The following is a 57,671-nucleotide window of genomic DNA, read 5'->3' as shown; positions in this document are numbered from 1 at the left end:
CCACCGTTTCAAAACTAAACTGATCAATAGGCTGCCCTTCTTCCGCAACATTGCTTTCAAACAAAAAAGCGGGACTGTTCAGCTGTAACTTAAAAGTATCTGTCCTTAACGAAAACTGATCACGCAGCATAAAACCAGAATCCAGGCGATAACTGATCAATCCACCCTCCATTTCCATAGCCAGTCCATCCGAAGATTTTACAATGTGCCTGGCACCTAAAAAATCCTGTTTTAACAATTTATCTACCAATACAAACCCGGCCAGTTCATCCTGTTTCTTCGAAAACCCGATATAAGAGCCACTTACAATGCGATAAGCGGTAAATGTAATCGCAATAGCAATCCCCGCGATCAGCATAGCAATGGTCACTTCCATCAGTGTAAAAGCAGGAACTTTCTTATTCAGATTCATCTTTTCCCACTTTAACAACAAGTTTCAGTACTCCTATTTCCTTACCTTGTTCAATCGCAATGACCTGCACTAACCTCAAATCAGGATAAGTCTGATAAGGTGTAACCGTTTTTTGGAAAGCCATGCTATCTATAGTGATCACTTCATCTTTCCAATTGCCCGCAGCAATGCTTTCGGTTATCCATCCAGAAATAATTGCCTTTACATGTTGTTGCTTTACTGAAGGCGAAGACCGCATCACATTGGCATAAATACTTGTAGCCAGCACAAATACAATCAGGATCACCACCATAGCCACAATCACCTCCAACAGGGTAGAGGCCTTTATTTTTCCTTTCAGTTTAGCCATCTTAAAATTCTTTGTTCGCGGTGATCTCTTTTAAATATGGATGAGCTGAGGTAGTATTTGCTCAACATTTTACGATTCAACGTAATGTCTATTAAGTAATTTTCGTAAAGCGTAGTAGGTGTTTGCATGATAAAACGTTTGGCACTGGTTTTCCCATAAACAGCAGTCGTTTTCTCCATTTTCACATAACCTGTAGCATATACCTCTCCGTTTACTTTACAACTTTTGGCCAATGAAATGATCGTTTGCAACGGACTTCTAGTTTTTTCATAACTGAATAAAACACCCGAAAATCGTCCGCCCTCTCCTAAGCTAAGCTTCGCCTGAATCTTACTTTCCTCAGGCTTAAATATCCCCGCAAATGAAGGGTAATCAAACACACAATTCTTACCGATAATAATGGAGTCCCGGGCAAACAACTGACAACTACCTTTAAAGCCCCCGGCAATAATTATAGCTGGAGCATAGATCTGTACATGATCCAATCGGGTATCGGCATCGATGTTAACTGTAGTATCCGAAACCAGTATAATTTTTCCTTTAAGCTTCCGGCTCCCAAGATTCATTTGAGTAGCAGCTAATTTATAGATACTCACAGCATTAAAAAAAGAGCACGAAATTGAATCTTTAACAAGAAAAGGCAGGCCCTCCACAGTGTTTAGATTGGCTTCAATCTCCTGAATTAATTTGTCATTCAACACCGGTAAGCCCCGATCGCTATTTTTAATAGCTCCATAAATCAACTCTTTTCCAGCATAAGGCTTGCCTTCTACATAAGCTTGCTTCAGCCCGGATTTAGGCAATTGTCCATCGCCTGTTATTTTAGTAGTACCACTAACCGATAGCGGTCGATCTTCGTCTGCCAAATAAATGGCATTCGGGTCTGTGAAGGCATCCCCCGAAAAAAAGGCACGCTTCAATGTATCCTTCGCCTCAAACGCTTTGACTGTATTTAACTCATAAACGCCCCAAAGCTCTTTCTTTAGAACAAGACTATCCTTTTGGTCTTCAAATAGGTCAACAGATTTTGCTTCATCATAATAATTAAATCCTTCAGAAAGTAAAACAGCAGTACCCGATTCCAGATTAACCAGCAGCTTATCGAATCTCGCCTTTTTCTGTACCTCTTGCCTATAATAAAAAGCAATCGTCAATAGCGACGCCGATATCATCGCAATAAGCAACGACACAATAACAACAATATAGAGCGCTCCTGCTTTAATCATGACCAGCTAGGCTGCTTTAGGCTTTTTCTTTTTATCAAATAGTTTACCCATAAAGCGAGGCAAGCGCAGTTTCTTACGTACTACGACTTTCCCATCTTTGTACCGCAGTTCTTTTACCCCAGTCCCAGCATAAGTATATTGTTTCCCGTTCAGCAGATCGTTTTTATACTTCCCCATTTCCAATACCTTTCCTACAGAATCATACTTGCGGTAAACACCATCCATACGACCCAGATCCCAGGTATAATCGTCCTTTAACTTCCCTTTTTCATCCCAACGCTTCCAGACTCCAGCTTTAAGTCCTTTATCCACACTCCCCTTTTCCTTTAAATTTTTATTGGCATAAAACTCCTCATAACGGCCATTCAGCAATTTACCACTAAAGCCACCTTGTGTACTCTTAATTCGGTCATTAGAGAACCAATAATAACGTTTATCGGTATCCAAAGAAATCTGTTTTACGGGCTTCACATAAGCCACAATTGTCCTATCCTCCTCATTCACGATTATTTTGTGGGTCAAATAGTTCTTTTCATAATTCTGCCCCATAGCTACACCAACTGATCCGACGAAAAAGAGTGAAAGCAAAAAAATTCTTATGTATTGTCTAATCATTGTTTTATGTATTTCTGTTTATCCTTCCAGCTCACTAGTACCGAATCTTTTTTATTCTTAAGTAATTGAAGGTCTTCAAAGTGCTCTCCTTCTGCCAGCATCCGCTCTTTCCCATTAACCATAACTATAGCTACCATTTTTTTAGTGACCGGATTAATGATATAACCAGAATATTTGATAACACTCCAATCTATCGTTGGCTTTGGAGGTAGTGCTGGAACAAAATTTATTGGTTTCAAGGTAGGCTCGGCAATTTTTGGCTCTACCGATCCAGGGGCTATTCCGGCCAAAAAAGGATCTTTATAGTTTAAGGCAAGCTTAAAAGTGTCTTCCTTTAAAACATATTGATCATAAGGTTCGTGCTTAGCCGCTGCCGAAGGGTTTTTCAATACGTAATCCTCTTCCGTATTGTTAAAAAAGAGCCGATACAAAATCACCCCCCATACCACAGCTACCGCACAGATCAGAAACCAAGTAAGCTTTTTATTTTTGGCAACCTGCATAATTACTGGATTACAAAGCTTCTTAACTCGCTATACGCCCCAGTGTTTCCAGCCTCATCTATTGCCCGCACTTCCCAATAAACCTTCTCGCCGCTTACGCCTTCAGTAAAGCTGTAATTAGTTGCAGTTAAGGTCATCGGAAATTTGCTGCTATAAAGCACTCTACCTTCGCTTTTATAAGCATACAGTTGATACTTTGTAGCAGTCGCTGTTGCATTCCACCTTAGATTAACAGGCTTTGCTACCAATTCATTATTTGCCGGAGCATTTAAAAGCACGATTGCAGGTGGAGTTTTATCATAGGTAATATTTTGAATGACCGACCACTTGGATTCAGCCGTATCATTTTTAGCTTTTACCCGCCATTTATAAAGCTTATCCCGTTCAAAGGTCACTGCAAATTCCTGTCCTGGAAGCGTTTTATCCAGAAATAGCTTACTTTCATCGATAAAATTATTGGTATCTATTTGCAGGATATACTTATCCGCGCCAAACAACTTAAGCCAGGTAAAAGTATGCGCAGCTTGATTAGTCAGCGTATTGTTCCCTGGCAATTGCAGCTGCACCTGTTGTTCTTTAATAGAACTTGCGTAAATAAAAAAAGAAGATTTGAAATAGTGTGTCTGACTGCTTCCATTCTCGCCCCTTACCCGCCACTCGTAATTTCCCGGATCTAGTGTATAGTTGAATCTATTGGTCTCCAAGAGTGTGTCCAATATGAGCGTCAAAGTCTGATCGAAATTAGGGCTTACTACCTGCAGTCGATATTTTAAAGCATCCTCAACGGGCTCCCACCAAAAGGTTTGGCTATACCGACTACTTTCCGCCCCATTTGTAGGAGCCAACAATACCACATTTCTTTTTTCAATAGAAGGTTCTATAAATTCCTTGCAGCCTGTTAGCAGAATAGCCAAAGCTATAGTGAAGGTGAAGAGCGCTTTCATAATTAGAGATTAATTGTTCTAAATATAGGAAAACCGTTTTTAAAAAAACAAATGGTTTATAAAAATACTGAGATAAGTAAAAAATAATCACCTCAGTATAGAACATCTGTCAGCCATTACTATGAGTAGGGGATGACTACGGTTTAAGTTGGGAATAAGTAGCAGGTTGCTTTACCCTTGCTTTAGGGTTGGGTTAGGGTTGCTATACCCTAGGGGTAAACCAAGGGTAAGGCAACCCTAAAGGAAGGGTAACGCAAGGGTAAAGCAACCCCCTACTTACCTGCTAGTCATCCCCTACTTAAGCCCTACTCATACTAATGCCTGACAAAGACAAATTTAAGCTGTGATAATTTAGCTAAAGCGGTATATTTGCTGAACAATAAACGCAGCTCCTACAATAAAAAACAACAAATCAGACATAGATGAATATCTTACTATTAGGTTCCGGAGGCAGAGAAAGTGCCCTTGCATGGAAAATCAGCCAGTCTTCGCAATGCGCACAATTATTTATCGCACCGGGTAATGGCGGTACAAATGCTTACGGCAAAAACGTAAACATCAACCCAAATAACTTCGACGCGGTAAAAGCGCTGGTACTTAAGGAAAATATCCAGCTGGTAGTAGTTGGTCCAGAGGAACCACTAGTAAACGGTATTCATGATTTCTTTGTAAATGACGATATCCTTGCCAAAATTCCGGTAATCGGACCTAAAAAAGAAGGTGCTATCCTGGAAGGAAGTAAAGACTTCTCTAAACAATTCATGGCACGCCATAATATTCCTACACCAGGCTCAGAATCATTCACCAATGAGACCTTACAACAGGGCTTAGCCTATTTGGAAAGCCATAGCTTACCGGTGGTATTGAAAGCTGACGGTCTTGCAGCAGGTAAAGGTGTGGTAATTTGTCAGACCATTGCCGAAGCTAAAGAAGAATTACAATTGATGCTAGGTGGCAAATTTGGTACTGCCGGATCACTGGTTGTAATTGAAGAATACCTGACAGGTATCGAACTTTCTGTATTTGTACTTACTGATGGTGATCACTACGTGATATTACCTGAAGCAAAGGATTACAAAAAAATTGGTCAGGCTGATACAGGCTTAAATACCGGTGGTATGGGCTCGGTTTCACCAGTTCCTTTTGCTGATAAAAAGTTCATGGATGCAGTAGAAGAAAGCATCATCAAACCAACTATTAACGGACTAAAGAAAGACAAAATAGACTATACTGGCTTTATCTTCTTCGGCTTATTTAAAGTTGGCGACAAGCCAATGATTATTGAATACAATTGCCGCATGGGCGATCCGGAAACGGAAAGCGTGATGCTAAGAATAGAAAACGACCTCGTGGAACTATTCATGGCAACGGCTAATAAAAAACTAAAAGATTACAAACTAAATATCAGCCCTAAAAATGCCGCAACGGTTATGATTGTGGCTGGTGGTTACCCGGGCGAATACGAAAAAGGCAAAGCAATTACTGGAATTGAAAATGTACGTCAATCCCTGGTATTCCACGCAGGGACAAACCTTGAAGGCGGCGTAGTAAAAACCAATGGCGGACGTATCTTAGCAGTTTCGAGCTTGCAAGACAGTCAATTCGAAGCCCTTCAATCAGCAACAGCTGACGCAGCACGCATTTACTTCGATGGTAAGTACTTCAGAGAAGATATTGGATTTGATTTAGTATAACGCTTTAAATCACGCAAAAGGGCGTATCACAAAAAATGATACGCCCTTTTTATAATTAATCTAAAGACTTTTCTTTTTTTCCAGGTCTTCAATGCGTTTATTCTGCTCTATAAGATGCAAGGTTAACTCTTCAATCTTTTGAAGCAGTTTAATATTCATCTCCCCCAATTCCAAGCCATTCTTTTTCATATCTTCAGCAGAAGCTATTCCTGGTAAGTGTTTGTTTGCCGAAATATACGCGGCTACTTCGTTAAGAGGTTTAAGGTTATAATCCTTTTCAAAAACAAAATCTGCACCTGCTGCAACAGTTACTTTTACTTCCTGTGAATGGATTTTACCTGCCACTGTGAGTTTCGAATCCGGAGTCGAGGTACCGATACCTATATTGCCGGACTTTGTTATCCTCATTCTGGGACTACCCCAACCATCTGTTTCAGCATTATATACCCAAAAGTCTAAGGAACCATTAAGGCCTAATTGCGTTGCAGATGCATAATTAGAGAGTCCTGTGCCGAGGTTCGCAAGATAAAAATTACTGCCTGCTGCGATATTATCAGAAGCTGGTCCTAATACAGATAGACTTTTGTTAAAAGTTCCAAACCCATTAAAAGTTGCGGATGTCCCAGTTAATGCACCGCCAACGTTTAAGCCATATGCAACTCGTACATTATTATCAGTATTTCCAACGCTCATAATTTCAGTAATCATGTCCGAATTGTTATAAAAGCGTGTACCTCCATAACTGAAATGGGCTCCTAATTTTAAGCCGGTGTGGAACGCAATTCTTAAATCCGGAAAAGGGAAGGTCCATTCACCTGGTTCTCTGTAAATACCATATCCCGATTCGCCGGTATTATCAAAGTAAACACCAAAAGAGTTGTTGGCAAGTATGCTATTTTTATTAATCAAGCCGCTACCCGATTGCATCCAGGTATCAGAATTAACAGCACCGCTAAACGCAGCAGAGGTACCGGTTACAGGTCCGGTAAGAGCTCCTCCAGTTAAAGGTAAATGAACACCGTCTTGAGCGTAAGTGTAAACAGCAACCATCGTTGCTAAGGCAGTTATAAAAAATTTCTTCATTGTTATACGTTAAGAATTAAAAGTAAATAAATTGTGGGATTTACAGGCACATTCCGCCCTGCCTTTAGCCCCGGATTGATGTTACCCTAGTGCCGGAGACTCAATAGTATACCTTAAGCAGTCGCTGTCTTCTACACTTCGTACCATCATTTCTGACGACTACTTAAGACTCGCTTCCGGTGGATGACTAGTCCTTGTCGATCAGGATTGGATACCTGACGGGTTACCCAAGGTCTCCCACTTACTTTTTTAAATAGCTCATTTTTATTTTTCTCACTTCATTTCTGAGCTCTTCGATTTCTTTATCTTTTTTAATCATATATAAAGTTAATTCCTCGATTTTTTGTAACAGTAAAATGTTCATTTTTCCTAACTCAACGCCATTGGCTATCATCTCCTGAGCAGAAGGAACTTCCGGAAGATGCTTGTTTTCGAAAATATATTTTTCCACTTCTTTTAGAGAAGGAAGCTCATAATTTTCATTAAAAACGAAATCAGCTCCTGCTGTGGCAACAACTTTCACTTCCCTTGATGCAATATTTCCCTTTACAGTTAGTAATGCATTTGGATCTGGATTGTCAGTCCCTATTGTGACCTTTCCGCCTGTAGATTGAAGTAAAAGCGGCTTTTGATCCAATCCCGCAAGATAAAAACCATAACTTAAAGACTGTAGAACAAATCTATTCTCCCCACCCGGGCTATGAATTTCCATTAATGAGCGATCACCTGATCCACTTTTAAATAAGATACCCTCCTGTGAACCTACATGAAGTGGTCCACTACCTGATCCAATATGCAGCAAGACAGAGGGACTTGCATTGCCTATACCGACATTACCATTTTGGTTTAATACGTTCGTTTGTGCAGTTGAAATTTTACCTACCCCAAGGATAAATAAGACGAGCATTAACTTCTTCATTGTTTTAGAGGATTTAAGATTGTTAATTTACAATAATTCTTTAAACTATAAATAATATAAATGCGTGATCCGTAATTAACAGCAAAACTTGCTACGGCAGTTAAACCACGCAAAAGGGCGTATCATACAAAAATGATACGCCCTTTTACATTTATAAAAAAATTTTGTTAAGGTTGAGCTTGCAATTTCAGTCCGGAAATCCCTGTCACTACTTCTTCTTCCTCTTTTCCTTTACCTTTTTTCTTCTTTTTCTTAGTGCCACCATTTAAACGGTCTTCCAGTACCTTTTCAAACTCAGGTAACTGATCTCCTTTTAAGATCGTTCTGATGTTATCATTGGTATCGTTCTGAAGCTTATAAAACTTCGTTACATCATCTTCTTTAGATGTTCCTGCCTGCTGCCTTTTAATCAAATCCAGCTGCTGCTTCGACATATCAAACACATAATTGTAAATCACACTTTTCTGCGTTGGTGTCAGTTTCAATCTTTTTTCCAACTCATCAACACTTTTAACAGTCATTTCCTGTGCTGTAGGCATCTTCTGCTGTGCCTTAGTAAAGGTGTTAAAACCCAACAACAGCATCACAGCTAAAATATATCTTTTCATGATCATGTAATTCTATTGCGCAATTTAAAAATAAAATAGGGATTCTCCTCGCAGTCTGGAATCTTTTCCCTGAAGAAGGAAAATCTTCCTAGGTCTCCTCGGAAAACCCAATTTTCCCCTCACAAACGCATAGCCTGAAAACAGCATGTCCCCCACAAGCAAAAAAAAACTAACTAAAAAGGGCGAATAAACCGGTTAACCCGACCTATTCACCCTTTTACTATTTTATAGGAAGCACCTCTTTTTGTGAGTCTCCCCTTCTTTGTTTTTGTGAGGAAGAAAATTACCTTCTCAGAAAGAGCCTCAGCGTTCTTCGCCCTTCAGCGAAGTAATGCAGCTCTTGAAGAGAACGGTTATTTTCTACTTTCCTTTCCCTAAAACCTCAGCCAATTTCTTCTGCAACTCTTCACCTCTAACATTTTTAGCGATGATCTTACCATTAGGATCGATTAAAAAGTTTGCAGGGATACCACGTACACCGTACATTGTTGAAGCTGCATTCTCCCAACCTTTCAAGTCAGATAATTGAGTCCAAGCTAAACCATCTTTTGCGATCGCAGCTAACCAAGCATCTTTTTTACCTGGGTTATCTAAAGAAACACCAAGAACAGTAAAGTTTTGATCTTTGAACTTGTTGTAAGCAGCTACCACGTTAGGGTTTTCAGCACGACAAGGACCACACCATGAAGCCCAGAAATCAAGCAAAACATATTTTCCACGGAAGTCAGACAATTTCACTGGTTTGTCATTCACGTCATTTTGAGTGAAATCCATAGCCATTTGACCTACACCTGTTTTTTTAGCAGATTCAATCTCTTTAGTAATGCTTTTACCAAGATCAGTTGCTTTTACAGCAGCAGAGAATTTATTGAATTCAGCTTCAGTACCTTTAAGGTCCGCATCTACATCCGCTGTTGCTTTAAATGCTACTAAACCCACATAAGAGTTAAGGTTAGCTGCATAAAACTGTTTGTTTAATACATCTAATTCTTTTCTGATAGCTTCATCACGGCTAATAATTCCTTTCATGAATTCCTCATCCTGACGTGCATTAGGACCTTTGGCACGAAACTCAGCCATTAAAGCCGCGTTCTTATCACTAGCTGATTTAGTTAATGCTTTGTATTTAGCATCATCCTCATTCACTTTAGAACCTTTGATAACAGCGTTTACTAATGAATCTGTAGTTGAAACCACTTGAATGGTTGCTGGCTCAAGATAAAACATAATAGCATCAGGAGCAGTACCACGTTTTGTAGGTTCAGCATGAGTAACTCTAATAGAAGCCTGAGTAATTCCGTTTACAGTTCCTGCAAATGCGAATTTACCGCCAACGATATTTACAGAGTCAACGATTTGTTTAGCCCTTGGGCCATAATATAAAAAGGCTTTTGCAGGTGAACCTAAGTTCCCTACCTTACCTGTAACTGCAAATTTGCTTTGTGCCATAACGGCTGCAGGCAACAAACAAGCTGCGATCAGTGTGATCTTTTTCATAGTTTTTCTTTTATTGAAATAATAAGTTTGGTTATTCAAGTCCAAATGTAATTAATAGACCAAAAATATAACGCATGGTTTAATGTAATATTATAGTAGCTTTTGGAAGGTGCGCCACCATAAATCAGGCATATCTCCATTCACCGCGGTGGTATAATCGTCATAGCGACAAGGGACTAGATGATATCTTTCGTTTTTAGAAATCCCTGTTGGATAAGGCACCTGCATCCACCAACGATCAGATTTTTTACTCTTTACAAAAAGTAATTCTGATGAACCATCGTTTAAGCTAGCCCTGTAAATGAGGTATTGCGACTTAGGCGTCAATGGAAAATCCTTCTTGCGGTTGTAAAAACCATCCACAAAGTACCATACCATTTGAGCAAGCAGCATTGCGGTTTGTCCATTTTGGTCAAATGCAGGATTAAACTCGTAAAAGCCTATAGAAGTTAACTTATCGCTCATTCCGGCATAGCGAGTAATGGCACAAGCCTGCTCCCCGTAAAAACCATTCGGTCCGGCATTGGCATTGGCACCGGCATCCGATGAACGGATCGCACCGATATCGAAACTAATCATGCTCGCATTGCGGATGATGGGTTCTGTTAAAGTGATATCATCAGAAAACTCACCCAATCGATGCGCATCAAAATAGAGCTTGTTCATTACCTTTAAGCTATCTTGATTTACATAGTAGGTTTGGTAACCTACATTGCTAAAGTTGAAAAGATAATTGGGCTGGTGTAAAAGAATCTTGTTCAGATAAGTGTCCGACTTTGCAGCAAGTCCTTCCTGATCTTCCTCATCCAAATCAAACTTATTGTCGACCACTACAAGGTCTACCTTTTGCTCCAGACTCTCGTAAGCGAGGTACTGCGCATAAGTAAGGTCTTGTCCGCCGCCAATGATGACCGGCACAATATCCAGCTTTATCAATTCTGCAACGACTGTTTTTAGCGCTACATAGGTATCTGAAATCGATGCTCCAGCTTTGATGTTACCCAGGTCGATGATCTTTGTGTTAAAAGCACCTTCATTTAAACTGTAAAACTGAGCCCTAAAATAATCTGGCGCCAGTCCACAGCCTTCATTATTTACCGCAGCACGATCATCTTGCACGCCAAAAATGGCGATATCATACTGTTTTTCGTCCAGCTGAGGGAATTTATCGGTATAAAATCCGGCCTTTAAACCTAGTTGACTGGTATAGAATCCCTGTTTAGGTGCAAATTTATCGGGGTTTACCGGAGAAAAAAAATCTGATAAAGACATATTGTGATATAATGTATGGCATCAAATATCTATTTTTGAGCTCGTATTTTAATGAACATCCTAAAAAAAATGAAATGATATTGGTTACCGGTGCTACTGGGTTTTTAGGCGCTGAACTCATCCATCAGTTAACCAGCCAAGGCATAAAGCTTAGGGCATTGAAACGGGAACATTCCATTGTTCCGGATTTAATTAAGGACAATAGCCTGGTTGACTGGGCAATTGCCGACATAAACGACATTTCGGCGCTTGAAGATGCTTTTGAAGGTATCGAACAGGTATACCATTGTGCAGCCCTTGTTTCTTTCGATCCTAAAGATAAAGCCAAACTTTTGCGGGTAAACATTGAAGGAACCAGTAATGTGGTGAACCTTTGTGCGGATCTTGGCCTGCGCTTGTTACACGTAAGCTCGGTAGCAGCTTTGGGCAATGCCAAAAAGGGAGCCCTCATTACGGAGAAAGATTTTTGGGAATATGATGCCAAAGCCCATTCTTATGCCATTTCAAAATATGAAGGCGAAATGGAAGTCTGGCGGGGCATAGCCGAAGGGCTTGACGCTGTAATTGTAAATCCATCCGTAATTATTGGTGCCGGTGCAGGTTTTGAGGGAAGTGGAGCCATTTTTAAATTGGTAAAGGATGGCATGAGCTATTACACCAAAGGGGCCACAGGATTGGTAGATGTCGCTGACGTCGCCAAAAGCATGATTGCACTCATGAACAGCAAAGAGACCGCAGAAAGATATATCCTATCAGCGGAAAATTACCACTATAAACAGTTCTTTGGAGAGATCGCCGCCGGTTATAGAATTAAAGCTCCAAACAAGGAAGCTAAACCATGGATGTTGGCCATTGCCTGGCGAGCTGCAAAGCTGGCTTCGCTATTTACCCGAAAGCCTGCAGCACTAACCAGCGACGCGGCCAGAAGCAGCTTAAACGAGAGTTTGTACAGCAATGAAAAAATAAAGCAGACTATTTCTATCGAATTTAAGCAAATAAAGCAAAGTATTGAAGAAATCTGCGCTCAGCAGTATTGAAATTCCTATATTTGGGTCAATTATTAGCGATATTAAGACCCATCTAAATATCATTACCTCTAAACGGATGAAGCAAAAGAATTTTTACATCATTGATTTTGACAGCACTTTTACGCAAGTTGAAGCTTTGGACGAGCTGGCACGCATTTCTCTTAAAAAGCACCCTGAAAAGGAAGCCATATTTCAAAAAATTGAGGATTATACCAACCTTGCTATGGAAGGTAAACTCTCATTTGGTGAAAGTTTAGCCCAAAGAGTAAGACTTTTGGAAGCGACAGAAGACCACCTAAAGCAGCTGATCAAAGTCTTGAAGAAAAAAGTATCCGCATCTTTTTCCCGTAATGCTGCATTCTTTAAAAAACATGCGGATGAAGTATTGATCGTTTCTGGCGGTTTTAAAGAGTTTATTACCCCGGTAGTAAGCCAATACCATATTAAAAAAGAAAATATCTATGCCAATACCTTTGTCACTACTGGAGATGGCAAAATTATAGATTACGACCATTCTAACCCTTTGAGTGAAGAAGGTGGAAAGGTAAAACTGATGCAACAAATGAATCTTGAAGGTGATTTGTATGGAATTGGTGATGGCTATTCAGACTTTCAACTTCGTGAAAGTGGCCTGATCAAAAAATTCTATGCTTTTACAGAGAATATCTCAAGAGAAAGTATTGTTAAGAAAGCAGATCACGTAACCCCTAGCTTTGATGAGTTTCTATATGTAAACAACCTACCAAGGGCAATATCTTATCCAAAAAACAGGATCTTATGCCTAATCATTGGCGAGGTTGATCCTAAAAGTATAGAGATGCTAAAGAAAGATGGTTTTTCCATTCGTCATAAAACCAGCTTTGAGGAAAAATATGTGGCAGATGTACACATGCTGCTACTTGCCGATGGAGAGAAGATCACGGAGGATCAACTGGCTGGAGCGGTTACCTTAAAAACAATCGGCTATCTTGGAAATGCAAAAAACAAAATTGATCTGCAAAAATGTACAGAGCAGGGAATCGTCGTTTTTGACGACACCAAGGCAAACCCACGCAACAATAACTTCATTCCTAAAAGAATGATCGATTTTATGAATACAGGCACAACACACCTGAGCAACAACTTCCCTAACCTGCAGTTGCCAAGAATCGAAAAATCACACCGCCTGATTCATATCCATAAAAACGTTCCAGGAATTATGGCCAAAATCAACACGGCTTTTGCTTATCACGATATCAATATTGTGGGTCAGTTTCTAATGACCAATCCAAGCATCGGTTATGTAATTACGGACATCAATGCAGAGTACGACAAACAATTGTTTAAATTCTTAAAGAAGATTGAGCATACGATAAAATTTAGAGTATTGTACTAACCGCATAAGCCTTCGTTTAATTACATTTGTGGTAAACTAACTTTCTAAATGGAACTTACACCACAAATCAAAGAAAAGCTGGATAAGCTGCAGGAGAAGTATGCTGCCATGGGGCAGGATATGGCGGCTTATCTGGATGGTCTGTTGTATGCTGACTTTTTAACTTACTGGGATTATATCCACCTGGATACCCTCTTAAGTCTGCAAAGTCCAAAAACGCCTTTTCCTGACGAGGAAATCTTTATCATGTATCACCAAATTACGGAGCTTTATTTTAAGCTTTCGTTACATGAGTGTAAGCAAATCGCCGAAAACCCTTCTTTGACTGTCGAATTTTTTACGGAAAGGGTAAGACGTATTAACGCTTATTTCAATGCTTTAACTACTTCTTTTGAAGTGATGGTGAATGGCATGGAAAAGGATCAGTTTTTAAAGTTCCGTATGTCGCTACTGCCTGCCAGTGGCTTTCAATCAGGTCAATACAGAATGATTGAGATCTGCGCGACAAACTTTACCCAACTTGTAGACAAAAGTAAAAGAGAAGAACTGGCAAATGCTGACATTGAAACGCAGTTTGAACACATCTACTGGAAATTTGGGGCTACTGAATTGGCAACTGGTAAGCAAACGCTGACCCTAAAACAGTTTATCAATAAATACGCAGCTCAGTTTTTACAGTTGGCAAAAGACAGAAAGGAAACTAACTTTTCGGCCCTATACCATAAACTGGCTAATGAAGGAAATGACGTCACAGCATTGGCAGATGAGTTGAGAAAGCTGGATCTATATGTAAATGTGGAATGGCCCCTATCTCATTATAAATCGGCAGTAAGGTACCTGGAACGTGATCCGGTTGACATTGCTGCTACTGGTGGAACCAACTGGCAGAAGTACCTGCCTCCGCGCTTTCAAAAAAGAATCTTCTATCCATTTTTATGGACTGAGGAGCAGATGGAAGAATGGGGTAAAGGATGGGTGCTTGGCGTACTAAAGGATTTAAAATAACCACCAATTATTACTATTTGTAAAGCACACCTGTAAAATAGTAATACTATTTACATAGTATACTTTACAAATAGTATTACTATTTTTGTATCACACTATACAAATAGTAATATGAATTTTTACAACAGGGCAATTTATCCCTCACTATTCGATCACCTTGGGAAGAAACAGATTACTGTTTTAACAGGAATGAGGAGAACTGGAAAGACCACGTTGGTAAAACAATTGATAGCAGAATCCTCCATTGCCCAAAAATATTATTTTGATCTTGAACGGATGGACAACAGGCTTCTGTTCTCTGAGCCCAATTATGAAACAATTATTTACGCCTTAACGCAACAAGGTGCAAATTTCGGTGAGAAAGTATTGATTGCGATTGATGAAATTCAATTGGTTCCAAATCTACCAAGTGTCTTGAAATATCTTTATGACACATACGATATAAAATTTATTGTAACAGGATCCAGTGCTTATTACATGAAAAACATGTTTTCTGAGTCCTTAGCTGGCAGAAAAAAACTTTTCGACATATACCCCCTGAGCTTTGCTGAGTTACTTTCTTTTAATGGAGTATCTGTACCAGAAATCTCATTAGACAAAACTGAAAAATTTGTACGAGCAGAATATGAACGATTGAAAGGCTATTACGAAACCTATATTAACTATGGAGGTTTTCCTGAAGTAGTATTAGCAGAATCTGTAGGTGATAAAAAAGACATGATACAGGATATCATCAGCAGTTATATCAATTTTGATATTGCCCTGCTCTCTGACATCCGGAATCCGGCAAATCTTTACAAACTGATAAGACTGCTATCAGTAAGGATAGGAACAAAGTTGGACGTTTCCAAGTTAACCAGCCTAACAGGAATATCCAGGCCTACCATAGAAAATTATCTAGACCTACTTGAACAAAATTATCTAATCCGTACCATTCCGGTTTTATCAAAAAGCCCGGATAGGGAAATTACCAAAGCAAAAAAGATTTACTTTCTGGATAATGGCATTGCCTCTATATCAGGCGAAGCTGGTAGTGGCGCATTGTTTGAAAATGCAGTTTTTAACCAATTACATCATAAAGGAGCGATTGCTTATTATCAGCTAAAATCAGGAAAAGAGATTGATTTTATTTTAGACCAAAATAGATGTTTTGAAGTAAAAGAAACTGCTGATGAGTCTGATTTAAAAAACGCAATATCATTAGCAGAAAACCTTGACATTAAAAAGTGTAATGTAATAGGTAGACATCCGGTTAAACTATTTGATGGTTATATATGGGGTGGTTTTATTCATTAAAAAATAAAAACCACTGAAAGGCCATTTTTTCTTAAATTTGCACTAAGTAATACTACTACAATGAATGATACACTTGATATAACAATCACTAAAGCTGAAACCAGCAGACTTACAGTAACTGATTTCTCTCAGTTGCCTTTTGGAAAGGTATTTTCTGACCATATGTTTATTGCAGAATACGATAATAGCCAGTGGTCGAACCTACATGTGCTACCTTACGGTCCTATTCCAATGAGTCCTGCAATTTCTGCATTACACTACGGACAAGCAATTTTTGAAGGAATGAAAGCTTATCGCCAGGCGAATGGTAAGATCAGTGTTTTCAGACCTGAGAAAAACTTTGAGCGTTTCAACAAATCAGCGGCACGTATGTCTATGCCTGCTATAACTAAAGATATCTTCATGCAAGGTATTGCAGCATTAATTGATATTGATGAAAAATGGGTACCTGCACAAGATGGTTATTCATTGTACATCCGTCCGGTAATGTTTGCTACTGACCCTTATTTAGGTGTTAAACCATCTGATAAATATATTTTTGCTTTATTAACTACGCCTACTGGCCCTTACTACAGCAAAGCTTTAAATGTTAAAATCGAAACTGAATATACTCGTGCTGATGATGGTGGTGTTGGTTATGCCAAAACTGCTGGAAACTATGCCCGTTCTTTATTCCCTTTTGCGGAAGCCCAAAAAGAAGGTTTTGACCAGTTAATCTGGACTGATGCTGCTGCTCATGAATTTATTGAAGAGGCTGGAACAGCAAACCTAATCTTTGTGATCAATGGTAAATTGGTAACGCCTTCGGTAAGAAGCACCGTTTTAGACGGAGTAACCCGCGACACCATCATTACCCTTGCTAAAAAAGCAGGTATTGAGGTTGAAGAAAGACGTGTAAGCGTAAAAGAAGTAATCGAAGGTATCGAAAACGGAAGTCTTACTGACGCATTTGCAGCAGGTACTGCAGCAACAGTTACTCCAATCGGTGCAATTGGCTACCAAGGTAAAACTTATACTTTAACAGATCCTGCAACGCGTACTATTTCTGCTGGCATTGCAAAAACACTGAACGACATCCGTTACGGATTAGCTCCGGATGAGTTTGGCTGGAACTGGGTATTGTAATACCAAACTAGCTTAAAATATAATACAGGCGCCTTTATTAAGGGCGCCTTTTTATTGTCAAATCATAAAAAAACTAACCATACTTATTCGAATGAAACTAACCTTAACCCTGGGTTTAGCAGGCGCATTGCTTTTCAGCATTCCAGCAGAGGCCCAGCTTAAAAAACTGAACCAACAACAAATATTTTCGGGCCAACCTTCGCTAACCAAGCCAATGAGTATCATAACAGGCTGGAGTGACGACAGTCATTACATTGAAATGGACGCAAAAGATCGCAAATTGTATGCTGTCGATGTAAGATCTGGTGCAAAAACAGCTTACAGTCCCCCAGCCCAAAGTGATGTAAATGTATATGTAGAAAAGAACGACATCTACATCAAATCAGGAAAAAATGAGCCTAACCGCCTAACAAATAACAAGGATGAGGAAAAGAATCCAGTCTTATCTCCCGATGGAAAATATGTAGCATTTACACGTAACAACGATCTTTTTGCTGTAGATACGGAGAGCGGCAACGAAATCAGATACACCAAAGATGCTACCGATGTAATTTATAACGGTTGGTCATCATGGGTATATTATGAAGAAATTTTAGGTCGGCCAACCAACTACCGGGCTTTCTGGTGGGCACCCGACAGCAAACACATTGCTTTCATGCGCTTTGATGACACTAAAGTTCCTATGTTTCCTATTTATGGATCAACCGGTCAGCATGGCTATGTAGAGAAAACCCGTTACCCAAAAGCGGGAGATCCAAACCCGGAAGTGAAAGTAGGCTTTGTAAAAACCGCTGGCGGACCTGTTATATGGGCTGATTTTAATGAGAAAGATGACCAATATTTTGGAACACCTTACTGGAGTTACGATGGAAGTAGTCTAATGGTTCAGTGGATGAACCGTGGACAGGACGACCTGAAATTCTACACGGTAAACCCTATATCAGGTGCAAAAAAAGAAATCTATGATGAGAAGCAACCTTCATGGGTTGATTTAGATTTTGGTGGCAGAATTGAATATCTACAGGATAAAAAACACTACATCCTTAAGAGCGACAAAACAGGCTGGGCACATTTCTACTTGTATACTTTAGATGGTAAACTGATTAATCCAATAACTAGTGGAAACTGGCAGGTAACTAATCTAATGCAGGTAGACGAGAAAAATAAGGTGGTTTACTTTATGGCTCGTAAGGAAGCTTCTACCAGAACCGATCTTTACCGCGTTGATTATAACGGAAAGAATTTAAAGCGTTTAACTTTTGGTGACTATACCCATCAGATACAATTATCACCAAATGGAACTTACTTCATCACGACTTATTCTAACGTTTCTACGCCAACGAAACGCAGTTTGCTGGACAACACCGGAAAAGTAATTAAAGAACTTGGAGATAGCAAGTCGGCTGATTTTGATCAATATATTTTTGGTAAAACAGAGATGATCACCATTCCTACAGATGATGGCTATAACCTGCCTGCGGTAATTACCTACCCTACTAACTTTGATCAAAACAAGAAGTATCCTGTAGTGATGAGTATCTATGGAGGTCCCAATGCCGGCACCGTAACCAATACCTGGAAAGGAACAAACAACCAATGGTGGGCTAACGAAGGGATTATACAAATTGCAGTAGATCACCGTGCTTCCGGACAATTTGGTAAAGCGGGTGTAGCACTAATGCATCGCAACCTGGGTAAATGGGAAATGAAAGATTACACGACCGCAGCAAGGTGGTTAAAAGCTAAACCTTGGGTTGACAACAAAAAATTGTTAATTACCGGACATAGCTATGGTGGTTACATGACTTGTATGGCTTTAACTATGGGTGCAGATGATTTTGACTTTGGCTATGCAGGCGCGCCAGTTACCAGCTGGGACCTGTACGACACGCATTATACCGAACGCTTTATGGACACGCCACAGGAGAACCCTGAGGGCTATAAAAAAGGCTCTGTATTGACGTACGTGAACAATTACAAAGGGTTACTGCGCATTATGCACGGTGACATGGATGATAATGTGCATATGCAAAATACAATTCAGTTTATTGATAAACTTCAAAATGCCAATAAGCATTTTGAACTGATGATTTATCCAGGTGGCAGACATGGTTGGGGTGGCGTTAAAACTCCACATGACCGTGCTGAGCGGATTCGCTTTTATTACCAAAACCTGCTGAATAAAGCAGTACCAGAAGAATTACTTAAATAAGAACAAAGAGCAAGGATGAAAGACATTGGGCGTTTAGTCTTTCATCCTTGCTCCTTTGTCTTTGCTCCTATTCGCTCTTATTCCTTCCCTCCCTTCCAACACGGATTTAACACTCGCTTAACACTGCATGCTTTACTTTTAAAGCGTGAAACAGCCAAACCTAAAAAGCATTCAACAAGGCCTGCTACTATGCATGCTTTATCTCATTACCCCTTGCTCAATTATACATGCAAAGGTTATTGAAAAAATCACAATAGACTCTTTAATCAAAAAGCAGCCCAATGCGGCCTTTATAAAGATTAAAGATGCTTTAAACAAGGCTCTTTCTCAAAATGACTCTATTTCAGCAGCAAATTGCTATCTGTATCTGGCCGAATTATTTTATTATCAGGCAGCCTACCCACAAGCGGTTGACTATTACTACAAGGCAGACCGCATCTTTAGAAAAAGCAATGACCTTAGCAACCTGGCAAAAACAGTAAACAAGACAGGGGAAGCTTATTACTATAGCAAACAATACGAAATCTCTCTTACAAAGTTCCAGGAAGGCCTAGCACTCTACAAAAGACTGAACAACCCGGGAGGGATCGCAGAGTCGTATGGTTTAATTGGCCAAACCTATGAAAAAAGCGGAAAATATGCCCAGGCCATGAAGTACCAGCAGCTGGCCCTTAAGGAGTTTCACAAAACAAAAGACAAAACTGGCATTGCCAAGATCTATGAAAATCTGGGAAGCATTTATGAAGATGAGCCAAAGATGGATTCTGCGCTAAAATATTATAACCTTGCGTTAAATCTGAATAAAGCCAATTCAAATGACCTTGCCCAGATAGAGATTATCAATAACATTGGGGATGTTTACAGAAAAACGGGCGGGTATAATGAAGCGCTAGGTTATACGCGTAAAGCCGCCCAAATGGCCCTGGCCATGAACGATCAATACCAGCTGAGTAGTGCATACCGCGATCTTTCGAAAAACTTTGACCTCATGAAAAGGTATGATAGCGCTTATCATTACAGCGAACTGGGTAGAAATATCTTTCTGAGAATCTTTACCGAGGATACCAATAAACAAATGGCTTTACTACAAACGCTATTTGAAATACAGCAAAAGGATTCGGCTATTACGGGTTTTGAAAAAGAGAAGAAAGCCAATCAGTTTATCATTGTCTCAGTTGTACTGATTGTTATTTTGCTAGGCTTGTTGGCCGCCAGTATCTTCAGCAGACAACGCCTCAAAATTAGAAACGAACAACAACTCAATGCTCAGAATCATGCGCTTTATCTGGCCCAAAAGGACGCCATAGAGGCCGAACTTGAACTGAAAGGCAAGGAACTAACCAGCAATACGCTCCATGTGATACAAAGCAACCAGTTCTTAGAAGAGCTGCGTACCGAGCTGGAGGAAATGATAAAGGATGATAAAAGAGATCAGAAAAAGAGGTTGCAGCAAATCGTAACAAAGATCAACCAGAGCACCAGTCGGGATAAACACTGGAAAGAATTCAGTAGCCTATTTGAGCAAATTCACCATAGCTTTTTTGACAACCTGAAGAAATATAGTGAAGAATTAACTGCAAGCGATTTACGTTTGGTTGCCCTGATTAAAATGAATTTGAACTCGAAGGATATGGCTACACTTTTTGGCATATCTCAGGATAGTTTACGTGTTGCCCGCTACCGATTAAGAAAGAAACTGGATATCCCGCAAGGCGAAAATCTCAGCACTTTTATACAGACTTTATAGCTAAAAAACGCGAACCACCCCGACTTAACGGATTGTTAATATTACGCTAACCTAATGATAACGGCGTTTTTTGCTACAAATAAACACTTAAAAAACAACCAATTAGACAAAAACAGTATACGATGTATACGTTCTGTATATAGTCTTTGTAACGCTGTATACATTTTGTACACGGACAAAATTGACAAGTATCTGTGGAGGTTTACACATTTGCAGCATAATTAAAAACACAAACAAATTATTCGCAAGATGAAGTCAACTTTACAAGTTCTTTTATGCTTATTACTAAGTATAGCCACAGCAAAAGCCACGAGCTTGAAAGGCTATGTTTATGACCAGAAAACCGGTGAAGCCATTGCAGGCGCATCAGTACGATTGGAACAAACCGATAAAGCAGTCTTAACAGGGCTCGATGGATCTTTTGAGATTAAGCATCCACCCGCAGGAACTTTTACGCTAAAAGTATCCTATTTAATGTATAAAGCTTTATTAAAACAAATCGTCATCTTAAAAGAAGACAATCCTACCTTAAAAATTTATCTGTCAGAAAGTAAGGACAAGGATTTGAGTGAGGTATTGATTTCGGGCAAAGGCGATGGTGGTTCAGAGAAAACGGCCAGACGTATTGAACAGAAATCATTGCAATTGGTTAACGTGGTATCGGGCCGCGCCATTGAGGCTTCCCCTGATTTAACCGTAGCGAATGTTATTCAAAGGGTATCAGGAATATCCATTGAAAGAAGCAGCAATGGCGATGGTCAGTATGCTATCGTAAGAGGAATGGATAAAAGGTATAATTACACGCTGGTTAATGGCGTAAAAATTCCAAGTCCTGATAATAAGTACCGTTACGTACCATTGGATATTTTTCCATCTGAGCTATTGGAAAGACTGGAAGTCTACAAGACACTAACGCCGAATATGGAGGCTGATGCAATTGGCGGCGTGGTTAATATGGTGATGAAAGATGCACCTGAAAAGTTGCAAGTCAATGCAAACCTCGCAGCAGGCTATAGTCAAATGTTTATTGATAGAGATTTTATGGCCTTTAACGCTTCCGACATCAGCCACAAGTCACCTTATGAGATCAATGGTAAGAATTACCAGGCCACCACCTCAGATTTCCCTAAAGGGATGGTAGATTATACGGCTAAACATCCTGCGCCAAACATAGTGGGTGGTCTTTCTATAGGCAACCGTTATTTCAATGATAAATTAGGAATTCTACTTGCGGGAAGCTACCAGAATAACTACAGAGGAAGTAACAGCACATTTTACAACACAAAAGTTGTGGCTACCGATAAAGTTGGAGCCATCATGACTAAGGATGAAAGGCAGTACTCCGAACAGCAAAAGCGTTACGGAGCGCATGCGAAATTGGATTACGTATTTAACAAAAACCATCAAATAAGTCTGTACAATGCATATGTAGATTTAAACAGTTTGCAACTTCGTGATTCAAAATCAATTGATTTCACCAGTGAGTATTTCCCTGAAAAAGGAAGTGCAAAGCTCAATTATGCTACACGCACACGCCTGACAGAACAACAAATCTACAACAGTACTTTACAGGGAAGTCACCAGCTTATTCCCGAAAAATTAAAACTACACTGGTCTGCAGTGTATTCATCAGCTAAAAACGAATCGCCAGATCAAAACAACATTAATATTCTTGGGATTCGAGAGAACTTTGAAGACCGCCGCACATTTGCTCCTGCTATTGGAGACGCCTATACCCGTCGTTGGGAACGCAATACAGAGGAGGACAAAGCTGGTTATCTGGACCTAAGTTACAACACCGTATTGGCGGGAGTAAAAGCAGAATTTACTGCTGGAGGATTGTACCGTGATAAACAACGTAGTAGTTTCTACAATCAATACGTGTTCACTTCAAAAAACCCCGGAGCATTATTTGGCAGAGATTTCAATAAGTATACAGAAATCGAGTGGACGCTAAAAAACCCCGCTGGATCAGTAGACAATGCATTAACCTATGATGCGTCTGAAAAAATGACTGCAGGCTATGGAATGGTGACTTTAAACACCGAGAACTTACAGGTAATAGGTGGTCTCCGGATAGAACATACCGACCAAGGTTATAAAATGCTCTTCCCTACTGCAGAATTACGGCCTATAGGATCACAGATTTATACTGATTACCTGCCAAGCTTAAACTTGAAATATAAACTTGCAGAGAAACAGCAACTACGCGCTTCTTACTTCCGCTCGTTAAACCGTCCAGGGTTCTATGAACTCGTTCCAGGTGGTGGATTGGTGCAGGATGATTACAAGGAAAAAGGAAATCCTGATTTGAAACGTGCAACAGCTGACAATTATGACTTGCGTTATGAACTCTTTCCAAATGGAAATGACCAGTTGCTTGTCGGTGCATTTTACAAAAACATAAAAAACCCAATAGAATATAGCTTTCAACCTGATCCGACACGTCCGCAGGATACTTATTATTTGCCAGGTAACTTTGGAAATGCCCGTAATTACGGATTAGAGATTGACTACATTAAGTTCATTCATAAGTTTGGCATTAAAGCCAATTATACTTATACTCATTCTAAAATTACTACACCCAAAACCACAAGAATAAGAAATGAAAACGGAAATCTCGATGCAATTTTTGTAGATCAGAGTCGCCCGTTATATGGCCAATCTGAACACATCGGTAACATTTCATTACTCTACAAAGGTGGTAAAAATGGATTTGACGCACAGCTTGCTGCTGGCTATACTGGTCCTCGCATTAACACCGTTTCTCAGTTTTTAGACAATGACCTTTGGCAGCAGGGATTCGTACAAATGGATCTTTCTGCAGAAAAGAAATTTAAAAACAATCTGAGCATTTTTATAAAAGGAGGAAACCTACTGAATACCCCTTTAAAGCTATTCATCAAAGGGACCAATCCTGATAATAAAAACATCGCAACAGAATTTGATGGCAAAACGCTGATTCGCAATGACTACTACAAACAAACCTATTTATTAGGCGTACGCTACAAATTATAACCCATTTGATCATTCATTATAAAAGAGAAAAAATGAAAGCAAAACAACTGTTTATCTACTTGGCCATATTCATGGCAATATTTGCAGGCTGTGAAAAAGCCAATGTTGATGTGGATCCTGATACTGGAAACGGATCAGCCATTGGCGAAGTTTCGGGCATCTGGAAAAGAGGAAGCGTGCAGCACATCACAGGAGACATTATCATCCTTGAGGGGCAATCATTAACTATTGAAGAAGGTGTAACCGTGATTATGGATGCTGTAGCTAAACCTGAGATCATTGTGAAAGGGAATCTTTACGCAGAGGGTACCCAGGCATTCCCAATAAAATTCACCGTTGAGGAGGCATTAAGAACGAAAGAAAATGAATTCGGTCGTTTATGGGGAGGTATTTTAGCGGCTCCTAGTTGTGCAGAACTACTGCTAAACTATACCATTATTGAATATGCTGGAGCAACAACTTCTGATGCCTCTACCTCAGTAAAACAAAAGCTCTATAAACAAAAAGCCGGAGAAAACCTACCTGCATTGTGGTTCTCTAATGTAAATGGCAAGCTTGTGGTTACCAATAGCATTTTTAGAAACCTGCAGGAAGATTGTACTTATATAGAGGGGGGAAAGATCATTTTTGCGAACAACCTATTCTACACTACGGGAGTAACAGGCGGAGAAGCCATCAACCTAAAATCAGGTTGTTTAGCTGACGTAGCCTACAACCTGGTATACAGTACAAATACCAATGCATTAAAGCTATCTAATAGTGGTGACCGTAGCCCTCAAACCTTTGTTGTGGTATATAATAACACCCTTATTAATACAGGATGGCGCAGACCATCAGCCAAAGGTGGATCTATCTGGGTAGAAGCAACAGTCCGTGTAAGCGTATTTAACAATATGTTTGCAAATACGCGCTTTGGCATAAAAAGAGATACTAAAGCCCCTGAAGATGCCAGATCTTTATTCGGGAACAACCTATACTATGGGTACAATCAAACCACAGTTAATCAGTTTCAGCCAACCACAGATATCGTAGGTGGCATCAATGATGTGATTGGAAAAACTGCGGGAGACAACGACCCTAAATTTTTGAACTATCCGACGAGCACAGATGTTAACAATGCTTCGTTTAACACCGCATGGAACTTCCATTTGCAAGCTGGCTCTCCGGCAATTGGCAAAGGAAAAACGGACTTTACACGTCATCATGCTGCAGGTTTAGTCCTAAATGGAATTACTTATACCTCACCAGCACCAGCTAACTATATTGGTGCTTACGGATCAGCTAACTAAACAAATTATCAATCATGCTGTTGTTCCGGACAACCGGACAACAGCATATAAACCTATATTTAATGAATAAACCCAATTCAATCCTCTGCCTTACAACATCCATATTATTATTTACAGCAGCTTGCAGCCAAAATCAACCAGTAAACACTGCGGCAATTAAACCTCTTTACGTAACTGAACCTCTACAATTCGACTCTGATGATCCTGCGATATGGGTAAATCCGGCAGATAGTTCCAAATCACTAATCATTGGAACTGACAAAGATGAAAACGGCGGTTTATACGTTTTTGACTTACAAGGAAAGATAATTAAAGAGAAAACAGTTAAAGGACTAAAGCGACCTAATAACGTTGATGTGGCCTATGGTTTAAACCTGGGTGGAAAGAAAGTAGACATTGCTGTGGCTACCGAACGAATGACGCACAAACTGAGGGTATTCTCTTTACCTGATATGAAGCCGATAGACAATGGTGGACTACCCATGTTTGAAGGTGAAACCGGCGAACTATACAGAGACCTGATGGGCATTGCTATGTATACAGATCCGCAAGGGCAAATCTATGCTATCGTAGGCCGCAAATCTGGCCCTGCAGCAGGGGAATATTTGTGGCAATACTTACTGGAAGACAATGGCAAGGGCCAATTGAAAGCGACCTTAAAAAGGAAGTTTGGTAAATATAGCGGCAAAAAAGAGATCGAATCTATAGCAGTTGACAACGAGCTAGGCTATATCTACTATTCTGACGAGCAATTTGGGGTCAGAAAGTATTATGCTGATCCAGCAAAAGGAAACCAGGAACTGGCTTTATTTGCTACAACAGGATTTAAAGAGGATAACGAGGGGATTAGCATTTATAAAACTACCGATAGCGCTGGGTATATATTGGTTTCAGATCAGGCAGCAAATCACTTTCAGGTATTTAATCGTGAGGGCACTAAACAAGATCCGAACAAGCATGTGCTGATCACCAGCATTCCTACCTCCACCAACAATAGCGATGGTTCTGATATCTATTCAAAAGCACTGAACAATGACTTTAAGCATGGACTCTTTGTTGCGATGAGTGATAACAAAACGTTCCAACTTTATCGCTGGGAAGACCTGGCGGGGAAGAAATTGAAAGTCAATAAATAATAAAAAAAGGAATATCCGAAAAGGTACGATCGTCATCCTGAATTTATTTCAGGATCTCTCTTGAGCATGTTTTTCGAATAGTTGGTGCGAGGTCCTGAAATAAATTCAGAATGACGAACGCTTTAGCAAAACGGCAATACCTTTTCGGACATTTTTACTTTCTCATTTTTAACCGTTCTGCCCGGCGCTTCTGCCTTGCTTGCCGATCTGCTTTGATCTTTCCAAATTTAGCAATCTGCTCTTTAATCTTTTTCTCCTTTGCTGGCGTAAACCCTACACTATATTTAACACCCTGAAAAAGTGTTTTCCAGATAAAATTAAAGAAAGAGGCTGTTGGTACGCGTTTATAATCAACAGTAGCGGTGACAAACTTTCCATCTACACTGGGATTAGAAGAATTGATAACCAATGCATTTGCCAGGAATGAAATTAAGCCCTGTTTTACCAGGCGATCCTCTCCTTTTACTCTCTTAAGTACAGCCAGAGAAAGATCTTTGTAGGCAAAGCTAACTGTCCCCTTTGCCACCTCATCATTTGCCTTGACATCAAATGCCAGCTTATCGATATGCCCACTATTTACCTTTACCAATCCCAATGGTTTAGTGATCCTGTTAAATGCTCTTCCCTCCATATCCTCCAACACACCTGCATAAGAGAAAGCCCCATCTTTGGCAGCAAGATTGAATTTAAAGTTTACATCCAACTTCCCCGAGCCCATCACACGAGAAGTTAATGCAGCTACAGCTAAAGAATCCTTAGCAATCACCTTTTCTAGATTGGTCACATTCGTAATCGTCCCCCTTGTTTCTTCAAACATAATTACCCCCTTGCCTTTCCCCTCCTGACCAAATTCGCTATAACTGATGTCTATATTGTCTAAATTCAGCTTCGCTATCGTCAATTTAGCATTTGCCTTTTGCAATAATTGGTGTGGGTAGGATCCTATTTTATTGACTACTTTTTTAGGGAGTGTATTGTTATTTAGCACTGCCAGAGTCCCATCGGCGAGCGTCATTTCTCTAGCAAACAACTCTTGTTTTAAGATATATAAAGGAAGGTTAATTCCGGTAAAGCCGATGCTGCTAATCTGTATGTTATACCTGTCTTTAGCATAGCCTAAGGTACTGCCAAACTGATGTTCACTCTCCCGAGGCTCAAGACTAAAATTCTTTACATCTAGCTTGCCCGAAGATGCAGCAAAATCAAGTCGGTTAAACTTGACAAAATACAAGCTATCAGAAGTTGCATAGGAATAGGCATTAAGGTTAATAATCACATCCTTCAACAGGTAAAGCCTGCTTTTGTCATTAGCCGAATGCCGATCGATCAGCCAGTCTTTCAATGTGATATTTAAACTATCTACGTAATCAATTTTCGGCTGATCAGGAGTATTATTGTCGATGTATTTAAAGCTGGCATTTTTAAAATCTACTGTTTTTATGCGCAACTCTTTAAGGTACTTTTCAATGTAATCATAAGGAGATTTTATAGGATGAGGGAGCTTCTCATCATTGTAATCAAACTGCCGATTGGTCATTTCAATAGATGGATTATCGAACAACAGCAGATCGATGTTTAACTTTTTATCCCGCCACAACCTAAAAGGATGAAAGTTTCGTACGGCTAATTTTTTAAGCTTTATCTTGTACAAATTATTGGGGGCATGTTTAAGGGCGATGAGCTGACGATATACAGCAGTATCGGGCGTAATCGTTACATCCGACAAAGACGATATGCCTGTTAACACATTCACATTAACAGCAGAGAAGTCTACTTGATAAAGGTTCTCTGTGGTTTTCAAAACCAGCTCCTTTAATTCGGCCGTAACTATAGGTTTCAATTTAACACTAAAGTACCAGGTTATTCCGGTCAGTATTAAAGCAACAAACAGCAAGGCTGCAGCAAACCATTTAAGTATGATGTATTTCTTTCCAACATTCACAGTCATAAGCAACAGGGTGGTTAGCCTAATATACAATTATTGTGACAGCTTAGGCATTAATTCTTCTTTGTAGCTTCTTTTTCTTTTCGGCGCTCTTCCTTCTTATCTTTTATTTTATCCATGGCTTGTTCCGGGGTTTTAACTGGAACAATACCTAATCCTACTGTTTCTCGCATACCTATAAAAATGCTTTTCCACATCAGGTTAAAAAAAGATGCCGCTGGGGTTCTTTGAAAAGTAACATTCGACGTACGCGCGGCTTCTCCCTTAATCGGGTTCGCGTCTTCAATCAAGAGTTTATTAGCCAGAAAGGATAAAAATCCTTTCTTTTTAGGAGCCATTCCATTTTCGCCCTCTTTCAGTAGTTTTATCTTAAGATCGGTATAATAAAAATGAACCTTCCCAGAAGAGCCTTTGGCATTAGCGTGTATATTAAAATCCAGTTTTTGCATTTGTCCACTTTCAATTTCCACTAATCCCATATTTTTTGCCATCGGATTTAAAGCCTGTAAATTCATGGGAGCTACATTTCCGTTATAGCTGAAAGCGGCATTCTTGTCCGTGAGGTTAAAATTTATCTGCACATTTATACGACTGGTTTTCATCACCAGAGCAGTCAAATTTGCTACAGCATGGTTATTTTTAGTCAGCTGCAGGGTATCATTGGTCACATTGAGGATGCGACCACTTAAGTTTTGAAAATATACTGTTCCCCTCTTCTGACTGATTGGATTGTACTCTGTATAAGCCAGGTCAATATTATTCAATTTTACCGTGTCTACAACGGTAGGTATAGGTAAACGCTTAAGCGCCATATGCGGAAAATTCCTGACTTTATCCAGGTTGGGTGGTGGGGGCAGCTCTCGGTTTACAAAAATATTTACTTTGGCAGGCCCTATTTTTAAAGCTTTTGCCTGTAGTTTTTCTTCAGCATCTAACAATGCAAAGTTTACGCCTTCAAGGCTAATGGTATTAAATTTAAGATCATATCGATCTTTTCCATAAGTGTATTTACGGGAGAAGGCCAGATCGGGATACATAGGAATCATTTGAACCCCCGTGATGTCTATAGATTTATGCAATGCTGAACCTCTGATCGTATCGACCTTGATGGTATACATTTTATCTTTACTAATCGATTTGTAGCCTGTTAATTCAAAGCCAATATCCTTTGCGTAGTAATATCTTGTGGTATCAAACTGAGAAACAGAATCCAGCAGAAAATCATTGACATTAATGCTCAGGTGTTTTACGGAATGTATTTTTTTAAAATTATCCCCATTGATATAGTCGAAATCTGCATCAATAATTTTAATTCGCTTAACATCAATCGATTTAACTCTATTGGAGATCAGGTCATACAAAGTCTGATCCTCCTTTTCAAGTTCTTCCGGGAGTTTTTCTACCTTATAGTGAGTTACGTTAATCGACGGGTTCTCTAAAACAATCGATTTTATCTCTACTTCTCTTTTAAAATAAGCAGTTAACAAGGCCACTCTATTCAATTGCAATCGCTCAAGTTTTACCTCGAAGATATTGGCTGGAGCAACCCTTAACTTTCTAAACTGATTATAAACACTAGTGTCTGGAACTAACGACACGTCCTGTAATTCGATACTTCCTGTTAGCAGATTAATGCTAATATCTTTAAAATCCAGCTTATAAAGATTAAAGGAGCGGTTATACACCCCATCCTTTAGCTTTTGAGAAAGCAGGGGCTTCCACCTCGCCATTAGCAACATTATTCCGGTTACAACTACAATCAACACAATTAATATGGAAATTATCCATATTCTCTTTTTGTATTTCCCTGATCTACTTTTGATAACAACGTTTTGCATATGAGTAGCACTAACAATTTCAGCGCCACAATATATAAAAGGAAACTTAGTTATTATTATTCCGTCTCTGCCAATCTGTCATTTGTAAATTAAATTCCGTATTTTTGAAGCCCATAATAATGTTAACCAATGATTGATTTACAACTTACAGATAAAACACACGATGAAGAGCGCCAGGGAGAGGCTTTGGTTATTGATGCACCTTTAGTGCGTAATGGACGAAAGTTGTATATTGAAAGCTATGGTTGCCAGATGAATTTCGCCGATAGCGAGATTGTAGCTTCTATTTTACTGGATCAGGGTTTTGAAACTACCGGCGACTATAAAGAAGCAGATGTGGTATTCATCAATACCTGCTCGATCCGTGAAAATGCAGAACAAAGAGTACGCAACAGGTTATCACAATTTGGTGCGGAGAAGCGTAGAAATCCTAAATTAATCGTTGGGGTATTGGGCTGTATGGCTGAACGTTTAAAATCAAAGTTTCTGGAAGAGGAAAAATTGGTTGACGTTGTAGTGGGTCCAGATGCTTATCGTGAGCTTCCGCAATTGTTAAGCGAAGTAGAAAGTGGCCATAAAGCCATTAATGTATTGTTATCTCGTGAGGAAACTTATGCAGACATCAGTCCTGTTCGCTTAAATGGAAATGGCATTACTGCTTTTATTTCTATTATGCGTGGTTGCGACAATATGTGTTCTTTTTGTGTAGTTCCTTTTACCCGTGGCCGCGAAAGAAGTCGTGACCCATATTCTATATTAGCCGAAGCCCAAGACCTTTTTGATAGAGGTTATAAAGAGGTAACGCTCTTGGGACAAAATGTGGATTCCTATAAATGGAAAGGCGCTGATGCGGAAGAGACTGCGGAAACAGAAGTTAACTTTGCCCAGTTGCTTGAAAAAGTAGCACTAATCAGTCCTGATTTGAGGATTAGATTTTCGACTTCGCACCCGAAAGACATAACTGACGAAGTTTTATATGCCATAGCGAAATACGACAATATTTGTAATTATATCCACTTACCTGTTCAATCGGGCAGTACCAGGGTTCTGGAACTGATGAACAGGACTTATACACGCGAATGGTACATCAATAGAGTTGATGCCATTAGACGGATTATACCTGGTTGCGCAATTTCATCTGATATCATTGCTGGTTTCTGTACGGAGACCGAAGAAGAGCATCAGGAAACGTTGAGCATCATGGATTACGTAGGTTATGATTTCGCCTTTACCTTCAGCTACTCGGAAAGACCGGGAACATTGGCTGCACGTAAGTATGCTGATGATATCCCTGAAGAGGTAAAAAAACGCAGACTTGCTGAAATTTTATTAAAGCAACAACAAACTTCTTTGTTCCGACTACAACAATTTGTTGGAAAAACTGTTAGAATTTTGGTGGAGGGTACTTCTAAAAAATCGGATAAAGATTTTTGTGGAAGAAATGATCAGAATGCAATGGTTGTTTTCCCGGCAAGTGAAGGAGTGAAAGCAGGTCAATACGTAAATGTACACGTTGATCGTTGTACATCTGCCACGTTATTGGGAACTGTAGTTTAAGTAATATTAAATGGATATACAAGACATTAAAAACCGTTTTGGAATTATAGGGGGCTCTCCGCTACTCAACCGAGCGATAGATATAGCCAGACAGGTTTCACCAACCGACATGTCTGTATTGATCACCGGAGAAAGTGGTAGTGGTAAGGAAGTTTTCTCGCATATCATTCATCAACTGAGCACCCGCAAACACGGTGCATTTATTGCCGTAAACTGTGGTGCAATCCCTGAGGGCACCATTGACTCCGAATTATTTGGTCATGAGAAAGGATCTTTTACAGGTGCCCATGAAGCCCGTAAAGGTTATTTTGAAGTCGCCAATGGGGGTACCATTTTTTTAGATGAGGTAGCCGAATTACCTTTGGGTACCCAGGCGCGTTTGCTTAGAATTCTAGAAAGTGGCGAATATTTACGGGTAGGTTCATCAAAAGTGCAAAAAACTGATGTGCGTATTATTGCGGCTACAAATGTTGATGTTTACAACAGGGTAAAGTCGGGCAAATTCCGTGAAGATCTTTATTACAGATTAAACACTGTGCCTTTGCGCATTCCTGCTTTGCATGAGCGTAAGGAAGACATCTATCTTCTTTTCAGGAAATTCTCTGCAGATTTTAGTGATAAGTATAGAAGTCCGGGCATACAGCTTGAGCCTGAAGCCATACAAATCCTGAGTAATTACAGCTGGCCTGGAAACGTTAGGCAGCTAAAAAATATAGCCGAACAAATCTGTGTGTTGGAAAAGGACAGGAATGTAACTGCTGCAGCCTTGCTAAATTACATCCCTAATGAAAGCGCAAACAACTTGCCTGTGGCCATTAATGGTGGCGGTAAGGAGGATTTTACGGAACGTGACATCCTTTACAAGGTTCTTTTTGACATGAAGAAGGACATGATGGAGTTGAAAAAACTGGTTGCTGAGATTATTCAAAGCGGCGGCAATACGGCTCATATCATGGCAGACAACCCACATTACATCAATCAACTTTACCAGGATGTGGATCAAACGATGAGTAATGATTCCACCTTAACGATTAAAAATCCTTCACAGAATTCGCCGGTTGATTACAACTATACGCAGGATGCGGAGGAAATTGAAGAATCCTTGTCCTTGATTGACAAAGAATCTGACCTGATTAAGAAGGCGCTGAAAAAACACAAGGGTAAGCGTAAATTTGCTGCACAGGAATTGGGCATCTCGGAACGCACTTTATATAGAAAAATTAAAGAATTGAACTTAAATTAACGATGAAAAAACTATCTATACTATGTGTTTTGTTTTTTGCGCTGAGTGGTTGCAAAATATCACTAAACGGAGCTTCTACTGTTGGGATGAAAACAGTGAACGTACAGGTCTTTGAAAACAATGCCCCGCTGGTAGTTCCTTACTTAAGTTCTCAATTTACAGAGGAGTTAAAGACCAGGATCAGGAATCAAACGAGTCTTTCGATTACACAAAATGATCCTGATGGCGTTTTTTCGGGAAATATTACTGGATATAGCATCACTCCTGAAGCGATTACGGACAATCAAAATCCTGTGGCAGGCGCCAACAGATTGACGATCAGTGTTAATGTAAAATACACTAACAACATCAATCCTAAACAGAGTTTTGAAAAATCCTTTGAACGCTATAAAGTATTTAAACTTGTGGGAAGCATTCAGTCTATGGAGCAGGGCTTGATCAAAGACGTGACCGCACAATTGACGGAAGATATTTTTAACGCAGCTTTTGCACAATGGTAAGCTAAAGTAGAGATCAATTATTAACTTAGCGACGTGGAGCAGGAATTAGATATAAAACAACAATTGGGGGTATGGCTTTCATCGCCTGAAAAGGTAAGCAGGGAAGATGCTCCTGTGTTAAAAGATTTAGCATTGCTTTATCCTTATTTTCAACCATTGCATCTTTTATTGGCGAAAGCTACACTAGAGGAACCGGAACAAAATAACAATCTGGCCACTGCTGCTTTGTATACCAATGGGCAGTTACTTCATACTTTACTTCATGCTCCTGAAGATCTTCATACCGCTAATTTTGAAGTTATCAGCTCTGCATTTGATCAGACCAGTCAGCCTGATCCGCTTGAAGCATCAACAATAGATGAAGTTCCTGCTGAAATTTCTGAGCCAGTTGAAAACCTGATCAGCATGGATGAGCAGGAAGTGTTTGAAGAAATTACTGAGGTTAGCCTAAAACCTGAAGATGAGTTGGTGATGGAGAGCATTGTTTCCTCAGACTTCTTTGCTTTTCAGGAGAATTTTATTGCAGAAACGGTTATTCCAGATCAGGAAGATCCAAATTTCAGACCTTCTTCGCCACCTTTGTCAGCCTCGTCTAAACCAGAAGAGGAGCCTATTGTAATTAGCAAGTATGACGATGATCAATTGCCATATACATTTTTATGGTGGCTGGCAAAAACAAGAAAAGAGCATCAGCAGATCTTTCAACCTTATGCTGCACCGAAAAGGGTAAATTCACCTGAAGGACAAAAACCGGCTTCAACCCAACGACCAAATGAATTGCAGCAGCAATATGTGGAGCATATATTCCACCTCCAGAGTCCATTTAACGACGATTCTGAAGAAGGCTACAATACCGATGGGTTTAGAACGACCAGCAAGGGCAATGAGATCATAGAGAGCTTTATTAAAAACGATCCACAGATCAGTCCACCGAAACCAGAACAAATCGACAACGAGAATAAAGCTAAAAAGAGTGCCGAGGATCATAATGACCTGGTATCAGAAACTTTAGCTAAAATATACATCGAGCAAATGCTTTACGACAAAGCAATAGAAACGTACGAAAAATTAAGTTTGAAGTTTCCAGAAAAAAGACGTTACTTTGCCGACCTTATCCAATCTATAGAAAAGAAAATTTAACAATATAAGATTATGCTATTTTTAATTATTTTATTAATCATTATTTGCGTGGCTTTAGGGCTGTTTGTTTTGGTACAAAATCCTAAAGGCGGTGGTTTGGCTACTGGTGGATCAGGCAGTAACATGTTTGGTGTTCAACGTACAGGTGATGTTTTAGAAAAAGGTACATGGGTTTTATTGACTTTAATTGTAGTGCTTACTTTATCGATTACGACGATCGCTAAATCTGGAAGTTCTTCTACTGGTGAAGCTTCTAAAATTCAAGAGCATTTAGATAAAACACCTACTCCATCTCCTATTGGTGGCAGAACAGCACCAGCTGCAGCTCCTGCAACCGGAGATACAACAAAAAAATAAAAACTCTATTTTGCAATAGAAAGCCTGGTATAAACAATACCGGGCTTTTTTGTGTCCTGCCACTCTGACACAAAAGTACTTTAGGAAAATATGTTAGCTGACAATGCTTGCAAATTTGTCAATCCGATTTGCATTGGCATAAAAACTGATATACTTTTACCACGTAGTTTATACGATTTTAAATTTTAACTTAAAAAATAAATTAATATCAAGTTATGGCTTTAAACCTTAAACCCATTTCAGGTACAGCAAACAGAGTTATTGTTGAACCTGCTGCGGCAGAAGAAAAGACGGCATCTGGAATCTATATTCCTGACACTGCAAAAGAAAAACCATCTAAAGGAACTGTTGTATCTGTTTCTGAAGAAGATTCAGAAGGTAAAAAACCAACTGTAAAAGTAGGTGATGTTGTTCTTTATGGCAAATACGGTGGCACAGAGCTTCCTATTGATGGTAAAGACTATTTAATCATGCGTGAAAGCGATATCTACGCAGTACTTTCTTAGTACTGAGATATTAGATTAATGGCAGGGCCGTTCTGGCTTTGCTCTTGAAAAACAAACTAATTAATAAACACAGTATTTTTTCTAGATACTTACTATTAAAAAACAATGGCAAAACAAGTAAAATATAATGTAGAAGCCCGTGACGCCCTGAAAAGAGGTGTTGATACTTTGGCTAATGCAGTAAAAGTAACTTTAGGTCCAAAAGGACGTAACGTAATTATTGACAAGAAATTTGGTTCACCTGCAATCACTAAAGATGGTGTAACTGTTGCGAAAGAAATTGAGTTGAAAGACCCAATTGAAAATATGGGTGCTCAAATGGTTAAAGAAGTAGCTTCTAAAACTGCAGATATCGCAGGTGATGGAACTACAACTGCAACTGTATTGGCTCAGGCAATTGTTACTGCTGGTATTAAAAACGTTGCTGCTGGTGCAAATCCAATGGATCTGAAACGTGGTATCGATAAAGCGGTTACTGCAATCGTTGAAAACTTAAAAGCTCAGTCGCAAACTGTAGGTGAAGACAATAACAAAATCAAACAAGTAGCTTCTATTTCGGCTAACAATGATGAGGTTATTGGTGCTTTAATTGCAGAAGCAATGGGTAAAGTTGGTAAAGATGGTGTAATTACTGTTGAAGAAGCAAAAGGTACTGAAACTGAAGTAAAAACAGTTGAAGGTATGCAATTTGACCGTGGTTACTTATCTCCATACTTTGTAACTAATGCTGATAAAATGGAAGCGGAATTAGAAAACCCTTACATTTTGATCTATGACAAAAAGATCAGCAACATGAAAGAATTATTACCTGTATTGGAGAAACAAGTTCAAACTGGTAAGCCTTTATTGATCATTGCTGAAGATTTAGATGGAGAAGCATTGGCTACTTTGGTAGTTAACAAGATCCGTGGATCTCTGAAAGTTGTAGCTGTTAAAGCTCCAGGTTTTGGTGACAGAAGAAAAGCAATGTTAGAAGACATCGCTATCTTAACTGGTGGTACTGTTATTTCTGAAGAAAGAGGTTATAAATTAGAGAATGCTGACCTTACTTACTTAGGTACTGCTGAGAAAGTTCTTGTTGATAAAGACAATACAACTATCATCAACGGTGCTGGTCAGTCTGAAGATATCAAAGCTCGTGTTAACCAGATCAAAGCTCAAATCGAGACTACTACATCTGATTACGATAAAGAAAAATTACAAGAGCGTTTAGCTAAATTAGCTGGCGGTGTTGCTGTTCTTTACGTAGGTGCAGCTTCTGAAGTAGAGATGAAAGAGAAAAAAGACCGTGTTGATGATGCATTACATGCAACTCGCGCAGCGGTTGAAGAAGGCATTGTTGCTGGTGGTGGTGTTGCTTTCATCCGTGCTATTGAGGCATTGGAAGGCATGAAAGGAGCTAACGATGATGAGACTACTGGTATCCAGATCATTCGTCGTGCTATCGAAGAGCCATTACGTCAAATCTGCCAAAATGCAGGTATTGAAGGTTCTATCGTAGTTCAAAAAGTTAAAGAAGGTAAAGGTGACTTTGGTTACAATGCACGTACTGATGTTTATGAAAACTTAATTGCAGCTGGTGTTATTGACCCAACTAAAGTTGGTCGTGTAGCTTTGGAAAATGCAGCTTCAATTGCAGCTATGTTGTTAACAACAGAAGTTGTATTGGCTGATGATCCAGAAGATGCTCCTGCTGGCGGTATGCCTCCAATGGGCGGCGGCGGCATGGGTGGCATGATGTAATAATCAGCCTCCATTTCATTAAATTTAAAGAAAACCCACAGGTTAATTCCTGTGGGTTTTCTTATTTAATCTCATTTCCTTGCAATATTCTTAATTGAAGTAAAAAATTCTATACATTTATACAATAATCTGTATATATGGTGAAACGTCTACTTCTTTTAACCATTCTTATTTCCTTTTTTCAAATAACTGTAGGATTTTCCCAGATTACGATAGGTACGGTTGATCCGGGGCCGTATACGCCGGGGTCGAGTATTGCGGCAACTTTTAAAATTTTAAGTACTTGTATCAAGCCCGGCAACAGGTTCAATCTTTATTTGGTAAGACCTGATGGAACCGAAGTAGCTCCAGCCATTGGCTTTTATGATGGATTTTATACGACGTTCGTAAACGGAACAATTCCACCAGGAACACCATCAAACACTGGTTATAAATTAAGGATTAAGTCCACTACCCCAGTTCTTACCGCTGATTCTGGTCCCTTTGAAATTAAAGCTGGGACACAAGTTAGAGCGCAAGTAAATTCATTTCCAGATTTGGCGCTCGACGCAACTGGTCAACCCGAGGTTTTTGGTTACTGTCCTGGCCGAGACAATATTGAGTTTAGCTTCGAAAATACTTCGACGGCTTCAAGCGCCGTTTCAGGTACAATTAAAAATGAAATCACCGGAGCGAACGAGGCTCCCTTAATTTTTACAGGCACTCCGCCCGACCCTAGTTTCATGGCGAGATTAGGCCATTACACAATGGTCATAACAGCACGTCTAAACGGTACAGTTGGAACAAGAGCATATCTCATTGTAAACAATAACATTAATAATAGTTTTGGAACAACAGGACCTAATATTGTCTGCTTGCCTGGTGGATTTTTGCAATACAGCGTAGACTTATCAGAATTTGGAATAAAAAACAACTTTCCTGGCACCACCTATCAATTAAAATGGGGTGATGGTAATGGAACTCCTGAAATACTAACTATATGTGATTTAGCCGCTGGTTACGTCCAACATGAATATAAAACCTCTTCTTGCGGTGAACCGGTTTATAATACCGGAAATGGGAATCAATATAATGTTTTTGGTATAAATATATCTGCAGTTAGCCCATTTTGTCCCAATGCCGGAGCTGGACTTTCAACTTTTGTCAGAGTTGTTACCAAGCCGCTAAATAGCTTTACATCTCCTATAACTTCATGTACAGGAAGTAGTGTGCACTTTAACAATACATCCTTTCCAGGACAAACTGAAGATAATACTCCGGATTGTACAGATAACAGTATAAGATACAACTGGTACGTTAATGATGTAAGGATCAAGCAAAATCAAACAAAAGCACAACATTTTGACCATACATTTACCGCACCTGGTACATACACAATAAAATTAGAATCTGTCATTAAGGGTTTGTGTAATGCTCCTCCCGTCACCCAAACAATCTGTATCCAGGATCCACCAAAACCTGCATTTGATTTTAATAACCAACCTCAAACTGGCTGTGCTCCTTTTACTATTCAGGCATTTGACAAATCGATAATCGATGACCGTTGTAATACAGACAACACTTACAATTGGATTGTAACAGGTCCACCGGGAGTAGTATTTAATCCAACCGATAAAGACCCAATTTTTAAATTTACAAACCCAGGTACTTATTCTGTCATACTTGAAATTAGAACGGCATCGTGCGGTGCAGTAAGAACCCTAATACCTCAGAAAATCATTCTTGCCGATGGAGCGCCGACAATATCAATGTCACCAAATATCACCTTATGCGCTTTAAACACCTTAGATTTCAACACATTAACCGGCCCGACAAAAACTTTATTTACAGGAACACAAGTGGACCAGGCAGATACTTATACTTGGAAAGTTACAGCCGCTGATGGAACCGCATTAGATCCAGTTAGCGATTACAGTTTTGCTAATGGTACAAATAATAACTCAAGAGAACCATCCATTCAATTTAAAAGGTTTATTCCTTATAAAATTTCTGTTATTCATAAAAACACCTGTACTTCTGTAGATGCTTTCCAAGTTATTACATTCGCATCAGCACCAGTGCCCAAAATAGATCCCATACCCAAGGTTTGTTACGATGCATCTGTAAATTTAACTGCAACAGTTACAGGAGGAACATATACAAGTTCGGTGTGGACCACTACAGGAGATGGAACATTTACAAGTACAAACGCCTTAACAACAACGTATACTCCAGGGCCTATAGATCGTACCAACCTTCCAAAAGCAAGAGTTACCCTTACATTAAACACGGGAATAATAGGCACTTGTCAATTTGTACCTGTTAGTGCAGATATTGATGTTCATCCAAACAATACAGGAACTAATACGACTCAAATAATCTGTACAGCAGCTGCTGCTAACCTTATACTAGGTTCAAGTGTCGCAGGAAGTACATTCGCATGGACCGCTGCAAACGCAGATGGATTTGCAACTGGTTTTAGTCCAAGTGGCAGTGGAGATATTAACCAAACGATTACCAATTCCAATGCGACTCAGAACGCTGTCGTAGTTTACACTATTACACCGACGGCTAACGGTTGTGCGGGTGTTCCTTTTACTTTTACAGTTACGGTTACTCCAAAGCCTGTTCTTTCCCCAGTTCTTGATAAAACAATTTGCGAAGGCAACTCTGTTAATATAACAGCGACATCAAATATCCCAACTCAATTTAAATGGACGAGCACGGCCTCATCACCAGATGTCACAGGACATACAAATCCGTCGGCTTTAAGTCCCACTTCAGGTAGTATAACTATCCCCGATGTGTTGTTAAATCCTACCTTTCTACCGCAAACTGTTACTTATGTCATTACGCCTTATTCTCCAGGAGGATGCGCAGGTACTCCAATAACAGTAGTTGTTACTGTTGATCCGAAAGTTACCCAAGCGAATGCCGGCCCTGACGCCAGTCTTTGTGCAACGACCCCATCCAATACCTATACGCTAAAAGGGAACGAAGCTAAGGTGGGAACCGGAGAATGGAAACTTATTTCTACACACCTAGGCACTCTCCCAGTTATTACTGTTCCTACCGATGCTCAAACAACTGTAACAGGCCTTCTTGTGGGAGAAACTTACAGATTTGAATGGGGCATAACAGGCACAGGAAAATGTGCTAGCACAAGTGATTGGATGGAAATTACGGTTACACCATTACCAGTAATATCTGCCCCTGTTACTACCAAAACCATTTGCGAAGAGAGCCCAGTAAACATTGTCATAAACTCAGATATCCCGACCAAGTTCACATGGACAAGTAATGTAACTGGTGGGATAACAGGTAACACTAATCGAACGGATTTAGTAACAATATTGAACACGATAACGATCACAGACGTATTAGTGAACACTGGAATTACCCAAGGAACAGTTACCTATACTGTTACACCTTACTCCGCAACAGATTGTCCAGGAACCCCAATTACAATAGAGGTTAAGGTTGATCCGAAAGTTACCATCGCTAATGCAGGAACCAGCACAAGCATTTGTAATACGACTACCTACGATTTAAAAGGTAACAAACCTATAGTAGGTACAGGAGTATGGTCAGTTGTTTCCGCAAGTATTGGGACACCTTCAATACCTAGTCCTTCTGACTTTGAAACGGCTGTTAGCGACCTTGTAGCCGGTGGAGTTTATGTATTTAAATGGACAATAACAGGACCAGGAACAGGCGAATGTGCAAAGTCTGAAGCTGAAGTAACCATTACGGTAAATATGCCTACCATACCTGGAACTACTGCAACGTTGGAACCCTTAGTATGTCAAAATAACAACACAGGAACAATTACGTTAAGTGGGAATACTGGTTCTGTTTTGGGATGGCAAAGTTCACCAGATGGCCTGGCCTGGACAGATATTTCTGGCGTTAATACAGGCTTAACTTACACATTTAATACCCTAACAATTACAACTCAGTTTAGGGCTGTTGTACAAAATCCAGGATGTACCATTGGGTATTCAACACCGACAACAGTAACCGTAGCCCCTGCTACAACTATAGCTGATGCGGGTCCCAATCAAATCTTATGTGCTGAAACATCTGTGTCCTTAAAAGGAAACCCCGTTAAATCAGGAGAAACTGGTGTTTGGACTATGGTATCTGGAGATGCAAATGCCATAATTACACCTGGTGTAAATTCAGAAGCTATTGTTACCAAACTGACTCCAAATGTTACTTATATTTTCAGGTGGACCATTACGGGTAATTCACCTTGTGGGCCAACTGATAAAGACGTTACCATCCGTAACAATAGAGCAATTGATCTGAACAGCCTTACTTCAACCGCTGTAGTCTGTAACGGTCAGCAGGTAGTTATTAACGGTAGCGTCCCAATTGGGGGTGAAGAAGGTGTCTATAATTACGTTTGGGAAATACAAGTAAATGGAGCGCCTTGGGCTGTAATTCCCGGTGAAACAGGCGAAGATTTAACCACAACATTAAGTACGACTGGAACAGTCGGTTTCAGAAGAACAGTAAGTAGTGGAACATGTACATCAGTTAGCAACGCATTCCCAATTATTGTTCAACCTCCAATAGCAGGAAATACAATAAGAGATAATCAACCTATTTGCAGCGGAATTAGACCGATGCCAATCACCGGAGATCTACCAACTGGAGGAGATGGTAATTTCTCGTACCAATGGCAATCTAGCCTGAACGGAACAACATGGACAGATATTAATGGTGTTATATCTCCTGACTTTCAACCTCAAATTCTAACAGAAACTACTTATTACAGGCGTATAGTGAGTACACTTGAATGTAGCGGCGCCCTGAAGAGTATAAGTAACACAGTAACAATAACTGTTACCCCAAATGCTAAAGCTGAGTTTACATGGGGCTCAACAGACACAGATTGTTACCCTTACACCTTACCTATTCAAGTTGTTCCATATGCAGATAGAAATAATACATACACCTGGTTTGCAAATAATGTACGCATCCCATCGACCGGGGCTAACTTCCCTGGCTACATCATTCAAAATAGCGGTCAATCTGTAACCATTAAACTGGTAGTTACCAGTAGCCGCGGTTGTGCTCCAGACTCGCTTAGCCATACATTTAGCACCAACCAAGCCGTTCCAGCTTCATTTGATCAAAGCGCTACAGAAGGTTGTGGCCCGTTACCCGTAATCTTTACCAATACCTCATTATTAATTCCGGGGGCCCGATTTGAATGGTATTCAGGAGATATACTATTTTCAACGGACGTCCATCCTCCAACCATGACTTTACAGCCAGACCCAACAGGGAAAGATTCAACTTACGTTATAAAATTAAAAGCTATTACTGATTGTGGAGTTGATTCGATATCTAAAAATGTTTTTGTAAAAGCAAAACCGATTGCTGTGGTTACCCCAGATAAAGTAGAAGTATGTTCTCCCTATAAAATCACCTTTATCAATACTTCGCCTGGAAGTACAAATACCTACTATTATGATTTCGGTGATGGATCAGCTATTGAAGAGAGAACAGATAAATTACCAATAGACCATATTTATAATGTAACCGCAACCACTGAGTTTACGTTTAAAATGATCGCCAAAAATGAGTGCGATGTGGATACAATGAAATGGACAATACGTGTATTCCCTCAAAACATGACACCTGTACTAGGCATAAGACTAGAAGAAATCAGAGGCTGCGCACCACACACCGTAAATTTCGAGAACAATTCTATTGGAGCAAGTAGGTTTGAGTTTGATTTTGGCGATGGAAACAAACAAACCACCTATACTACTGGGATCGTGTCCCATACTTATACCACTAGTGGAATTTTCCCTGTTACCATGACTGCTTTTAACATTTGTTCTAAAATGACAGTTACAAAAAGTGTTGAGGTATTGGCACAACCAGTTGCTGATTTCGAAGCAGACAATACTTTAGGTTGTCCTGGGTTAGTTGTTAAATTCAAAAACAAAACAGTGGGTGGGCTTGACAATAAATATTTATGGGATTTTGGAGATGGTACTTCTTCAGCAGAATTTGAACCAGAACATACCTACAGCGGAGATCAGGAATATTACACAGTGAAATTATTAGCAACCAATCAACTTGGCTGCCCAATTGAAGTAATCAAAACCCAATACATCCACATTGTACCACCACCAATTGCGGCCTTCAATGTTAACCCTTCTACCCTGATCAGCATCCCTAATTACACCTTCAAGTTTGAAGATGAAAGCACCAACACACCTACCATTTGGGAGTGGGACTTTGGTGATAAAGTAGGTACTTCACAACTTAAAAACCCTAGCTATACCTATCTGGATACAGGAACTTATAAAGTGACCTTAAAAGTCATGAACCAGCAGGGCTGTTTTACTACTACATTTAAAAACGTAACCATTAAAGGCGTTCCGGGATACCTATTTGTACCTAACTCATTTATACCAGGAAATACACAACCTGAATTGCGCGAGTTCCGTGCCAAAGGATCAGGCATTGCCTCATGGCGTTTCAGCGTCTTCAATAAATGGGGACAAATACTCTGGGAAACCACAAAACTAGACGAAGGAAGACCAGCAGAAGCTTGGGATGGAACCTTTAACGGGCAACCTATGCCACAAGGGGTTTATTACTGGAAAATTGATGTCCAGATGGTAAATGGAACTGAGTGGAAAGGCATGACCTACGACAAATCTGCACCGAAACGTACAGGACCAATACATTTAATCAGATAAGGATGAGCGGGAGATTAAGATATACAATAGCATTAGTGATGACAATGATCAACCTGTCTGCCATGGCACAGGATCATGTTTATTCCCAATTTTTTAATGCCCCCATCTATCTGAACCCTTCACTAACCGGGCAATTTGAGGGGGACCTCAGAATGAACCTGATTTACCGGAACCAATGGTCGGGGCTTAGTGGCGACTTATCCTACATCACGGCTTCTGCCGACCTCAACATCTCTAAATTTGCCGGTGGTGTTGGTTTGATGTTTAACCGCAGTAGCGAGGGTACAGCTTTCCTAGTTAAAAACAACGCCGCAGCAACCTATGCTTATAGCGTGGGTGGAGATGACTTTATAGCTTCTTTTGGGATACAAGCAGGCTTTACTAGTCGACAAATAGATTGGAGTAAACTGGTTTTTTCTGATCAGATAGATATGCGACTCGGATATATTCCTGGCAGCGTATCCTCAGCCCTGCCACCTGAAATGTCTAACAAGTTTTATTTTGATGGCGCTGCAGGTACAAACATCATCTATCAAAATTTTATGGCGGGCGTTGCAGTTCATCATATCAATCAGCCCGACGAATCTTTTAGCGGAACAGTTGCCAAACTTCCTATGCGCATTACCGCAAATGCAAGTTACAGGATCCCCTTAAGTCCAGGCATGTATTACAACCAGGATGAAGGCTCTTACCTCATCCCCTCTGTGGTTTACTATAAACAAGCCAGCTCTACCTCTATGAGTGCCGGAGCGCAGTTTAAATTTAAAGGACTAAATGCCGGATTATGGTACCGAACTGGCGGACAAGGCGGCCCTGATGCAGTAGTAGTTTCATTAATATTCGATTTATTTAAAGGGAACAGAAATGGCGAAAAGCTAAGATTAGGCTTAAGTCATGATGCTACAACCTCGAAAATTAATTATACCAATACCAGCGGCACCACCGAAGCAAGTATTGGTTACGAAAAGTATTTCCCTAATAGTTCGGGCTACAATAAGTTTAACGGACTAAGGTGTTACGATTTCTACTAAACCATACCATCAAAGAACCTGCATAAGTTATTGCTTATAGAGAATCTTTGGTATATTAGACCATACAAACAGATATGGAGCATATTCTTGAAAGCAATCATTTCCTGACCCAATCAGAGGTAAACAAGTTTTTAATGGCTACTTTGCTTTGTGGCCTTATTGGTGCAGAAAGGGAGTTTAGAAGTAAGCAAGCTGGTTTAAAAACCATGATCATGATTGGTCTGGGTTCTACCCTATTTACTATCCTTTCTATTAAAATCGGATTAAGCAGTCACGATCGTATCGCTTCCAACATTGTTACCGGGATTGGTTTTCTGGGCGCCGGAGTTATCTTTAAAGAAGACAACCAGGTAAAGGGCTTGACCACCGCCTGCGTAATCTGGATAGTTGCCGCCATAGGCATGGCCATTGGCTCGGGCTACTTTGAACAAGCAATTGGCGTAACCCTCGTGGTGCTACTAGCCTTATTGATTTTCCCTTTTTTGGAGGAGATGGCCGAACGTCGCTTTACCAAAAGGGTGTACAGGATTGTAAAACGATATGAGGGCGAAAGCCTTGAAAAATACGAGCAAGACATTAAAACCTCTAAGCTCAAACTTACAAGGGGCAAACAAGAATTGGCCAATGGCATCATCAGCGGAACATGGATTGCAATTGGCAGTCCGAAGAACCATAAAACATTTGTAGACCGGATGCTGCAGGACAAAAACATCATTGCATTCGATTTTTAGGCCGTATCATTCTTGTAACGTATTAATAATCTCATCAAACTATAGTAGCTTTGCATTATGCAAAGGGAACAGATCTCGGTATTCGACATTTTTAAGATAGGTATTGGCCCATCAAGCTCACACACTTTGGGCCCATGGAGAGCAGCGCAGCAATTTACAGCTTCGCTAAAACAGAAGGGCTTATTGGCGCAAGTAGAGCAAGTAAAGGTTTTACTTTATGGTTCTTTGGCCAAAACGGGCAAGGGACACGGAACAGATGTAGCCATATTGTTGGGGCTAACCGGTGCTGATCCAGTTACTTTTGATGTAAATGCCATCGACAGTACCATTGCTTCGATTAAAGATGAACAGTTACTATCTCTTTCAAGTGAGCAACTGATCTCGTTCAATTACAATGACGACATGGTTTTCCTTTTCTTCGAAAGTCTGCCATTTCACCCCAATGCAGTTACTTTTCAGGCTTTCTTAAATACCGGAAAAGCCTTTTCCGAGACTTATTATTCAATAGGTGGCGGCTTTGTGGTAAAAGAAGGCGAAAACGGAAATGAGAAAGAGCAGGTTGACTTGCCTTTCCCTGTCGAGAAAGCCAGCGAATTATTGCACTGGTGCTTATCTACCGGTCTTAAAGTTTCAGAAATCGTGATGGAGAATGAACTTTCATGGCGTACCGAAGCTGAAACCAGAAAAGGCATTATGCAGCATTTCAATGTGATGAAAGATTGCACCTACCGTGGATGTCACACTTCTGGGTTTTTACCTGGTGGATTAAATGTTGGTAGAAGGGCAGCAGCCTTGAATAAAAGATTAATTGGCAGCAGCGTATACAACGATTATTCCAGCTGGATCATGGCCATCAGAAACGGCGGAAACAGCTTTAACTATATATTAGACTGGGTAAGTTGCTTTGCTTTGGCCGTAAACGAGGAAAATGCCTCTTTTGGTCGCGTAGTTACCGCCCCTACTAACGGTGCTGCAGGTGTTATCCCTGCGGTATTGCAATATTATATCGCTTTCTGCGATGGATATACAGATGAAAAGATTACCCAATTTATTGCCTGTGCTTCCGAAGTAGGTAGCATCTTCAAAAAAGGAGCGACGATATCTGCAGCAATGGGTGGCTGTCAGGCCGAGATCGGTGTATCGTCAGCAATGGCAGCAGCAGCTTTAACCGAGTGTTTAGGCGGCTCACAGCGTCAAGTATTGATGGCGGCAGAAATTGCCATGGAACATCATTTGGGCTTAACCTGCGACCCTATAGGGGGCTTAGTTCAAATTCCATGTATTGAAAGGAATACCATGGGTGCAATAAAAGCCATAACGGCTAGTCAGCTGGCCTTACAAAGCAATCCCGATAAAGCAAAAGTTAGTTTAGATGCAGTGGTAAATACCATGTGGGAAACTGCATTAGATATGAACTCAAAATATAAGGAAACATCTGATGGCGGTTTGGCAACAAATATCCCGATTAGTTTACCTGAATGCTAAAATAAGCGCAGCAAGAAATTAGATTTTTTGCTGTGCCTTAATGGCCAAATACCTGTTCACCACATTTACCGTTAATTTCTCGGGCGGCGTAAGTATGCTCAGGATACCATGTTTGGCCAATTCCTTTACCATCAACTTTTTCTCGTAAGCAAACTTGGTGGCTATGGTTTGTATATAAATACCCTCTACATCAAGTACCGGCTTTTCGGTAATGACCTTAAGTTCTGTATTCTCAAAAAACACAACCAGCAACAGATGATACTTGGCCATCCGCTTTAAATAAGGTAACTGTCTATTTAAGGCCGACATACTTTCAAAATTCGTAAAGAATACAATCAAGCTCCTTTGTCTCAGAGTACCACGAATACTGGTGTATAAAGCTTCCATGTTTAGCTCCAGGTAGCGGCTTTTTTCTTTGTATAAAACCTCCATTATTTTACCCAGTTGCGCAGGTCTGCGATCTGCCGGTACAATACTGCCAGCCTTCTCTGCTATGGTAATTAACCCTGACTTATCTTGTTTTACCAAGGCCACATTAGAAAGCACCAGACTGGCATTAATGGCATAATCCAATAAGCTCAATCCCTCGAAAGGCATTTTCATGGCCCGCGATTTATCAATGATGCAATACATGTGCTGCGCTTTTTCATCCGTAAACGAGTTCACCATTAATTCCCCTTTCCGGGCAGTAGCTTTCCAGTTCACAGTACGGTAATCATCGCCCTGCACATAATTCTTTACCTGATCAAACTCCATACTATGCCCAACCCGTCGGATTTTCTTAATCCCAAAGTCACTTAGCCTATTCGATATGGCCATCAGCTCATATTTACGTAACTGTAAAAAGGATGGGTAAACAGGCACAGTCACTTCTTCCCCGAAATTAAATCTCCTTGCAACTAATCTTAAAGGCGATTGTACATATAAACGGATTTGTCCAAAAACATATTCGCCCCTTTTAGTTGGTCTCAACAAATAGGCAATTGTCTTCCGCTCACCCGATTTCAGATTACTTTTAAACCATAGGTCTCTTTTTTGAAACTGAAAAGGAATTTCATCAATAATGCCAACATGAATGCCGAAGGCATAAAAGTTCTCTACATAGATCTGCAGCTCATTGTCATCCCCGTTACTTAACCGGTCTGGTACGTCCCTGCGCAAAAACACATCGCGTTTTGTCTGGTACAATAACACAAAATCAATTAAGACCAGCAATACCAACACGCCCAAAAAGACATAAGGCAAGTCTCCGAGCCAGGGCAGGAAGAAAGAAAACAGAAATAAACTTACACATAAGCCTATCCCAGCAAAAATTCTTTTGCCCAGAAAAAGGTCTCTGTAATATTTTCTAAAAAAGTGTTTCAATATCCCGCGTTTTATCTAGGTACTTCTATTTTTTGGAGAATCTGAGCAACAATATCATTAGGCGTTAAACCTTCCATTTCCTTATCAGGACTAAGCATAATTCTGTGCGACAATACCGGTGGCGCGACTTTAATGATGTCCTCTGGAGTTACAAAATCACGCCCCTGCATAGCGGCAAAAGCCTTAGCTCCATTTACCATGGCCAGCGAAGCACGAGGTGAGGCACCCAAATAAAGTGATTTATTATTCCGCGTTTCATGCGTAATCTTAGCCACATATTCGATCAGCTTGGGCTCAACATGCAGCCCTTTTATGATTGCTCGGCAAGCTTTGATCTGTTCGATACTTAGAACTGCCTTAACGGCATTCAGCGCATCATCTAACCTGTACTGATGCTGATTTAGCAAAATAGCTGTTTCTTCCTCTAGCGTTGGATATTTCACCTCAATCTTAAATAGAAAACGATCCAACTGTGCTTCAGGTAACCGATACGTCCCCTCCTGCTCAATCGGATTTTGGGTAGCCAAAACCATAAATGGTTCATCCATCAGGTAAGTATGCCCATCAACGGTAATCTGCCTTTCCTCCATCACCTCAAATAGGGCAGATTGAGTTTTCGCCGGAGCGCGGTTAATCTCATCAACCAATACAATATGGCCAAATATTGGGCCTTTACGGTATTCAAAAGATGCAGATCGAGGATCAAAGACTGAAGTTCCAATTACATCAGAAGGCATCAAATCTGGCGTAAACTGAATGCGGGCAAAAGAAGCATCAATACTTTTAGCAACCAATTTTGCACTTAAAGTTTTGGCTACACCCGGCACCCCTTCCAAAAGCACATGCCCATCAGCAAGCACTCCGGCAATTAAAAAATCAATGGTATCTTTCTGACCAACAATGATACTGCCCAGCGTTTGTCTGATTTGTTCTACTGCAGTATTTAGCTGTGTAAGGTCGGTTCTTTGGGTAAACATTTCCACTTCCATAATTTATTGGGCTTGTTTATAAAATTTCTCTATTAATTTATTCAGGTTGATGAGTTGCTCATCATTAACCATAACAGCGTTATTCACCCTGTTTATCATTTCAATCAATTGCTGAACAACAGCCTCGTTTACACCCGATTTAAGCACCAGATCGGCCATAAATTCCTGATCTAATTTTGAGGTCTTTAAACGATAGTTAGTTCGCACATATTCCAAAAAATAACTGATCTTCTTTTGTACGATATCCCGATTGTCGCGCTGCTGATAATAAACCTTGCCCACCACCTTCACAAAATCGACAGAGGTATTCTTTAATGGTACTATAACCGGGATGATGCGCTGTCTGCGTTTCATTTCAAAAAGGATAAACAGCAATAGTCCAGTCAAGGCTAAATAATAGGCCCAGCGCAATTGATCATGCTTAAACAGCACCCTCAGCACAGATTGATCGTCCACATTTCCTTTGGTATTGTTTTCGTCCCAGATTACCCTTTCGGCAACCGGTAGATGAGAAAGCACTTTAGCAATGTACCTAGTGCCAGCAGGATTTAGCAAGTTGTAGTTGCTCAGCAATTGTGGACTTGGCAGCATATACAACGCCCCTTTCCCATAATTGTATTTTACAAAATTAACTTCGCCCCCTTCATTGCGGCCTAGTGCAGCGGCTCTCAGCGTATCTACCAAACTAAAATATTGATCGCCCAGTCCCTTGTTAAAAATATAAGGACGTTTTTCTTTTAAAGCCGGATTTACAAAATTAAGTGCGGGCCCCTTTAGATTACTAATACTAGCTACAGAGTTCATCCTCAAATTAAGGGTATCACGTAAAAAGTCGCTTAATTGATAAGCCGCAATAAATACATTATTACCTCTTTCCATATATTTAACCAATTCCTCATAATCCAATGCGTCCATTTGGACCTCTCCAGCAATAATAAGGTAATTGGTATGCTCAAAACCCTTATCCTTTAAGGTGTTGTAAACGGGCAAATTCGACGGACTGATTAAAGCCTTTGGAAACAAGCTTTCCAACTCATGATATAAAATATAGGTACCGAAAGGGTTTTTATCCTCCTTTACATAGGTTGGTGTCCAGTCTGTAGGCTTTGGCTTGTAATATTGCGCAATTAAATACAATACCATCACCACCGCACTCCCTACTAAATATAGCTTTAATCCCTTCATAGCGCCTTCACGTTAAATCGTTCAAAACTACCTTTAACAGCGATGAAGCTTTCCTTATCAATAAAAAACTCCCCATACCAGATGTATTCAAACTGTCGGGTTAGCCCCGCAAATTGTTGTTTCCTATCGGGATCAATAATTTCGTTAATATAGGTCTGATTTGTTTTTTCAGGCTGCCAGTTGATCAACTCTTTATCGTTCAACAACTTTAACGAACGCAAGTAAGACAAGCGCACTGCCAATCGGTAATTGCCATTTGCAACGGCCTTTTCTATCTCCTCATTAAAATTGATTTCATGAATATTCTCGTGCGACTCATTATAAGGGACATCAATAGATTTAGATTTTCCGGCAAAGATATTCAAGTCGAGTCCGATCAGTTTAATTACCGCAAAAACTACCAGGCCCACTACAATAAAAATGACTACATACTTTAAAAATCCCCAGGAATAATTGTTCTTTAGCGTCACTTCAAACAAATCCCAAAACCATGCCCAGAAGCGGTCCCACCAACTGGTATTTATCGGGGTCACATCATCATATCGAAATTCTTTTTGGCTGCTGTATTCCTTTATTTTTTGCAAATCAAAACTCCTGACCGAAATGGCATTCGTATCATTTTTTAAGGGTATATTTTTTACAGCCTTCCCCTCTGGTAAGCTTGTCGAAAAACCATTGGTAGTTACCAAAAAGAATAAAAATACAATAAGCGCTTTATACATGTTTAGTATTCTTCTAAGCCGGAGAAATGGTCTTTTTCTTCTCCAAATTGATTGATCCGATCCATCAAACCTGTGCTTTCTTGTATTTCAACGAGGTTAAAATAGCAAAGCGAAACCCCAATTACCGGAATCATCATAAATACGTAACTCAAATACTGAAGGGCGACACCAATTATAGTAAACATCTTGCTCCATCCCTCGATTCCTGGGAAAAACGCTCCCCCCATTTTTAAAACCAATGTAGGAATAGCGGCGAAACTCATGCAGGCATAAGCAATTACCCAAATGATCAACACGGCCCCGGCAGTTACCCACCATTGATTTTTCAGCAATTTAAACGAGCGGTTAAAAGCATATTGAAAATTAGTGTTTTCCAATACCATCATCGACAAAAGCAAGGACATGGCTGGAAATAGATAAATACCCGGTAAAAGACAAAAGAGAAAGCCTAACGACACAAAAAGTATGACAATGATATTGCTAAAAAAAACCCTGAAGTAGTAATACTTAAAATACCCCCAAACTTCATCAGGAGTAGGTGCCACATTCCCCTTTTGAATGTACAAAGCAATGAAACTAAGCGTAGAAACCAATATTGCAGCAGAACTACAAAAGGAAAGTATTGCGACCAATAAATAGTTAAAAGTAAAAAGCGTTGCCATGGTAGTCTGCCAACTAGCCTTGCCTTGCTTCAAACCATTTAGAGTCGTTTCCATCTCTAACTGTTGAATAATCCCAGCTATCATTCCGGCAAGGATAAAGAAACCACACAAGTAAGCAAACACCTTTAATAAAGGCTTGAAATTTTGTCTGATAAATAAAAACGTATCATTAATGATCTCTCCGAATTCTCTCGCTTTTTTTAATTCTAAGTTTGGCATACTAGCTGATTTGATTGCGTTTATTTAATTGTGAAGGATAGATGATCACGTACCAGATGATGAATAGCAATGATCCTCCCAAAATACTTATGCTTAGCCATAAAGGCATGTTTGTATAACGTGTAATAAAACCTTCGAAAAATGCTGCTACAAGGAGAATTGGCACAATACCAAGGGCAATCTTTGTCCCATCCTTTGCACTGTTTTTAAATGCTTGTAAGCGAGTATAAGTTTTGGGGAAAAGTAAACCATGTCCAAGAACTAAGCCTGCAGCACCAGCTATAACAATCGCCGAGATCTCTAAAGTTCCATGAATCCATATAACGAGCACAGATTCTGCTCCCAGACTTTTACTGAAAAAGTAATATTCAAATGCACCTACCATAATCCCATTTTTCAATAACATAAAAACAGGTCCAATGCCTAGAAAAATCCCGCTTAAAAACGCAACCATAGAAACATAAATATTATTGGCTGCAATAGAAAAGAACATCGCAACCGGCCCCTGCCGTTTATAAACTCCAAAAGGATCACCTTTTGCAATATTCTCATTGGTCATATTTACATAGCCGTCACCCAAAATCAATCTTACAAAAGCATCGTCATATTTTGCGGACAGCACTCCGATAGCGCCCGATATCAAAAAGAAAATAAGCGCGTACAGCAGCTGTCGACGATAAGTATAAAACAAGACAGGTAGTTCAAATTTCCAAAAGGTCAAAAAGCGATTGGTATCTTCTTTTTTACTTTTATAAATAGACTGGTGTAGCACTGATGCTAAGCCGTTTAAATAGGCTGTGGTTTTAGATTTCGGGTAGAAAGTCTTGGCGTAGGCCAAATCATTGGTTATATCTATAAAGCGCTCGGCAACTTCATCCGGACTGCTTGCTTTCAAGTGTTCATAGGATTTCCATTTCCCAGAATTCTGTTTAACAAACAACGCCTCTCTCATAGATTTTATTAAAAGCTTAATTTTCCGTTAAAATAACTGTTTTTATTCAACATAAAAAACAAGATTGCCTCAAATACACACAAACACGTACGAACTTATGTAGTTCATTACATTTATTCGAATGAACTTTTGTAAGTTTCCACACTTTTCCTAAGGAACGTGCCTTAAAATACTGAGTTAAGCATTTATATCCTGCCGGTTTACGTTCTCCAAAATATTGGATTTTCGCACAAAATTTCATTAAACTAAACCGACGGTTAATTATTGAGATAATTTTGTTATTAAAAGTTTTCTAATGATCTTTGAATAGAGGTTATAACCCTGTATATAAATCAAAATATCGCGCCAATGAACTAAAGAAATATAAAACAACATATCAATTACTTCTTAAATGAGGTATTAATTTAAAGAGTCTCTCCTGCAAAATTCTGACAAGCACAGGACAAGGACAATAGATTAATGCCCGTAACAAATATTGTTGTACTTTTGAAGGTGCACTATAGCGTTATGGGCCCTATTGTAAACCCGTGTCCAAGGCCGTCAGAAGCCGTGCAGGGCGGTATTTAGAGCTCGCTATAGTTGCATCTTCGTTTCAGCCCTAATCTGTGGTTAAAACAGATCGCCAAGCCTCCTGCTAAATCCCGTCCCGGACTCCTATTATTAACTGTTTAACAAACAATAATATGGAACTCAACGACGACGAAAACAATGAAAGTCTTTATTTTATTCTGGAACCAAATGCCGAAACAGACATCCCTGTCCATGTAGTTTTTGATGATGCATTTGCTGCCAAAGCCTATTTCAACAGGTTTAGAACATTTAGCGATGCTCAGATTCTGGAATGCCGCCTCAACCCCGGTTTTTACACCGATATCACCAAAGACTGCTATTTTATCCAGCTAGAGAGAAATTCTGATGTATATGTGATTTCACTGGCCAATGACCTCCAACGATCTGAACTGGCCATCAAGGAACATTACTTTTTTGAAGGAGATAAAATTTGCATTTATCTGATGGCATCATGCGAAGAGGATGCTGTAAAAGCAGCTCGCAAGATCCGGGATAAGGCTATTGCAAACAATGAATTTGTAAACCAACCGACTTTAGGTAAAGTTTTGGGAATGGCGTAAAATGGAATGTCAGGTGCTACTATGAGTAGCGCCTAACATTCATTTATCCAACCTACTCAATCCTAGCCTTTAAAACCTTCTTCTTTTTTAGTCTTTTTTCTTAACGTTTAGCATAGATGTGATCTTGAATATTATATTTGAATTAAGTATGGAAACAATAAAGGTAAACACCAGTCAGCATGTAGACATAGATTATCCAGTTGCAGGTCTGGGCGAGCGCATAGCGGCAAGGCTAATCGACTTGGGCATATTCTTAGGATTATATGTAATTTTTATACTGTTGACGTTAATTTTCGGCCTTTCGGTAGGAATGGAAAGCACACCATACCTTATCATCGGCTTGGCTATCCTTTATGGTGCAAGCTATGTGTTCTACAACCTGATTTGTGAAATCTTTATGAACGGCCAGTGCGTAGGCAAACGTTTAATGAAAATAAAAGTGATTAGCCTGGATGGTAGTCAGGCCAGCATAGGGCAATATTTTATCCGCTGGTTATTTCGTCTGGTTGATTTTGCTTTTACAGGACAGGTGGGTGGATTAATATGTATTGCAGTATCAAAAAATAAACAACGAATTGGAGATATCGTTGCCGGGACAACGGTCATTAAAACTGTTCCTCATACGGATATTAGCCACATTGCTTTCCATCCCGTTGAAGAAGATTATGTTCCTGTTTTTAACAATGTAAGTCTGCTTACTGATCGAGATGTGGAGCTGATACATGAAGTGATTGCCACTTATTATAAAACTCACAATACCGAGCTGATTTACACTATGTCGGCAAAAGTAGCCACCCTACTTTCCCTAATCATCCCCGAGGGCATGAATGAAATGGAGTTTTTAAAAACAGTGATTAAAGACTATAACCATCAAACGGCTATTGCTTTATAATTATTTCAAAATCTTAACTACAGCAGGCAACAAACTTGCTCCCCATTCGGCATGCATTTTTGCAGAATAATGTAAACCATCAGTAGCCACAAGGTCTCTATCAGAAAGCGCTTTTCTCGAAGCTGCAGTAATATCGGTATAACTAACACCCATTGCAATTGTTTCTTCCTTATTGATCGCATTAAAGGCATCTATCTCGGAAGCAATAGTTTGCTGATCCCTACCGCTGTTTAATCCATAAGGCGTAACACCCCAATCGGGTATGGAAACTACAAATACATGGGCTTTATTGCCATCTGCAAAATCGATAGCCGTTTGCAATAATTCTTTAAATTCCCTACGATAGGTAACTAGGGATTCGCCCCGGTATTGATTATTCACCCCAATCAACAAAGTAACCAGACCAAACTTCTGTTTTAATGCTGCTTCTTTTATGGCTGTCTGAAGTTCGCTGGTTGTCCAACCGGTTGTAGCAATAATGTGCGGCTGGCCAACGTCCAGTCCTTCCTCATTTAGTTTAGCGGCCAACTGATAAGGGAAATTGCTTTCCATAGCTACGGATTCACCAATGGTATAAGAATCACCAAGCGCCAGATAGGATATTTTATGTTCCGTCATGTTATTTACACTGTTTTTTTCGCAGCCCAATATTACAACTATTGAAAGAATTATTACAGAGAATTTCATCAGCGTATTTTTCGTTTTAAAAAGGCATATATGAGGTATATACGAGAAAAGAAGAGATCGGAATTAGCAGTAGCTAAATAGTAGACTGGTATTGCTATCAAATTGCTTTGATTTTTGCTTTAAACCTGCTTTTCTATTGCTTGAGCAAAAGGATAGCAAAAGAAAAGTACAATCCTAACACATCTTAAACAGGTAACTAACTAGTACAATGGCGCCAGTAATTAAGTACATAGTTTTAATCAATATGGCATGGTCTTTTTTTGAGAAATAGTTGACGGGCACAGCCACGATAAAGGTGAGTAGTAAAGGAATTGTTGCTGGGTACAAATGGAAACTCTCATGCAAATCACCTCTTAGCAAGGCCACAAACGATCGTTGAAACCCGCAGCCCGGACAATCAACCCTTGTTAAAGCCTTAAATGGGCAGGGTAGAAAAAAATTATCCGCCTGATCTAGTAAAAAAGACCAGGCGGATAATAGATATATGTTTAAAACTAACAATTAAGCGTTTGGAGTTTTTGGAGGTTGATTAAATGGATCAGTCGAACCAAAAGGATTATTTCCACCAAAATTATTAAATCCATTTTGTGCTTCCGCAGCTGAAGGGCCTAGGTATTTAGCATCGCCAAAGCCTAACATCGGATAAAATACAATTGGCAACAACAATAAACCTACTGTGTAACCTTCTGTCTTACCAAAACTTTTGCTTAGTAAATTGGTAAGCCATATACCAAAAACAATGTTTACACAAGGTATAAGCATCCACAATACCCAAATCGTAGGTTTACCTACAATTTCTATCATAACTATTAGGTTATAGATAGGGATAATTGCTGCCCAACCGGGTTTTCCTGCTTTAACAAAAACTTTCCATAGTGATGCATAGACCAGCACCATAACAGCAAGCCAAAAAATAACCATTCCGGCGCCAATGCCAGCTCCGGCGGCTGAGTACTCTGAGTTGTAATCCATAGTTAATAGTTTTAGGGTTTTAATGTAAATATAACATTTGTTATAAAAAACCAAGCCTATGCTATCACCTTTTTTCGAGAATGTTTAGAAAAGTTCCATATTAAACAATGTAGAGATGTGATATTTCAATCGCTCTTTAACATCTTCCATATCAATCACATCATCCAACTCACGTTCCATGGAGGTTACATCCTTATCGTCAATCCCACAGGGAACTATGTTCTTAAAGTAGTCCAGATCCGTATTTACATTAAATGCAAAACCGTGCATGGTAACCCAGCGACTGCAACGAACCCCCATTGCGCAGATCTTGCGGGCACGCTCATTGTCGGCATCGATCCACACACCTGTAAAACCCGGATAACGGCTTCCTATAATACCAAAATCGGCCAAGGTATAAATAACAGCCTCCTCCAGTGTCCTTAAATATAAATGTATATCTGTAAAGAAATTATCAAGATCTAATATTGGGTAACCGACAAGTTGTCCGGGGCCATGATAAGTAATATCGCCCCCCCTATTTATTTTATGGTAAGTGGCACCTTTAGCCAATAATGCTGCATCATCTAGCAACAGATTTTCCGGTTTCCCACTTTTACCGAGCGTATACACATGCGGATGCTCACAAAAAATAAGATAGTTAGGTGTTTCCAGTTCCGTATTATTGGTCCGGTTCTGTATTTTTAAAGCTACAGTTTCGTCAAAAATAGCCTCTTGCTTGCGCCATGCCTCCTGATAATCTGTAAGGCCCCAATCTATA

Annotated in this window: 47 protein-coding genes (2 of these 47 running past the window's edge); 24 read left to right on the top strand and 23 right to left on the bottom strand. The window is 39.8% G+C overall.

What is annotated here, in order from left to right; all coding sequences use genetic code 11:
• The 6 genes in view from EZ444_RS07150 to EZ444_RS07125 are tightly spaced (at most 6 nt apart) and all read right to left on the bottom strand, a layout consistent with a single transcriptional unit that may run on beyond the window.
• A protein-coding gene (locus EZ444_RS07150) for a prepilin-type N-terminal cleavage/methylation domain-containing protein (RefSeq protein WP_131608046.1) crosses the window boundary here: on the bottom strand, positions 1-412 show its 5' portion. Its footprint begins 65 nt before the window's first position; the window shows 412 of its 477 coding nt (coding positions 1-412); the start codon lies at positions 410-412; its stop codon lies off the left edge, out of view.
• Positions 399-761, bottom strand: coding sequence for a PulJ/GspJ family protein (locus tag EZ444_RS07145; protein ID WP_131608045.1), 363 nt, complete (start codon positions 759-761; stop codon positions 399-401). The genes EZ444_RS07150 and EZ444_RS07145 overlap by 14 nt, the downstream gene beginning before the upstream one ends.
• Complete coding sequence (locus tag EZ444_RS07140; RefSeq protein ID WP_131608044.1) at positions 749-1,987, bottom strand: hypothetical protein; 1,239 nt, start codon at positions 1,985-1,987, stop codon at positions 749-751. Before EZ444_RS07140 ends, EZ444_RS07145 begins: the two co-directional genes overlap by 13 nt.
• Before the next feature lie 6 nt (positions 1,988-1,993).
• Complete coding sequence (locus EZ444_RS07135) at positions 1,994-2,602, bottom strand: toxin-antitoxin system YwqK family antitoxin (protein ID WP_131608043.1); 609 nt, start codon at positions 2,600-2,602, stop codon at positions 1,994-1,996.
• A complete protein-coding gene (locus tag EZ444_RS07130; protein WP_131608042.1) occupies positions 2,599-3,105 on the bottom strand; it encodes a hypothetical protein in 507 nt (168 codons plus the stop codon). The genes EZ444_RS07135 and EZ444_RS07130 overlap by 4 nt, the downstream gene beginning before the upstream one ends.
• 2 nt (positions 3,106-3,107) lie before the next feature.
• A complete protein-coding gene (locus tag EZ444_RS07125; protein ID WP_131608041.1) occupies positions 3,108-4,049 on the bottom strand; it encodes a hypothetical protein in 942 nt (313 codons plus the stop codon).
• Positions 4,050-4,471: 422 nt separating this feature from the next.
• Between EZ444_RS07125 and purD the strand changes: the two genes are divergently transcribed.
• Complete coding sequence (gene purD, locus EZ444_RS07120; protein ID WP_131608040.1) at positions 4,472-5,743, top strand: phosphoribosylamine--glycine ligase; 1,272 nt, start codon at positions 4,472-4,474, stop codon at positions 5,741-5,743.
• A 60-nt stretch (positions 5,744-5,803) separates the two neighbouring features.
• On the opposite strand, the gene EZ444_RS07115 is transcribed toward purD, so the two are convergent.
• The 5 genes from EZ444_RS07115 to EZ444_RS07095 form a co-directional block, all read right to left on the bottom strand.
• Entirely contained in the window at positions 5,804-6,826 is a 1,023-nt protein-coding gene (locus EZ444_RS07115) for a tail fiber protein (RefSeq protein ID WP_131608039.1), read from the bottom strand.
• Between the two features lie 241 nt (positions 6,827-7,067).
• Positions 7,068-7,745: a hypothetical protein gene (locus tag EZ444_RS07110; protein ID WP_131608038.1), complete on the bottom strand. Its 678-nt coding sequence runs from the start codon at positions 7,743-7,745 to the stop codon at positions 7,068-7,070.
• 167 nt (positions 7,746-7,912) lie between these two features.
• Positions 7,913-8,353: a hypothetical protein gene (locus tag EZ444_RS07105; protein WP_131608037.1), complete on the bottom strand. Its 441-nt coding sequence runs from the start codon at positions 8,351-8,353 to the stop codon at positions 7,913-7,915.
• A gap of 360 nt (positions 8,354-8,713) precedes the next feature.
• Positions 8,714-9,850, bottom strand: a complete 1,137-nt coding sequence (locus tag EZ444_RS07100) for a TlpA disulfide reductase family protein (protein WP_131608036.1) — start codon at positions 9,848-9,850, stop codon at positions 8,714-8,716.
• Positions 9,851-9,940: 90 nt separating this feature from the next.
• Positions 9,941-11,122 (bottom strand): formimidoylglutamase, encoded by a 1,182-nt coding sequence (locus tag EZ444_RS07095; protein WP_131608035.1) that lies wholly within the window; start codon positions 11,120-11,122, stop codon positions 9,941-9,943.
• Between the two features lie 74 nt (positions 11,123-11,196).
• Here EZ444_RS07095 and EZ444_RS07090 point away from each other — a divergent pair, with 74 nt between their 5' ends.
• The 10 genes from EZ444_RS07090 (at position 11,197) to EZ444_RS07045 (ending at position 26,353) form a co-directional block, all read left to right on the top strand.
• Positions 11,197-12,159: an NAD-dependent epimerase/dehydratase family protein gene (locus tag EZ444_RS07090; RefSeq protein WP_131608034.1), complete on the top strand. Its 963-nt coding sequence runs from the start codon at positions 11,197-11,199 to the stop codon at positions 12,157-12,159.
• Positions 12,160-12,226: 67 nt separating this feature from the next.
• Entirely contained in the window at positions 12,227-13,525 is a 1,299-nt protein-coding gene (locus EZ444_RS07085) for an HAD-IB family phosphatase (protein ID WP_131608033.1), read from the top strand.
• 48 nt (positions 13,526-13,573) lie between these two features.
• Positions 13,574-14,530, top strand: a complete 957-nt coding sequence (locus EZ444_RS07080; RefSeq protein ID WP_131608032.1) for a tryptophan 2,3-dioxygenase family protein — start codon at positions 13,574-13,576, stop codon at positions 14,528-14,530.
• 111 nt (positions 14,531-14,641) lie between these two features.
• The gene (locus EZ444_RS07075; RefSeq protein WP_131608031.1) at positions 14,642-15,826 is read left to right on the top strand and encodes an ATP-binding protein; all 1,185 of its coding nucleotides are present in this window, start codon (positions 14,642-14,644) and stop codon (positions 15,824-15,826) included.
• A gap of 60 nt (positions 15,827-15,886) precedes the next feature.
• Entirely contained in the window at positions 15,887-16,951 is a 1,065-nt protein-coding gene (locus tag EZ444_RS07070; RefSeq protein ID WP_131608030.1) for a branched-chain amino acid aminotransferase, read from the top strand.
• A gap of 91 nt (positions 16,952-17,042) precedes the next feature.
• Positions 17,043-19,163 (top strand): S9 family peptidase, encoded by a 2,121-nt coding sequence (locus tag EZ444_RS07065; protein WP_131608029.1) that lies wholly within the window; start codon positions 17,043-17,045, stop codon positions 19,161-19,163.
• Positions 19,164-19,308: 145 nt separating this feature from the next.
• The gene (locus tag EZ444_RS07060) at positions 19,309-20,910 is read left to right on the top strand and encodes a tetratricopeptide repeat protein (RefSeq protein WP_131608028.1); all 1,602 of its coding nucleotides are present in this window, start codon (positions 19,309-19,311) and stop codon (positions 20,908-20,910) included.
• 249 nt (positions 20,911-21,159) lie between these two features.
• Positions 21,160-23,928: a TonB-dependent receptor gene (locus EZ444_RS07055; RefSeq protein ID WP_131608027.1), complete on the top strand. Its 2,769-nt coding sequence runs from the start codon at positions 21,160-21,162 to the stop codon at positions 23,926-23,928.
• Positions 23,929-23,960: 32 nt separating this feature from the next.
• Entirely contained in the window at positions 23,961-25,217 is a 1,257-nt protein-coding gene (locus tag EZ444_RS07050; RefSeq protein WP_131608026.1) for a right-handed parallel beta-helix repeat-containing protein, read from the top strand.
• 62 nt (positions 25,218-25,279) lie between these two features.
• The gene (locus EZ444_RS07045) at positions 25,280-26,353 is read left to right on the top strand and encodes a phytase (protein WP_131608025.1); all 1,074 of its coding nucleotides are present in this window, start codon (positions 25,280-25,282) and stop codon (positions 26,351-26,353) included.
• 154 nt (positions 26,354-26,507) lie between these two features.
• Here the strand turns inward: EZ444_RS07045 and EZ444_RS07040 are convergent, their stop codons facing one another.
• Positions 26,508-28,301 carry a hypothetical protein gene (locus tag EZ444_RS07040; protein WP_131608024.1) on the bottom strand — a complete coding sequence of 598 codons (1,794 nt, stop codon included), beginning with the start codon at positions 28,299-28,301 and terminating at the stop codon, positions 26,508-26,510.
• Positions 28,302-28,351: 50 nt separating this feature from the next.
• A complete protein-coding gene (locus EZ444_RS07035; protein WP_131608023.1) occupies positions 28,352-30,136 on the bottom strand; it encodes an AsmA family protein in 1,785 nt (594 codons plus the stop codon).
• Between the two features lie 129 nt (positions 30,137-30,265).
• Here EZ444_RS07035 and miaB point away from each other — a divergent pair, with 129 nt between their 5' ends.
• The 11 genes from miaB (at position 30,266) to EZ444_RS06980 (ending at position 47,136) form a co-directional block, all read left to right on the top strand.
• Positions 30,266-31,693 carry a tRNA (N6-isopentenyl adenosine(37)-C2)-methylthiotransferase MiaB gene (gene miaB, locus EZ444_RS07030; protein WP_131608022.1) on the top strand — a complete coding sequence of 476 codons (1,428 nt, stop codon included), beginning with the start codon at positions 30,266-30,268 and terminating at the stop codon, positions 31,691-31,693.
• A 10-nt stretch (positions 31,694-31,703) separates the two neighbouring features.
• On the top strand, positions 31,704-32,936 hold the full coding sequence (locus EZ444_RS07025) for a sigma-54 interaction domain-containing protein (protein ID WP_131608021.1): 1,233 nt from the start codon (positions 31,704-31,706) through the stop codon (positions 32,934-32,936).
• Between the two features lie 2 nt (positions 32,937-32,938).
• Complete coding sequence (locus tag EZ444_RS07020; RefSeq protein ID WP_131608020.1) at positions 32,939-33,436, top strand: LptE family protein; 498 nt, start codon at positions 32,939-32,941, stop codon at positions 33,434-33,436.
• Between the two features lie 33 nt (positions 33,437-33,469).
• Positions 33,470-34,576, top strand: a complete 1,107-nt coding sequence (locus tag EZ444_RS07015) for a hypothetical protein (protein ID WP_131608019.1) — start codon at positions 33,470-33,472, stop codon at positions 34,574-34,576.
• Positions 34,577-34,588: 12 nt separating this feature from the next.
• Positions 34,589-34,933 carry a preprotein translocase subunit SecG gene (gene secG / locus EZ444_RS07010; RefSeq protein WP_131608018.1) on the top strand — a complete coding sequence of 115 codons (345 nt, stop codon included), beginning with the start codon at positions 34,589-34,591 and terminating at the stop codon, positions 34,931-34,933.
• Between the two features lie 215 nt (positions 34,934-35,148).
• The gene (locus EZ444_RS07005) at positions 35,149-35,439 is read left to right on the top strand and encodes a co-chaperone GroES (RefSeq protein WP_131608017.1); all 291 of its coding nucleotides are present in this window, start codon (positions 35,149-35,151) and stop codon (positions 35,437-35,439) included.
• A 105-nt stretch (positions 35,440-35,544) separates the two neighbouring features.
• Positions 35,545-37,182 carry a chaperonin GroEL gene (gene groL / locus EZ444_RS07000; protein WP_131608016.1) on the top strand — a complete coding sequence of 546 codons (1,638 nt, stop codon included), beginning with the start codon at positions 35,545-35,547 and terminating at the stop codon, positions 37,180-37,182.
• 137 nt (positions 37,183-37,319) lie between these two features.
• Positions 37,320-43,889, top strand: a complete 6,570-nt coding sequence (locus EZ444_RS06995) for a PKD domain-containing protein (protein ID WP_131608015.1) — start codon at positions 37,320-37,322, stop codon at positions 43,887-43,889.
• Between the two features lie 2 nt (positions 43,890-43,891).
• Positions 43,892-44,920, top strand: a complete 1,029-nt coding sequence (locus EZ444_RS06990; RefSeq protein ID WP_131608014.1) for a PorP/SprF family type IX secretion system membrane protein — start codon at positions 43,892-43,894, stop codon at positions 44,918-44,920.
• A gap of 74 nt (positions 44,921-44,994) precedes the next feature.
• Positions 44,995-45,651 carry an MgtC/SapB family protein gene (locus EZ444_RS06985; RefSeq protein ID WP_131608013.1) on the top strand — a complete coding sequence of 219 codons (657 nt, stop codon included), beginning with the start codon at positions 44,995-44,997 and terminating at the stop codon, positions 45,649-45,651.
• A gap of 57 nt (positions 45,652-45,708) precedes the next feature.
• Entirely contained in the window at positions 45,709-47,136 is a 1,428-nt protein-coding gene (locus EZ444_RS06980) for an L-serine ammonia-lyase (protein ID WP_131608012.1), read from the top strand.
• An 18-nt stretch (positions 47,137-47,154) separates the two neighbouring features.
• Here the strand turns inward: EZ444_RS06980 and EZ444_RS06975 are convergent, their stop codons facing one another.
• The 6 genes from EZ444_RS06975 to EZ444_RS06950 are packed head-to-tail and all read right to left on the bottom strand — an operon-like array spanning position 47,155 to position 53,230.
• Entirely contained in the window at positions 47,155-48,501 is a 1,347-nt protein-coding gene (locus EZ444_RS06975; protein WP_131608011.1) for a DUF58 domain-containing protein, read from the bottom strand.
• Between the two features lie 11 nt (positions 48,502-48,512).
• On the bottom strand, positions 48,513-49,490 hold the full coding sequence (locus EZ444_RS06970) for an AAA family ATPase (protein WP_131608010.1): 978 nt from the start codon (positions 49,488-49,490) through the stop codon (positions 48,513-48,515).
• Between the two features lie 3 nt (positions 49,491-49,493).
• A complete protein-coding gene (locus EZ444_RS06965; protein WP_131608008.1) occupies positions 49,494-50,675 on the bottom strand; it encodes a DUF4350 domain-containing protein in 1,182 nt (393 codons plus the stop codon).
• The gene (locus EZ444_RS06960; RefSeq protein WP_131608007.1) at positions 50,672-51,397 is read right to left on the bottom strand and encodes a DUF4129 domain-containing protein; all 726 of its coding nucleotides are present in this window, start codon (positions 51,395-51,397) and stop codon (positions 50,672-50,674) included. The genes EZ444_RS06965 and EZ444_RS06960 overlap by 4 nt, the downstream gene beginning before the upstream one ends.
• 2 nt (positions 51,398-51,399) lie before the next feature.
• Positions 51,400-52,278: a hypothetical protein gene (locus EZ444_RS06955; protein ID WP_131608006.1), complete on the bottom strand. Its 879-nt coding sequence runs from the start codon at positions 52,276-52,278 to the stop codon at positions 51,400-51,402.
• Position 52,279: 1 nt separating this feature from the next.
• Positions 52,280-53,230 (bottom strand): stage II sporulation protein M, encoded by a 951-nt coding sequence (locus tag EZ444_RS06950; RefSeq protein WP_131608005.1) that lies wholly within the window; start codon positions 53,228-53,230, stop codon positions 52,280-52,282.
• 683 nt (positions 53,231-53,913) lie between these two features.
• Here EZ444_RS06950 and EZ444_RS06945 point away from each other — a divergent pair.
• Both EZ444_RS06945 and EZ444_RS06940 read left to right on the top strand, forming a co-directional pair.
• Positions 53,914-54,360, top strand: a complete 447-nt coding sequence (locus EZ444_RS06945; RefSeq protein WP_131608004.1) for a hypothetical protein — start codon at positions 53,914-53,916, stop codon at positions 54,358-54,360.
• Between the two features lie 148 nt (positions 54,361-54,508).
• Entirely contained in the window at positions 54,509-55,252 is a 744-nt protein-coding gene (locus tag EZ444_RS06940) for an RDD family protein (protein ID WP_131608003.1), read from the top strand.
• Here the strand turns inward: EZ444_RS06940 and EZ444_RS06935 are convergent, their stop codons facing one another.
• From EZ444_RS06935 to lipB, 4 genes are all read right to left on the bottom strand, one after another.
• Positions 55,253-55,870: an SGNH/GDSL hydrolase family protein gene (locus EZ444_RS06935; protein WP_225874658.1), complete on the bottom strand. Its 618-nt coding sequence runs from the start codon at positions 55,868-55,870 to the stop codon at positions 55,253-55,255.
• Positions 55,871-56,113: 243 nt separating this feature from the next.
• Entirely contained in the window at positions 56,114-56,440 is a 327-nt protein-coding gene (locus EZ444_RS06930) for a DUF2752 domain-containing protein (RefSeq protein WP_131608000.1), read from the bottom strand.
• Positions 56,441-56,911, bottom strand: coding sequence for a DUF5684 domain-containing protein (locus EZ444_RS06925; RefSeq protein ID WP_131607999.1), 471 nt, complete (start codon positions 56,909-56,911; stop codon positions 56,441-56,443).
• A gap of 84 nt (positions 56,912-56,995) precedes the next feature.
• On the bottom strand, positions 56,996-57,671 hold the 3' portion of the coding sequence (lipB, locus tag EZ444_RS06920) for a lipoyl(octanoyl) transferase LipB (protein WP_131607998.1). The gene runs 20 nt beyond the window's last position; the window shows 676 of its 696 coding nt (coding positions 21-696); its start codon lies beyond the right edge, outside the window; the stop codon is at positions 56,996-56,998.

It is taken from the genome of Pedobacter hiemivivus (genome assembly GCF_004331685.1).
Taxonomy (GTDB): Bacteria; Bacteroidota; Bacteroidia; order Sphingobacteriales; family Sphingobacteriaceae; genus Pedobacter; species Pedobacter hiemivivus.
Note: the sequence above shows the minus strand (reverse complement) of the source record. Positions and strands in the feature narration are given on the sequence as shown.

Coding starts and splice junctions, on each gene's coding strand:
- EZ444_RS07005 (WP_131608017.1), top strand. CDS start 35,149: ATGGCTTTAAACCTTAAACCCATTTCAGGTACAGCAAACAGAGTTATT.
- groL (WP_131608016.1), top strand. CDS start 35,545: ATGGCAAAACAAGTAAAATATAATGTAGAAGCCCGTGACGCCCTGAAA.
- miaB (WP_131608022.1), top strand. CDS start 30,266: ATGATTGATTTACAACTTACAGATAAAACACACGATGAAGAGCGCCAG.
- EZ444_RS07080 (WP_131608032.1), top strand. CDS start 13,574: ATGGAACTTACACCACAAATCAAAGAAAAGCTGGATAAGCTGCAGGAG.
- EZ444_RS07145 (WP_131608045.1), bottom strand. CDS start 761: ATGGCTAAACTGAAAGGAAAAATAAAGGCCTCTACCCTGTTGGAGGTG.
- EZ444_RS07035 (WP_131608023.1), bottom strand. CDS start 30,136: ATGCAAAACGTTGTTATCAAAAGTAGATCAGGGAAATACAAAAAGAGA.
- EZ444_RS06960 (WP_131608007.1), bottom strand. CDS start 51,397: ATGTATAAAGCGCTTATTGTATTTTTATTCTTTTTGGTAACTACCAAT.
- EZ444_RS06990 (WP_131608014.1), top strand. CDS start 43,892: ATGAGCGGGAGATTAAGATATACAATAGCATTAGTGATGACAATGATC.
- EZ444_RS07130 (WP_131608042.1), bottom strand. CDS start 3,105: ATGCAGGTTGCCAAAAATAAAAAGCTTACTTGGTTTCTGATCTGTGCG.
- purD (WP_131608040.1), top strand. CDS start 4,472: ATGAATATCTTACTATTAGGTTCCGGAGGCAGAGAAAGTGCCCTTGCA.
- EZ444_RS07100 (WP_131608036.1), bottom strand. CDS start 9,850: ATGAAAAAGATCACACTGATCGCAGCTTGTTTGTTGCCTGCAGCCGTT.
- EZ444_RS07095 (WP_131608035.1), bottom strand. CDS start 11,122: ATGTCTTTATCAGATTTTTTTTCTCCGGTAAACCCCGATAAATTTGCA.
- EZ444_RS07085 (WP_131608033.1), top strand. CDS start 12,227: ATGAAGCAAAAGAATTTTTACATCATTGATTTTGACAGCACTTTTACG.
- secG (WP_131608018.1), top strand. CDS start 34,589: ATGCTATTTTTAATTATTTTATTAATCATTATTTGCGTGGCTTTAGGG.
- EZ444_RS07070 (WP_131608030.1), top strand. CDS start 15,887: ATGAATGATACACTTGATATAACAATCACTAAAGCTGAAACCAGCAGA.
- EZ444_RS07125 (WP_131608041.1), bottom strand. CDS start 4,049: ATGAAAGCGCTCTTCACCTTCACTATAGCTTTGGCTATTCTGCTAACA.
- EZ444_RS06965 (WP_131608008.1), bottom strand. CDS start 50,675: ATGAAGGGATTAAAGCTATATTTAGTAGGGAGTGCGGTGGTGATGGTA.
- EZ444_RS06985 (WP_131608013.1), top strand. CDS start 44,995: ATGGAGCATATTCTTGAAAGCAATCATTTCCTGACCCAATCAGAGGTA.
- EZ444_RS06935 (WP_225874658.1), bottom strand. CDS start 55,870: ATGACGGAACATAAAATATCCTATCTGGCGCTTGGTGATTCTTATACC.
- EZ444_RS06955 (WP_131608006.1), bottom strand. CDS start 52,278: ATGCCAAACTTAGAATTAAAAAAAGCGAGAGAATTCGGAGAGATCATT.
- EZ444_RS07110 (WP_131608038.1), bottom strand. CDS start 7,745: ATGAAGAAGTTAATGCTCGTCTTATTTATCCTTGGGGTAGGTAAAATT.
- EZ444_RS07040 (WP_131608024.1), bottom strand. CDS start 28,301: ATGACTGTGAATGTTGGAAAGAAATACATCATACTTAAATGGTTTGCT.
- EZ444_RS07140 (WP_131608044.1), bottom strand. CDS start 1,987: ATGATTAAAGCAGGAGCGCTCTATATTGTTGTTATTGTGTCGTTGCTT.
- EZ444_RS06950 (WP_131608005.1), bottom strand. CDS start 53,230: ATGAGAGAGGCGTTGTTTGTTAAACAGAATTCTGGGAAATGGAAATCC.
- EZ444_RS07025 (WP_131608021.1), top strand. CDS start 31,704: ATGGATATACAAGACATTAAAAACCGTTTTGGAATTATAGGGGGCTCT.
- EZ444_RS07075 (WP_131608031.1), top strand. CDS start 14,642: ATGAATTTTTACAACAGGGCAATTTATCCCTCACTATTCGATCACCTT.
- EZ444_RS07105 (WP_131608037.1), bottom strand. CDS start 8,353: ATGAAAAGATATATTTTAGCTGTGATGCTGTTGTTGGGTTTTAACACC.
- EZ444_RS07050 (WP_131608026.1), top strand. CDS start 23,961: ATGAAAGCAAAACAACTGTTTATCTACTTGGCCATATTCATGGCAATA.
- EZ444_RS06970 (WP_131608010.1), bottom strand. CDS start 49,490: ATGGAAGTGGAAATGTTTACCCAAAGAACCGACCTTACACAGCTAAAT.
- EZ444_RS07090 (WP_131608034.1), top strand. CDS start 11,197: ATGATATTGGTTACCGGTGCTACTGGGTTTTTAGGCGCTGAACTCATC.
- EZ444_RS07065 (WP_131608029.1), top strand. CDS start 17,043: ATGAAACTAACCTTAACCCTGGGTTTAGCAGGCGCATTGCTTTTCAGC.
- EZ444_RS06945 (WP_131608004.1), top strand. CDS start 53,914: ATGGAACTCAACGACGACGAAAACAATGAAAGTCTTTATTTTATTCTG.
- EZ444_RS07115 (WP_131608039.1), bottom strand. CDS start 6,826: ATGAAGAAATTTTTTATAACTGCCTTAGCAACGATGGTTGCTGTTTAC.
- EZ444_RS07135 (WP_131608043.1), bottom strand. CDS start 2,602: ATGATTAGACAATACATAAGAATTTTTTTGCTTTCACTCTTTTTCGTC.
- EZ444_RS07045 (WP_131608025.1), top strand. CDS start 25,280: ATGAATAAACCCAATTCAATCCTCTGCCTTACAACATCCATATTATTA.
- EZ444_RS06925 (WP_131607999.1), bottom strand. CDS start 56,911: ATGGATTACAACTCAGAGTACTCAGCCGCCGGAGCTGGCATTGGCGCC.
- EZ444_RS06940 (WP_131608003.1), top strand. CDS start 54,509: ATGGAAACAATAAAGGTAAACACCAGTCAGCATGTAGACATAGATTAT.
- EZ444_RS06980 (WP_131608012.1), top strand. CDS start 45,709: ATGCAAAGGGAACAGATCTCGGTATTCGACATTTTTAAGATAGGTATT.
- EZ444_RS06995 (WP_131608015.1), top strand. CDS start 37,320: ATGGTGAAACGTCTACTTCTTTTAACCATTCTTATTTCCTTTTTTCAA.
- EZ444_RS07020 (WP_131608020.1), top strand. CDS start 32,939: ATGAAAAAACTATCTATACTATGTGTTTTGTTTTTTGCGCTGAGTGGT.
- EZ444_RS07055 (WP_131608027.1), top strand. CDS start 21,160: ATGAAGTCAACTTTACAAGTTCTTTTATGCTTATTACTAAGTATAGCC.